This window comes from Bradyrhizobium sp. 132 (assembly GCF_023074185.1).
In the GTDB taxonomy this organism is placed as follows: domain Bacteria; phylum Pseudomonadota; class Alphaproteobacteria; order Rhizobiales; family Xanthobacteraceae; genus Bradyrhizobium.
In genome coordinates, this window is sequence record NZ_JADPKY010000094.1 from 112,117 (window position 1) to 169,603 (window position 57,487).

The window sequence follows — 57,487 nt, forward strand, 5'->3', positions numbered from 1 at the left end:
CCCTTAGTCAGTGATGCAGGCGCAAGGCGCAATTCGCAATGGAAAAACGCAGATGAAATCCGGTCCCAAATGCACCGTCTGCGCTCATGACGAGCGATGGCGAATTGAACTGCTACGAGCCGGCGGCGCGAGTCTCGACAGCCTGGCTACGAAGTTCGGATTGTCCAAGGACGCAATCGGCCGGCACTGGCACAACCACGTCAGTGCTGAAATGAAGGCGTCCTATCTGGTCGGACCGGCGCAGCTTGCAGACTTGGCGGCAAAGGCGGCCGACGAAGGCGCGTCAGTGCTCGACCACTTCCGGGCGGTGCGCACCATGCTCATGTCGCAGCTTGCCGCCACCACGGAGGCCGGGGACGCACGCGGAGCGGCGATCGTGGCGGCGCAGCTGGTCGGCGTGCTCGAGAAAATCGGCAAGGTGACTGGCGAGATCGCGACGATCGCCCAAGGCACCATCAACGTCACCAATAACGTGGCCATCGTCAACAGCCCGCAATTTGCACAGGTGCAGGCGGCCATCCTGCGAGCCTTGGCACCGCATGGCGCAGCGCGGGCCGCTGTGGTGGCCGCCCTGCGCGAGCTAGACGCGGAGACGGCGGGCGGCGTCGCACGAACGGAGAGGGCGCCCCTGGTCATCGAACATGCGCCGCCGTTGGTCCCGCCCTGTCCCGTGCCCGCACCGAGTGCCCCCCATGTCTAGTATCGCCGCGACCCTTGCGGACACCCTGGCCGACGGCGGATGGCGCGCCAAAGCCCGGTCGAGTCAAATGCCACCGCCCGGTGATTGGAATGGCTGGCTGGCCATGGCTGGTCGCGGCTGGGGCAAGACGTTCACAGGTGCCGGTTGGGTGAATGATCTGGTCGAGACCGGACTCGCCGGCCGCATCGCTCTTGTAGCGCCGACCGCCGCCGACGCGCGCGACACGATGGTCGAGGGGCAAAGCGGGCTGCTGCGCATGGCGCCGCCGTGGAATCGGCCGCAGTACGAGCCATCCAAGCGCCGGCTGACCTGGCCCAACGGCGCCATTGCCACCACCTTTTCGAGTGAGGAAGCCGACCGCCTCCGCGGTCCCGAGCACGATGCCGCTTGGGCAGATGAGTTGGCGGCGTGGAACGATGCGCAGGCAACATGGGACATGCTCATGTTTGGGCTCCGACTCGGCAAGCATCCGCGCTGGCTTGCGACCACCACGCCGCGGCCGATCAAGCTGTTGAAGGAACTACTGGCGCGTGAGGGCAAAGACGTCGTTGTCACGCGTGGCTCGACCTTCGAGAACGAAGCGAACCTAGCCGCAACATTTCTTTCGGCCGTGCGCCAGCGTTACGAAGGCACGCGGCTCGGTCGCCAGGAGCTAAACGCCGAGCTGCTCAGCGACATGCCCGGCGCCCTGTGGCAATTGGATTGGCTCGACCGCGATCGCGTCGCGGTGCCGCCCGAACTGCGCCGAATCGTCGTGGCAATCGATCCGGCCGTATCCAACAACGAAGGATCGGACGAAACTGGCATCATTGTCGCCGGCGTGGCTCGCGACGGGCAGGTCTACGTTTTAGAAGATTGCTCGGGCCGTTATGCACCGCACGAATGGGCGGCAGTCGCCATTGCCGCTTACCGCCGCCATAAGGCCGATCGGATCCTAGCCGAAGTGAACAACGGCGGCGCGATGGTCGAGGCGACGATTCGCGCGCTCGACTCGCGCGTGAGCTTCAAGGCCGTGCACGCAAGCCGTGGTAAGGTGGTGCGGGCCGAACCGATCGCCGCACTTTACGAGCAGCGCAAGGTGCATCACGTCGGCGGTTTCGCAGTGCTCGAAGATCAGATGTGCGCATTCACGTCGGATTTCGATCGCGCCAAAGTCGGCTATTCGCCGGATCGTGTTGACGCGCTGGTGTGGGCGCTGACGGAGTTGAGCGGGCCGCAGCACACGACGAGTCATTGGGAGCTGCGGATTTAGACAATCATTTGAACGCATCAAACGCGGGCAGTACGGCGCTCTGATCGCGAACAGCTGCTGCTAAATCGCTTACGAGGCGTTCATAGTCACTCTTAGACTGTATCTGTGCCATTCTTGATCGGAAGCCCACTCTTTGTTCTACGGATAAAGAAGGAGCGATAATTGTTTGCAACTGCTCTAAATGGTTGGCTGCCCGGACGATGTAGGATGTCCGCACCGACTGCAAGAAAAGGACGCCTAACACGGTAATGATTATCGCATAGATTACTGGCCTGGAAGGCCGTTTCTGAGCCACGATGCTATGGCCCGATCTGCGCTTCTTCGTCATAAGACCGAGAGACAACCCGACGATCCCGCCGACGATCCCTTGGAAAAGGATCAGGCTGACTCGCTCGTAATTTCCCCTGGCTATCTCGCGATACATTGCGTCGCTGAGGGCCGTTGATCCTAAATTCGTCAGGAATGCAACTTGCTCGCCCATCCACAGCACTAATGGTTTGAATGCGAAGTCCCATAGAGCAGAACCCAAGATGGCTAAGCTCAGGCTTCCGACAATCCAAATAGCGGTTTTCGCGAAATTGAGTTTCTGGTTTGTATCACTTGCGGTCATAGCGTCAGCTCGTTTGATTTTCGGACAGATGTTTATCGAACTTCACGAGCCACCGAACTGATCCGGCTCCTGCGCTAACCATCTCGATTGCGAGATCCAATGGCGGCTGCGAGGGATCCTCGGTGCCTTGCTCATGGCGATAGTTGTGGCAGGCGTCTACCCAATCGGCGAATGCATTGACCATTTTGCTGGCGGTCCTTTGCGCGACCGGGTCGGATGCATAAAGCGATTGTGCAGCAGCCCCTAAGGCCCTCGTGGCATCGGCAGACGTAAGTTTGGCCGCTCTCGCGAAAATAAGCCTGTAAAGACATTCAGCCGCGCCAAACACGCCGCGGATTGCCTCCTTCCCATCCGGAACTGCGTTCGACAGAGCGGCCATGCCCTTTTCGAATTCGGCGCGCACGTTTGCGTAACGGGGGGATTCGATCGCGGTGATCGTAGAATTTGTATTTGCGGAAAATTCCGCGTCGACTTTGAAATGCACTCCGCCGCGATCATCAATGCGATAGGAGAGTCGTTCCTCGTAAAAAATGCGGCGCGACGTTTGTAGAAACATCTCGTTCAGGCGGGGATTCCGCATACCGACCGGGCTCTGACGCTTCAGCGTGAAGTGTCGGTACATCAAAGTAATTGAGTCCAAAAAATCTGCAGCACCAAATCGACCCAGCGTTGTGGTCCAGTCGACTCCGTAGTTTAAGGCGAGATCGATGCCCAGCTCCGCAATCAAAAACGTACCCAAATCTTCGGCATCTTTGGGGATTGCGGATATCCAAGCCGCCAACCGGCGTCGTGCACGGGGACTGTCCTGTAACAGCTCATCCCTGCGCAGGTAGACATGCGAGAAGCGTTGCCCTGACTGCTCAATTTGCGACATGAAAATGCTCGTAGTGTGTGTACAGCGCGAATCAACGGCCGATAGTGGCACGCGCGCGTCGCACGCAGTGCTCCACCTGACAGCTATCCGACCTATTCACAGCCATGTCGCGCCCTGTGTCGCGCCGAGCCGCCATGGGTGCACTTGAGTCTTTGAATTTGCACATGATTTTGGTGCAACAGGCGCAACACGAAAGCTTCCGAAATCGAAACGATCTCAGGCCAAAAAAACAAATACTTTCAGTAGTTTAGCTGATGGCTGGGGAACTAGGATTCGAACCTAGACAAACAGAGTCAGAGTCTGTTGTGCTACCGTTACACCATTCCCCAACGGAATAGCCGAACAAATTCAATGACTTGTTGACTTGTCCGGCCGCGGCCGACGGCGCTTATCGCGCAAATCACGGCTCAGGCGTGGAGGGTTTCTACCCGCTCGGCTGTGGGCTGGCAAGCGCTGCGGTGCAGGTGTGTTTTGCGGTCCAATCGGGGGCGTGAGCGGCCGGATCTCAGGCTCCGGCGGCGCGCCGCAGCGGCGCGCGACGGTTTGCCTCATTCGAAATTCACGTTTCCTAGTCGGATCGGCGCGCGCTGCATCGTCCTTGGACATGCAACCCAAGGAGATCCGTGATGCCCTATGTCGATGGTTTCGTGCTGGCCGTGCCGAAGGACAAGATCGAGCCCTACAAGGCGCTGGCGAAAACGGCCTGCGCGATCTGGATGGAGCACGGCGCGCTGGATTATGTCGAATGCATCGGCGACGACGTGCCCTATGGCGAGCTCACTTCGTTTCCACGCGCGGTGATGGCCAAGGAGGACGAGATCGTGGTGTTCTTCTGGATCGTCTATCGCGACCGGGAAACTCGCGATGCCGTCAACAAGAAGGTGATGGCGGACCCCCGGCTGAAGCTGGACGGCATGCCGTTTGACGGCAAGCGCATGATCTATGGCGGCTTCACGACGCTGCTGAGGGCGAGCGACGTGGTCGGGTGAGCGCGCGCTGCGCAGCCTCGTAGGGTGGGTACGCTGGCGCTAACCCACCCTATAAGCGGTGCTTGCTTATGCATCGTGGCAATTCGTTTCACCTTGCCGGTATCGGGCCGGCATGCCATCCTCTCATCACCAGGCATAATCAAACGGGGGCGGGCGCTTAGCCGAGCTTTCCAAAAAAAACCTGGTTGGGGAAACCCTTTGGGAGGTCTGATTTCATGAGATTGAAGCACGTCACCGGGCTGCTTTGCGCGGCCGCGATGTCCCTTGTGCTCGCTTCAGGCGCGCGAGCGCAGGACAAGGTCGTCAAGATCGGCGCGATCCTGCCGATGTCCGGCGGCACCGCCTCGATCGGCGCGCATGCCAAGGCGGCGCTCGAGGTCGCCATGGACATCATCAACAACGCCCATCCCGAGCTCGGCAATCTGCCGCTGGCGAAGAACGCAGGCCTTTCCGGCCTTGGCGGCGCCAAGATCGAGATCGTGTTCGCGGACAACCAGGGCAACCCGGCGACGGGCCAGAACCAGGCACTGCGTCTGATCACGGAGGACAAGGCGGCCGCTTTGTTCGGCTCCTATCAGTCCGGCGTCACGCTGACCTCGAGCGCGATCGCCGAGAAATACGGCATTCCCTTTCTGAACTCCGAGTCGGTCGCCGCCAATCTCACCGAGCGCGGTTTCAAATGGTTCTTCCGCACGACGCCGATCGCCACCGACTTCGCCAAGGCCTATGTCGACTTCCTCGCCGACATCAAGGCGCAGGGTGCCAAGACCGATGCAATCGCACTGGTTCACGACAACACCGAATACGGCACCTCTGTCGCCAACACCATCAGCGCCGCCTTCAAGGACAAGGGGCAGGCCATCGCAATTGACGTCGCCTATCCCGTCAACGCGACCGATTTGCAGGGTCAGGTGCTCCAGCTCAAGGAGAAGAAGCCCGACGTCATCATCATGATCAGCTACACGTCGGATGCGATCCTGTTCGCCAAGACCATGCAGTCGCTCGACTACAAGCCGCCCGTGCTGCTCGCCGACGACGCAGGCTATTCCGATCCGTCCTTCATCAAGGCGGTCGGCAAGATTTCGCAGGGCGTCTTCAATCGCTCGTCCTGGGCGGTGGGTCCGTTCGGCTCACCGTCCGCCATCATCGCCGACATGTACAAGAAGAAGAGCGGCGAGGAGATGGACGACACGGTCGGCCGCCAGATGCAGGGCTTCTTCGTGCTGGCCGACGCGATCGACCGCGCCGGCTCGACCGATCCGGCCAAGATCCAGGCCGCGCTGAAGGCGACGGATCTGAAGCCCGAGCAATTGATGATGGGCTACAAAGGCGTGAAGTTCGACGACAAGGGCCAGAACGTGCTCGCCTCCGGCCTCATCATCCAGCTCCAGGACGGCGAGAACTACACCGCGGTGTGGCCCAAGGCCAATGCCGAGAAGGCGCCTGTGCTGCCTTACAAGGGCTGGTGAGATTTAAAGGCGGGGCTGCGCGCTCCGCCATTCCCATGATGATTTGATCAGAGCAACGCGGCTCATGTCCTTTGTACTCGTACAGGTGATCGTCGGCGGGCTTCTGCTTGGCGCCGTCTACGCCCTGTTTTCTTCCGGCCTCACGCTGGTGTGGGGCATGATGAACATCGTCAATTTCGCGCATGGCGATTTCGTCATGCTCGGCATGTACGTCGCCTACGTCGTCTACACGCTGTTGGGGGGAGGGCCGATCCTCGGCGCGCCGCTGGCGACGCTGGTGCTCGCGACGGTCGGTGTCGTGGTCTATTTCGCCCTGATCCGCGACATCATGAAGGGGCCGATGCTGGCGCAGATCCTCGGCACCTTCGGCCTGGCGCTGCTGTTGCGCTATTCCGTGTTCTGGTGGTTCGGCGCCAACTTCCTGTCGATGCCCCCGAATATCGTGGGCGGCACTTATGCGTTTGCCGGCTTGCGCATCGAGGCCTCGCGGCTGCTTGCTGGCGTGGTCGCGCTGCTCGTGACGCTCGGGCTACATCTGCTGCTGACGCGGACCTCGCTCGGCTCGAAAATGCTGGCGGTGGCGGAGGATCAAACAGCGGCTCAGCTGATGGGCATCCGGCCCGACACCATGCAAGCGATCGCCTGGGCGATTGCGGCCGGCGCCACCGGGCTTGCCGGAGCGCTGATTGCGAACTTCTTCTACATCGTGCCGACCGTCGGCGAGACGCTCGGCATCGTCGCCTTCGTCACGGTGTCGCTCGGCGGTTTTGGGAGCGTGCCCGGCGCGCTCGTCGCAGGGCTCCTGATCGGGGTGATCGAGTCACTATCCGGCTATCTGATCGGCGCGATCTACAAGGACATCGTCGTCTATGTCCTGTTCCTGCTCTTCCTCTGGTTCCGGCCACAGGGCCTAATGGGGAAGATGTGATGAGAAAGCTGTGATGCGGCGCTTGATCTGGCTCTCGGTCGTCGCAGCGATTGCGATCGCCTATCCGCTGCTGCTGTCCTCGCCGTTCCAGCAGCGCTTGGGCGCACTGGTGCTGCTCTATGCGATTGCGGCGTCGGCCTGGAACATCGTCGGCGGCTATGCCGGCCAGGTTTCGGTCGGACACGTCGTGTTCTTCGGCTGCGGCGCCTATGCCGCGATGGGGTCCTATGTAAAATTTGGCCTGTCGCCCCTGTTCGGCATTCCCGGCGGGATCGTGCTGGCGGTGGGGTTGGCTGCGATCATCGGTGTGCCGACGCTGCGCCTGTCCGGCCATTATTTCAGCATGGCGACGATCGCGGTCGCCGAGACGATGCGGCTGATCGTCACCAACACCGATTGGTTAGGCGCGGCCGTCGGGCTCTCTGGTCCAACTGTCCCGCGCAACATCTTCGATCTCTCGTTCCTGTCGTCGCTGCCGTACTATTATCTCTTCCTGCTCATCCTCGCGATCACGCTTCTGATCACGTGGTGGATGACCAACAGCCGGATGGGGTTTTACCTGCGCGCCATCAAGGATTCCGAACGGGCCGCGCGCTCGCTCGGTGCACCTGCGAGCCGTACCAAGCTCTATGCCTACATGCTGAGTGCGGCGCTGACGAGCGTCGCCGGCGCGCTCTACGCCATGATGTTCGGCTTCGTCGATCCCGAGTCCGGGTTCGGCATCCTGATCTCGGTGAAAATCCTGATCATGGCGGCGCTGGGCGGGGCAGGGCTGCTGTTCGGACCGCTGGTGGGCGCCGCGATCCTGGTGCCGCTGGAGGAGATCTCCAACAGCTGGCTCGGCGGCAAGGGCGCCGGGCTCACCTTCGTGCTCTATGGCGCGATCATCGTGGTGATCGCGCGCTTCCAGCCGGGCGGTCTGCTCAGCCTGTTCACGCGGCGCAGCAAGCCCAGCAAGGATACGGGAGCAGGCCATGCTCCTTGAGGCGTGCGGGATCACCAAGGCGTTCGGCAGCTTCAAGGCAGTGGACGATGCTTCCGTCACGCTGGAGCAGGGCGACATCCTCGGCCTGATCGGCCCCAACGGCGCGGGCAAGTCCACGTTCTTCAACTGCCTCACCGGCGATCTCAAGACCACGTCCGGCCGCGTCCTGTTCGAGGGCCGCGACATCACCGACCTCACGCCGGAGCTGCGCGCCGGGCTTGGGCTCGCCCGCACCTTCCAGGTGCCGCAGACATTTGAAGGCATGACGGTGCTCGAGAACGTCATGATCGGCGCCTTCCTGCGCACGGCGCATCGCAAGGAGGCCGAGACCAAGGCGCGCGCCGTGCTCGAGCGGGTCGGCATGATCAGGCTTGCGGATGCACCGGCGCGCTCGCTCGGCACGCCCGGCCGCAAGCGGCTGGAGATCGCGCGCGCGCTCGCGACCGAGCCAAAGGTGCTGCTGCTCGACGAAGCCATGGCCGGTCTCAACGCGCATGAAGTGAGGCTCGCCATCGACCTCGTCCGCGACATCCACCGTTCCGGCATTACGCTTGTGATCGTCGAGCACATCATGGAAGTGATCATGTCGCTCGCGAGCCGCGTGATGGTGTTCCACCAGGGCAAGGAGATCGCCCGTGGGGCACCCCGCGAAGTCACGTCCAACCCGGCGGTGATCGAGGCCTATCTCGGCAAGCGCGCGGCCAAGGCGGCCGCCGGCCACACGCCGGTCGAATTGATGGGCGGGCCGGACCTATGAGCGGGGCATTGCTCAGGATCGAGCATCTGGAGGTGCGCTACGGCGACCTCATCGGTGTCTCCGATGTCTCGCTGGAGGTTCCCGAAGGCAGCGTCGTCGCGCTGCTCGGCTCCAATGGCGGCGGCAAGACCACGACGTTGAACGCCATCGCCGGCCTCATTCCCGTGCATTCCGGATTGATCCACTTTCGCGGCGAGGACATCGCCGGCGAGAGGGCGTTTGCGATCGTGCGCAAGGGGCTGGCGTTGTCGCCGGAGGGCTGGCGGCTGTTCGTGCAGCAGAGCGTGGAGAACAATTTGCTGCTCGGCGCTACGCCGCTGCACGACAAGTCGCTCCGGGCCACGCTGCTGGAGCGCGTCTACGAGTTCTTTCCGCGATTGAAGGAGCGCCGCAACCAGCGCGCCGGCACGATGTCCGGCGGCGAGCGGCAGATGCTGGCGGTCGGCCGCGCGCTGATGAGCGACCCGAAACTGCTGATGCTGGATGAACCCTCGCTCGGTCTTGCGCCGGCGATCGTTGAATCCATGTACGAGACGTTCGGCCGCCTGCATCGCGAGGGTCTGACCATCCTGCTCGCCGAGCAGTCGATCGAGCTCGCGCTGGAAGTCTCGGATTTCGCCACCGTGCTCCAGGTCGGCAAAAGCGTGCTGTCAGGCACGGCCGCAGCGCTCGCGCAGGACCCGCAGGTGCAGAAGGCTTATCTTGGGGTGGACTGACTGATTTTCGCCTGAAGCAGCAGCAACAGGCAGCCGGCGAGCCGCGTCTCCATCTCCTGCGTCCCGAGCGACAGCGGCCCGGGATCATTGAGGATCGCATTCACCAGCGTGCCCAGCACGATTTGGAAGCCGAACGCAATGGTGCGGACCTTGGCGGCCTTACGCCCCTTGCCCATCGCCGGCAGCAGGAGAGGGGTGGCGCGTTCGGTGGTCGCTTTCGCGAGAGCCTTGAATGCTGTCCATTTGTCCGGACGGGTGTCGTCATGCTGGAGCGCTGCGCGCAGCACGCCCTCGTGGTTGCGCATCCAGACAATGATGCCGCTGACGATGATTTGGCAGAGCTTGTCGAGGCCCGCATCGGGCGACGGCCGCCTGATCTCGGCCAGCCGCTGCTCGCCGTCGCGCGCGGCCAGTGCCATCAGCGCGTTGAAATAGGCTTCCTTGCTTTCGAAGCGGCTGTAGAAGGCGCCGACGGTGGCACCGACTTCGGTGCAGAGCGCTTCGATCGAAAGCTCGGCGAGGCTGCGCCTCCGCAGCATCTCCGCGCCGGCGCGCAGCAGCGCCAGCGTCGTCTCGCGGCTGCGCTTCTGGCGCGACGGGACGACGCCGGGCAGGTCGAAATCACGAAACTCGGACTGTTCCGAACCTGGCTGCTTCCGCGCTTGCATCTGGGTTGAATCATAACCATAATTCGGATTATAGTTTAGGCGAGGACGAGCCGCAGGTCAACCGTGGCCGTCGGCGGCCATCCAGGCCAGCCGACAGGGAGGATCAGATGAGCGCAGGCAGCAACACGCCGTTCCGCGGCACCGTCGGCAAGACGGTTGCGGACTCAAAACCCTGGTGGCCGGAGGCGCCGAGGCCGCCCGAGGGCGCGCCGAACATTTTGGTCGTGCTGTTCGACGACGTCGGCTTCTCCGATTTCGGCTGCTACGGTTCCGCGATCAAGACGCCGACCATCGACAGGCTCGCCGCCGAAGGGCTGCGTTACTCCGGCTTCCACACCACCGCGATGTGCTCGACCACGCGCGCGGCACTGCTCACCGGGCGCAACCATCACTCCGTCGGCGTCGGATGCCTTGCCAATTTCGATTCCGGCTATCCCGGCTACCGCGGCAAGATCGCGCGCGAGGCGGGAACGCTCGCCGAGATGCTGCGCACCCACGGCTATCGCAACTACATGGTCGGCAAATGGCACGTGACGCCGCTGACCGAAAGCGGCGCCACCGGCCCGTTCGACGGCTGGCCGCTCGGCCGCGGTTTTGATCGCTTCTACGGCTTCCTCGATGCCGAGACCGACCAGTACGCGCCGGAGCTCGTCTCCGACAACACGCATATCGATCCTCCGGGGACGTATGCCGATGGATATCATCTGACCGAGGACCTGATCGACCAGTCGATCCGCTTCATCGGTGATCACGTCGCCGATCGTCCCGACATCCCGTGGCTCACCTGGGTGGCGCTGGGGGCCTGCCACGCGCCGCACCAGGCCCCGGCCGAGATCATCAGGAGCTACGACGCGACGTTCTCACACGGCTGGGACATCGAGCGCGAGCAGCGGCTGTCGCGTCAGAAGGCGATGGGGCTGGTGCCGGAGGGAACGCGGATGCCGGCGCGCAATGACGGCGTGAAAGCCTGGGAAGATCATTCGGCCGTCGAGCGTCGCGTCTTCACGCGCCTGCAGGCGGCTTTTGCCGGCATGCTCGATCATTCCGATCGTCATCTTGCGCGCCTTGTCTCATTCCTGGAGACGGCCAACATCCGCGACAACACGGTCATCATCGTGATGTCCGACAACGGCGCCAGCCAGGAGGGCGGACCGCTCGGCTTCGTCAACGCGATGGGTCCGTTCAACTTCAAGCCGGAGCCGATCGCGGAGAAGCTGAGCCGTATCGATGACATCGGCGGGCCCGACACCCACAGTAATTTTCCGCATGGTTGGGCGATGGCGTCCAACACGCCACTGCGGCGCTACAAGCAGAACACCCATGGCGGCGGTATCCGTGATCCCTTCGTCATCAACTGGCCGAAGCAGATCGCGGCCAAAGGAGAGCTGCGGCACCAGTTCGTGCACGCAACCGACCTCACGCCGACGCTGCTGGAGCTGATCGGCATCGAGGCGCCCGCCGAGATCGCGGGCTGCCGGCAGATGCCGCTGGAAGGCGAGAGCTTTGCGCGTTCGATCGCGGACCCGTCCGCTCCTTCAAAGAGCTCGCCGCAATATTTCGAGATGTTCGGCCACCGCGGCCTTTGGCAGGGCGGCTGGAAGGCGGTCGCCTTCCATCCATCGGGCACGCCGTTCGATAGCGACAAATGGGAGCTGTTCCATCTCGATGAAGATTTCTCCGAGACCGATGATCTTGCGGCGAAAGAACCGGAGCGCCTGGCAGCGATGATCGCGGCATGGTGGGAGGAAGCCGAGAAGCACAAGGTGCTGCCGCTCGACGACCGCTTCGGGCCGCGCTTTGCGGAGAATGCCGCGCGCTTCCATGGTGCGCGCCATCATTTCGTCTTCCATGCCGGCATGGGTCATGTGCCGACCGATGTCGCGCCTGATGTGCGCAGCCGCAGCTACACGATCGAGGCGCATGTCGAGATCGACGAGGCGGGTGCCGACGGCGTGCTGATCTCGCATGGTGATGCGACGTCCGGCTATAGCCTCTACGTCAAGGACGGCCATCTCGTGCACGACCTCAACATCGGCGGCAGTCACCAGATCGTCCGCTCGGAGCGCAAGGTGCCGTCAGGCGAGCGGCGGCTCGGCGTTCACGTTGAGCGTCTTGTGCGCAAGGAGCCGCCGGCCAAGGGCTCGCGTACCGGCGTCACCGACTACACGCTCCTGATCGACGGTGAGAAGGCGGGATCGCTGCAGACCCAGCTCGGATTCCACACGCTGATTTCGTGGTCCGGCCTCGACATCGGCCGCGACCGCGGCAGCCCGGTGTCGCATTACGAGGCGCCGTTCGAATTCGAAGGACGGCTCTCGCGCGTCAGCGTGACCATGCACAACGACCAGAAGCTCGACGGCGACGCCGTCGGCAACGCGCAGATGGCTCGGCAGTAACGGCAGGCTTGCGGGCTGCGAGAGCGCTCGGTCATCATGGTTCGAGACGCCCGCCCTGGCGGGCTCCTCACCATGAGGGTTTGGGATTTGCCGCGCGCTGAAACTTCATCCTGAGGAGCCCGCGGAAGCGGGCGTCTCGAAGGATGGGCCGCAAGGAAAACTCCTGCGGCAATCGGCGAAAAAGAAGCGCGCTACTTGATCTTGTCGTAAGCGGCCGCGAAATCGCCGAGCGGCATCGGGATCGCAATCGTTTCCTTCGCCATGTTCTGGAAGGAGACCTTGAGCTGTTTGCCCGACCGCAAGGTCGCAAGCAGGTCCGGCGCGATCGGGGTCGAGGCGTAGCAGCCGCGGTTCTCGCAGGTCTGGATGGGGAGATCGACCGTCTTGCCCTCGTCGACCTGGAGCTTGGCGCCGATGGGAAGGTTGAGGCCGAGCGGCAATTGCAGCAGCGCCACCGGTGTGCGGGTGTCGGGCGCAATGCGGATGTTGATCAGGACGATGGTCTGGCCGGTCTTGGTCAGCACCGCGTTCTGCTCCATCGCGCATTCGAGCGGCGCATCGCGGCTGACGCTGGTACAGCGCACGACCCAGCCGGCCTGCTGCGCCGGAGAGCCCTCAGCCTGCGGTTGCGTCGGAGCCGGTGCGGGCTGTGCCGCCGGGGCAGGGGGAGCTGCGTTCTTCTTGGCGCCCTGCTGGGCATACGCGGCACCCGTCGACAACAGGAGCGCGGCGGCAAGGGCGGCAAGTCTGGATTGCATGGACATGGCAAAACCGCGTTGGCGTGAACCGGGGTCTCGCTCGCTGTAGCGTCGCCAGGCGCGCGGTGCAAGCTGCTACTCGGCAGCTTCCTTAACGGTGCCGTGCGCGATCGTCTCGTCGCCTTCGCCGTCACCCTTACGGCCCCAACCCGAGAACCAGTTGTTGAGCTCGTCGAGATAGAGATAGACGACCGGGGTGGTGAACAGCGTCAGCGCCTGGCTGACGATCAGGCCGCCGACCATGGCGTAGCCGAGCGGCTGGCGGATCTCGGCGCCGGTGCCGTGACTGAGCATCAGCGGCACGCCGCCGAGCAGGGCAGCCATCGTCGTCATCATGATCGGACGGAAGCGCAACAGCGCTGCCTGCCGGATCGATTCCGCCGGCGTCTTGTGCTCGTCGCGCTCCGCGGCGATGGCGAAGTCCACCATCATGATGCCGTTCTTCTTCACGATGCCGATCAGCAGAATAATGCCGATCAAAGCAATGAGGCTGAACTCGAAACCGGCCGCCATCAGGATCGCGAGCGCGCCGACGCCGGCCGAGGGCAGGGTCGAGAGAATCGTGATCGGATGGATGTAGCTCTCGTAGAGGATGCCGAGGATCAGATAGACCACGACCAGCGCCGCGAGGATCAGGAGCGGCACGGTGCCCAGCGACTGCTGGAACGCCTGTGCCGTGCCTTGGAAGCTCGAATTGAGCGTTGGCGGCGCACCGAGATCGGCCATCGCCTTCTGCACGGCCTCCGTGGCCTGGCCGAGCGCGACGCCTTGGGCGAGGTTGAAGCTGATCGTGATCGCCGGGAACTGGCCCTGATGACTGATCGAGAGCGGGCGGACCGGATCGGTGCTCCAGGTCGCAAACGTCGACAGCGGCACCTGGTCCCCGGTCAGCGGCGATTTCAGATAGAGTTTGTTCAGGCTTTCGAGGCTGCCCTGCATCTCCGGGAGGATTTCCAGGATCACCTTGTAGGTGTTGAGCTGGGTGAAATACTGCGTGACCTGGCGCTGGCCGAAGGCGTCGTACAGCGTGTCGTCGATCAGCTGAGGCTGGATGCCGTAGCGCGCTGCGGTATCGCGGTTGATCTTGAGCTGAACCGTGGTGCCTTTGGTCTGCTGGTCGGTCGCGACGTCGCGCAGTTGCGGCAACGTCTGCATCTTGGCGAGGATCTTCGGCGCCCAGTCGTTGAGCTCGGCCAGATCGGCGTCCTGCAACGTGAATTCGAACTGCGTGCGCGTCGGCCGGCCGCCGAGCCGGACGTCCTGGGCCGCCTGCATGTAGAGACGGGCGCCCGACACCTTCTCGAGCTGGGGACGCAGCCGCGCGATGATCTGCTGCGCCGAGGTAGTGCGGACGCCGAGCGGCTTCAGCGTGATGAACATGTTGCCGTTGTTGCCGGCGCGGCCGCTGCCGCCGATGTTCATCGCGATGGTTGCGACGTCGGGATCGTCCATCACGATCTTGCCGAGCTCGACCTGGCGGCGCTGCATCTCCGCGAACGAGATGTCCTGGGAGGCTTCCGAGGTCGCGGTGATCAGGCCGACGTCCTGCTGCGGGAAGAACCCTTTCGGGATCAGGACGAACAGGTAGACCGACAAAGCAAGGGTCGCGAAAAAGATCGCGAGCGTCGTGCGGCGCCAGGCCAGTGCATGGTCGAGCACCCATTCGTAGCCGCGCAGCATCGCATCGAAGCCGCGCTCGCTCCACTGGTAGAACTTGCCGTGGGTCACCTCGCCCTGGGCGCGCAGGAAGCGCGAGGCCATCATCGGCGTCAGGGTCAGCGACACGAACATCGAGACGAAGATCGTCATCGCCAGCACGACGGCGAATTCGCGGAACAGGCGCCCGATGATGCCGCCCATCAGCAGCAGCGGAATCAGCACCGCGACCAGCGAGATACTGATCGACACGATGGTGAAGCCGATTTCCTTGGAGCCCTTGAAGGCGGCCGCCATCGGCGATTCGCCTTCCTCGATGTAGCGGGTGATGTTCTCGAGCATCACGATGGCGTCGTCGACGACGAAGCCGACCGCGATGGTGAGCGCCATCAGCGACAGATTGTCGAGCGAATAGCCGACCACCCACATCAACGCGCACGCGCCCAGCAGCGCCAAGGGAACCGTAATGGTGGGAATGACGGTCGCCCAGAAACTGCGCAGGAAAATGAAGATGACCATGACCACCAGCGCAATGGTCAGCAACAGCGTGAACTGGACGTCCTCGACGGCGGCGCGGATGGTCGTGGTGCGGTCGCTGATGAGCTCGATCTTGATCGCGGGCGGTATCGCGGCCACGAGGCGAGGCAGGGTGGCCTTGATCCGGTCGACGGTCTCGATGACGTTGGCACCCGGCTGCTTGAATATCACCAGGAACACGCCGCGCTTGCCATTGGCCCAGGCCGCCTGCTTGGCGTCTTCAGCGCCGCTGACCGCCTGGCCGATGTCGCGGATTCGCAAGGGACCGCCATTGCGATAGGCGATGATGACGTCGTTCCAGTCCTTGGCCTGGGTCAGCTGGTCGTTGGCGTAGATCGTGTAGGCGCGCTTCGGGCCGTCGATATTGCCTTTCGGGCTGTCGACCGTGGTGATCGCGATCTGGCTGCGCACGTCCTCCATCGACAGGCCCTTGGCGACGAGTTTCGCCGGATCGATCTGGATGCGGATGGACGGTTTCTGCTGGCCGCCGATGAACACCTGCGCGACGCCCGAGAGCTGGCTGATCTGCTGGGCGAGCTGGGCATCGACCGCATCGCTGACGCTGGTCAGCGGCAATGTCTCGGAGGTCGCCGACAGCAGCAGGATCGGCGCGTCGGCCGGGTTGACCTTGCGGTAGGTGGGCGGCGAGGGCAAATTCTTCGGCAGCTGGCCGCTCGCGGCATTGATGGCGCCCTGCACGTCATTGGCGGCGCCGTCGATGCTGCGGTTGAGGTCGAACTGGATCGTGATCGACGCGGTGCCCAGATAGCTCGTCGAGGTCATCTGGGCGATGCCCGGGATCTGGGCGAATTGCCGTTCGAGCGGCTGGGCCACCGACGAGGCCATGGTCTCCGGGCTGCCGCCCGGCAGATTGGCGGTGATCTGGATGGTCGGGAAGTCCACCTGCGGCAGTGGCGCGACCGGCAGCAGGGGATAGGCGACGAGACCGACGAAGAGAATGCCGGCCATCAGCAGCGAGGTGCCGATGGGATAACGGATGAAAGGTGCCGAAATCCCTCCCGCGTTCATTCCTGTCGAACCTTGTTCTGGGCCGGATCCGTACTCGCCACGGCCGTGGAGACGAGGCTTCCCGGCTGGACCTTGAATTGGCCGCCGGTAATCACTTGTTGCCCGGGCGTCAGCCCTTCGTCGATGACCGAACGCCCGTCGATGCCGTAGCTGACCTTGATCTTGTGCATCTCGGCCTTGTTGTCCTGATTGACGGTATAGGCATAGAGGCCGTTGGTGGAGTGCTGGACCGCGTCATCGGGAACGACGGTCGCATCTTTCAAGGTGCGCACCAGAAGGCGCGTCGACACCGACTGCCCGGGCCACAGCGCGTGGTCCTTATTGTCGAACACCGCCTTGAGCCGGATCGTCCCGCTGCTCGTGTCGACCTGGTTGTTGATGACCGCGAGCTTGCCCTCGGCCAGCGTCTTCTTGCCGTCGGTGGTGAAAGCGATCACCTTGAGCGCGCCGGCCTTCTGGCCCTCGCTGATATAGGGAAGCTGATCCTCCGGCGCCGTGAAGATCACCGAGATCGGCTCGACCTGCGATATTGTGACGATGCCGGTCTGCGTCGAGGCGTTGACGATGTTGCCCACGTCGACCTGGCGCAGGCCCGCGACGCCGGTGATCGGTGCCTTGACCTGGGTGTAGTCGAGCTGGGTCTGGGCGTTGGAGATTGCGGCATCGTCGGCGGCGATCTGCGCAGTGAGCTGGGCGACCGTTGAGCGCTGGGTGTCGACCCGCTGTGCGGTGGCGAATTCGCCGAGCTTCATGGCGCGCTGGAGCTCGAGATTGGCGTTGGCCAGATTCGCCTCGTCCTGCGCCTTCTTGGCCTTGGCCTGATCGAGCGTGGCTTGATAGGGACGGGGATCGATCGAGACGAGAAGCTCGTCCTGCTTGACGATCTGGCCTTCGGTGAAGGCGATCTTGTCGATCTGGCCATCCACCCGCGTCCGGACTTGTACGGTGTTGAAGCCCGCAACCGTGCCCAGACCGGTCAGGTAGACCGGGAAGTCGACCTTCTGGACCGGCGAAACACTCACAAGGATGGCGGGCGGGCGCTGCGGACCCTTCTGTGCGGTCTGGGTTTTTGCGGCGTCGGACGAGCCGAATTTGTGCCAACCATAGTAACCCGCGGAGGCCACGGCCGCGATGATCAGAATCCAGAGGATCGGCCGGGACTTTTTCATATCGTCTCGTGTCGGCTCTCGTGCCCTAAGCTACGAATTATGAGGGCAATCATTGGGTTCCAAGGCGCCTGTATAATACACGCCAAGTTCCAGAGTAAACAGCACTATCGGTTGAGAATCCTAAACAATTGGAAAGCTTTGCACTGTCTAGGCAGCTCCGTGCCGCTACGGTGTGCAGCACTGCATTTTCCCGGCGTGAACGATCAGCGTGCAAACTTTGTGCAATGCTCGAAAGCGGTGTGCGCCGCGCTGAATGGCGCCGCGCAGAGCCGCCGGCGCGGACGCTTTACAAGAACGGTTCTAAACCGTGCAGAGGCCGTTTCGGTTGTCAGGAAAATCGGCATCGTTCATATCGGCCCCGCCACCAGAGGGAGCGCAGGATGGACGAGCTGAACGGCAAGCTGATCGCGTGTCAGATTCTGATCACGGGACTGATCGCACGCGTTGCCAACGAGCAGCGTGATCCCCTGCGCTTCCTCACGGACTTCCGCGACGAGATCAAAGCCGTCGTCAACGGCGTCAACATCGCCGGCATGGACGATAGTGATCGCGTGCGCGCCGTGGCGCAGAAGACCATCGACGAATTGTTCTCGCTGATGAAGCCGCCGAGCAGCGATTGAGCTGCAACACGCGACCGTGTGGAGCAAGATGCGTGCAGATCAACTGCATCACTATGTCGCGCGGATTTAGATCGATTACAAAGCTCGATTTTAGAATCGATTTGAACTGGACCATTTCAAGTGATCGAACGGATCACACTGCATTGACCCGCATTTTCTCGATCGATAGCACCGGCCCATCGTTCATCGCGCATGTTGCGGATCGATGAATTCAAGATGGGGTGCGTTGGGATGGAGCTGGCAGTTGTGCCGCGATCGTTGCGTTCGATCGCAGGGGGGCATTCGGTTGAGAACAAGTTCGATGGGCATTCTGGCAAGGCGGTTTCTGCCGTTGCCGGATTGATCGCGGTGGCGTCGGTGTCGAGCGGCGCAGAGGCGCAGCAGTCGAACCTGCCGCCGGTGACGGTCGACGCTCCCGTCGCGCGTCCGCGTCCCGCGGTTTCGAAGCCGACGCCGGATCAGGTCCGCGCGCGCAATGCGCTTCGGCGCGCCGCGCAGCGGCAGCAGGCGGCGCAGCAGACCGCGCCCACGGTCCCGGCCGGCGAAGTCGATCGCAATCCCTATTCCGATCCGGCGGCGCCCTACAAGGTCGACCACGTCCAGGCCTCCGGCAAGTTTCCCGAGCCGATGCTGAACACGCCGAAGACCATCACGGTGCTCAGCAAGGAAGTGCTCGAGGACAAGAATGCCACGACGCTGAAGGAGATCGGCCGTTCGACCGCCGGCGTGACGCTGGGATCGGGTGAGGGCGGCAACGCCTTCGGCGACCGCTTCTTCATCCGCGGCTTCGACGCGCGAAACGACGTCTTCATCGACGGCATCCGCGATCCCGCGGTCTCGATCCGCGAGAACTTCTTCACCGAGCAGATCGAGATTCTGCGCGGGCCAGCCTCGTCCTATGCCGGCCGCGGCACCGCCGGCGGCGCCATCAACATCGTCACCAAGCAGGCCGGCGACACCAACTTCAAGCGCATGGATACCGAGTTCGGCACCGACAGGACCAAGCGCGTCACGATCGATGTCAACCAGGTGATCGATCCGACCTTCTCGGTGCGCACCGGCGGCATGTTCCAGGATGCCAACGTCGCCGGCCGCGACTACGTCACCGACAATCGCTGGGGCAGTTTCACCTCGACCAAGTACACCCCGACCAGCGACATCAAGATCACCACGAACTACGTCCATACCGATCTCAGCGGCCTGCCGGATTTCGGCGTGCCTTATTACAAGAAGGGTAACGTGCCGGTGACGTCCGCCGGCATTCCGCGTGGAAACTGGTACGGCTTCCTCAACCGCGACTTCCAGACCGCGCGGCAGGATTTCGGCACCGGCACGATCGAGTACGAGGTCAACGAGGCCATCACGCTGAGCAGCAAAGTGCGCGGCGAGCACTCGCTGCTGAACTACATCGGCACGCTGCCGCAGAACCCGAATACGACCAGCCCCAATCCCTTGCTCTGGACCACGACGGCCAGCGCGCAGAGCCGGCTGCAGAACGTGGACGTGTGGGCCAACCAGAATGAGGCCACGTTCAAGCTCGACACCGGCGGGGTGAAGCACACTGCGGTATTCGGCGTGGAATATGCGAACGAGAACATCTCGATCGACCGTTACGCCGGCCTCGCGTCGGAATTGGCCGGCAGCGCCTTCACCAGCACCGGCGCCGTTACAGGGGTCAATCTCTATTCCCCCCAGTACACCAACATTCCGTTCGGATCGCCGTCGTTGACCGGAAACCCGACGCGCTATGGTGTCAACACCAGCAGCGTGTACGTCATGGATACCACCAACTGGCAGGACACGATCATCGTCAATGGCGGCATCCGTTACGACGGCTACAACATGAGCTCGTCGACCAACTCGCCGAATTACCTGAAAATGAACGCCGACCTCGTCAATTACAACGTCGGCCTGGTCTACAAGCCGACGTCGATCGGCAGCGTCTATGCGGCCTATGCGACCTCGGCCAATCCGTTCGGCTCGGAGCTTGACGCGACCGGCACCGACTACGGTGGCGTTCCGGCCAACACGGCCATCCTGCTCGGGCCCGAGCGCAACAAGGCGGCCGAACTCGGCACCAAATGGGAGCTGGCGGATCGTCACCTGCTGGTCAGCGCTGCGCTGTTCCAGACCACGAAGGACAATGCGCGCGAGACAAACGCCGCGGGCCTGCTCACGTCGAACGCTGCCTACCGCATCCAGGGCATCGACATCGAGGCCGAGGGCAAGATCACCGATCGCTGGAGCATCTTCGGCGGTATCGTGCTGATGCAGTCGAAGGTCACGCAGAGCAACATCGCCTCCAACCTCGGCCTGCAGCTCGCCAACGTCGCGCACCAGTCGTTCAGCATGCTGACCAAGTACAAGTTCGATGGCGGCTGGGAGCTGGGCGGGCAGGCGGTGTACCGCTCGAAAGTCTATGGCGGCACGTTCGCGGCCAATACCGGCAACGAGCTCCCGAGCTACTGGCGCTTCGACGCGTTCGTCGAGAAAAAGATCGACAAGAACTGGACCATGAAGTTCTACGCGCAGAATCTCACCAACAAGCTCTACTACGATACGCTCTACCGCAGCGCCGTGCCGTTCGTGGCGGTCGCGCCGGGCCGGGCATTCTATCTCGTGACGACGGCGAAGTTCTGATTTCGCCTATCCAAGGCTGGGATGTCCGCCATGGCGGGCATCCCTCCACCTTCCGCATCCGATGGTGAGAGTGCGTGCCACCGGTGTCCGAGGGACAAAATCGGCATCAGTTTAGAACGCTTACAAACTCGAGATTAGAACGCTTACAAAGTGACGCGCGCAGGCAAGTTTAGAATTGCTTTGAAATGGGCGGATTCCTCCGCTGTGTTGCCGTGATCGCGTTGACCCCCATCAATACGCCCGATAGCACCGGTGCGTCGCGTTGTCGCAACGTGGCCAATGGAAGCAAAAACACTGCGGGGCGTGTGATGAGCATGACGAAAACACCGCGATCGTTGCGTCCGGTCGCTGTTCGGAAATCATTCGGCAACAATTTGGACGCTGCGACGGGCAAGACCGTTTCTGCAGTGGCCAGTCTGATCGCCGTCGCGTCAGTTTCGAGCGGGGCTCAGGCGCAGCAGTCGAACCTGCCGCCGGTGACGGTCGATGCGCCGGTCCAGCGTCCGCGCCCCGTGGCTTCGAAACCGGCGGCCGACCAGGTCCGCGCGCGCAATGCGCTTCGGCGTGCTGCGCAGCGGCAGCAGGCAGCAACGGCGCCAGTCGTCAATCCAGGCGGTCTTGCGGCCGACCGTGATCCGTACGCAAATCCCGCCGCGCCTTACATGGCGACCCGGGTGCAGGCGTCAGGCAAATTCCCCGAGCCGATCCTCAACACGCCAAAATCGATCACTGTGCTTACAAAGGATGTGCTCGAGGACATGAACGCCACGTCGCTGAAACGGGCGATCCTGAGTACGGCTGGCGTGACGCTTGGAACAGGCGAGGGCGGCAACGCCTTCGGTGACCGCTTCTTTATTCGCGGCTTCGACGCCCGCAACGACATCTTCATCGACGGTGTCCGCGATCCCGGCGTGAGCGTTCGTGAGAACTTCTTCACCGAGCAGGTTGAGATCCTGCGCGGTCCCGGCTCGACCTTTGCCGGTCGCGGTGTCGCCGGTGGTGCGATCAACATCGTCACCAAGCAGGCGACGACGGAGAAGAGCTTCTACAACATGGACACCACGTTTGGCACCGACCAGACCAAGCGTGTCACCCTCGACGTCAACCAAGTGATCAACCCGACACTGGCCGTTCGTGCCGGCGGTCTGTTCCAGGATGCCGATGTCGCCGGGCGCGATTTCGTCAAAGACAATCGCAATGGCGCTTTCGTCGCGACGACCTGGAAGCCTGTCGATGCTGTCAAGGTCACGGCTGGTTACATTCATACCGAATTGACGGGAGTTCCGGACTTCGGTGTGCCCTATTATCGGCCGAGCACCGCGACCACCGCCGGCGGTCCGTTCCCGGACTTCGGCGCCAACCGCAACAACTGGTATGGCCAGATCAATCGCGACTTCTACCGGACCGGCCAGGACATCGGTTCGCTCAACGCTGAAGTGCAGATCACCCCGGACCTGATGGTCAGCAACAGGTTCCGTGCGTCGCGCTCGACGCAGAACTACGTCGGAACGCTGCCGGAGAGCCCGATCAACGGCACCCCGCTCTCGGCTTCGACGGTCACGATGAATCCGCAAAGCCGTCTCCAGATCACCGACGTGATCGCCAACCAGACGGAGGCGACCTACAAATTCCAGGACGGGGTCGGGTTCAAGCATAGCGCGCTGGCGGGAATTGAAGTCGATCGCGAGAGATCGTCGATCGACAAATATCTCGGGCTCACCTCGGAGGGGAACGGAGTGCCCGTAAGCCCATCCGGTTCGCCGACGGGCGTCAGCGTCTTCTTTCCCCAAGATACGTTTTTGCCCGGTAAAGCGCTCGCGCTGGCAGGGCTGCCGACCAAAATCGGCATCGACACCGTCAGCGGCTACGTCATGGATAGCGCGAATTATCGCGACCTCCTGATCCTCAACGGCGGTTTCCGCTACGATAATTACCAGATCAACACGTCGGGATACGGAACGGTCGGTGGCGTGAGCCAGTTTGGCCAGCAGTCTGCCGAGTTCCTGATTCCGAACTTCAACCTCGGTCTCACGCTCAAGCCGCTTCCGAATGGCAGCGTCTACGTGGCGTATGCGACCTCAGCGAATCCCGTCGGTGCCGAGTTCGATGGGACGAGCACCGCTTATGGTGGTCTCACACCCGTCCTCAACGGCAGTACGAACCAGATTTTCGGGCCGGAGAAGAACAAGGCGATCGAGCTCGGCACGAAATGGGAGTTGTTCGACCGTCACCTTTTGCTGACGGCGGCGCTGTTTCAGACCACGAAGGACAACGCGCGCGAATCGCAGAACATTACCGCGGCAACGGCAACGGCGACTTGTCCCTATCCAGTAACTGTACCGGCGACTACCGGCTCGGTGTCCTGTATCACGGCCGGCGCAGCCTACCGCATCCGCGGCATTGATCTCGGTGTCGGTGGCAAGATCACCGACAAGTGGAGCGTATTCGGCGGTCTCGTACTGATGCAGTCGGAGGTGACGCAGTCGCTGGCGCCGTCCGCGAACAAGACCCTGTATCCCACCAACGTCGGCCGTCCGCTCGCCAATGTTGCGCACGAGTCGTTCAGCCTGCTCTCGAAATACCAGCTCACCGATGTCTGGGAGCTTGGCGGGCAGGCGGTTTACCGCTCGAAGATCTACGGCGGCACCTTACTCGCGGCCAACCAGGGCACGTCGATCCCAAGCTACTGGCGCTTCGACATGTTCGCGGAGGCCAAGATCAACAAGAACTGGCAGGTCAAGCTGTTCGTGAACAACATCTTCGACAAGCGCTACTACGACGCGCTGTACCAGAGCGCGGCACCGTTCGTGCTGGAAGCACCGGGACGCGCCGCCTATCTGGTGATCTCGGCGCGCTACTGATGAAGTCATGACGAGGTGCCATGCTGACATGCATTGAAGGCGTTTTGAGCAAGGATGATGTGGCGGATTTCCGCCGCATCATGGACGCCAGCGACTGGGAAGACGGGCGCTCCACCGCCGGCTCGCAGTCGGCGGTGGTCAAGCGCAACGAGCAATTGCCGCCGGACAGCGAGGTCGCGCGAAAACTCGGCAACCGCATCATCTCGGCGCTGACGTCGAACCCGCGCTTCATCGCGGCGGCAATTCCGCTCCAGATCTTCCCGCCGCTGTTCAACCGCTATGCGGCCAGCAGCGGCCACCATTTCGGCCTGCACGTCGACAATGCGGTCCGCGGCGACCGCCTGACCGGCCTTCGCATCCGTACAGACCTGTCGGTCACCTTGTTCCTGGCCGAGCCGGAGGAGTACGACGGTGGCGAACTTGTGATCGAGGACAGCTATGGTTCGCACGAAGTCAAGTTGCAAGCCGGGGACTGCGTGCTCTATCCCTCGACCAGCCTCCATCTCGTCACCCCGGTGACGAGGGGAACGCGGGTTGCGTCTTTCTTCTGGCTTCAGAGCATGATACGGGACGATCAAGCCCGGGGCATGATCTTTGACCTCGACACCGCGATTCAGGCGCTGGTGGAACGGCTCGGGCGTGACGATCCCGAAACGGTCAAATTGACGGGTATCTATCACAACCTCATTCGCTACTGGGCCGAAGTATGAAGATCATGTCCTTCCAAGCAAGCGTTGCCGCAGCCTTGATGTTGGCGGCCGCCTGGCTCGCATCCCCTGTTTCTGCCCAGACACAAAGCCCGCCGGCGACGCCGGTCCAATCGACAGCTCAGCCGGCCGCGCCCGCCGCGGCTCCCTCAGCCGCCGCGCTGGCGGCGGCAAAGCCCGATGCGGCGGTCGGCATCGCGCCGGCCATGAAGGAACTGTCGCCCTGGGTGATGTTCCAGTCGGCGGACATCATCGTGAAGGCGGTGATGATCGGGCTCGCCTTCGCATCGCTGATGACCTGGACGGTGCTGATCGCCAAGTCGATCGAGCTGTCGGTTGCCTCGACCAAGCTTCGTTCGGCCCTGAAGAAGATTGCGGAGGCGCGCTCGCTCGCGGAAGCGCAGATGGCGCTCGGCGCCAAGGAGGGCATCCTGCCGTCGTTCCTGGCGTCGGCGCTACGCGAGGCGCGGATGTCGGCCGGCCTCTCCAGCGATACCGGCATCAAGGAGCGGGCGGCTTCGAGCTTCTCCGAGATCGTGCGCGCGGAGGCGCGGCGCATCCGCGTCGGCATGGGCGTGCTCGCGACCATCGGCTCGACCTCGCCCTTCGTTGGCCTGTTCGGCACGGTATGGGGCATCATGAACAGCTTCATCGGCATCTCGAAGTCGCAGACCACGAATCTCGCCGTGGTCGCGCCCGGCATCGCCGAGGCGCTGCTCGCGACCGCGATCGGCCTTGTCGCCGCCATTCCCGCCGTCATCATCTACAACTACTTCTCGCGCGTGACGAAGAGCTATCTCGAGCTCGTCAGCCGTGCCTCGGGCGCGGCGGGGCGGCTGCTCTCGCGCGATCTCGACCGCAGCCACGGCAGCGTGCATTCGCGCGCGGCGGAGTGAACCATGGGCGTTTCGCTCGCAGACAATGACGACGACGATGATTTCGGCGAGACGCATGAGATCAACGTCACGCCGTTCATCGACGTCATCCTGGTGCTGCTGATCATCTTCATGGTCGCAGCGCCGCTCTCCACGGTCGACCTGCCGATCGATTTGCCGACGTCGAGCGCGACGCCGCAGAAGAAGCCGGACAAGCCGACCTATCTCAGCATCAAGCCCGATTTGACGCTTGCGATCGGAGAGAACCCGGTCCACCGCGCCGAGTTGATCGGCACCCTCGACGGCCTGTCGGACATGAGCAAGGACAAGTATGTCTTCCTGCGCGCCGATCGCTCGGTGCCGTATGGCGAGTTGATGGGCGTCATGGAGCTGTTGCGCGCAGGCGGCTATTCGCGGGTGAAACTGGTTGCGCTGGAAGGCGCTCCGGGGGCGCCTGTGGCAGGCGCCGCTCAGCCTTAGAGGCCCGCTATGTCGGACGAACCCAGACCACCCCGGAAGCTTTGGATTTTGGCAGCGGTGGCAGCGCTCGCGCTGCATCTGGGTGGTGCCGCGCTCGCGCTGGCCCATTTGCAAACCGATGACGGCGACGATGGCCTGGGCGCATCCGGCGCGGAGTTCGCTGTCGAGATGGCCTCGCCAAAGGCGCCTGACACCGATCTTCCGCCCGGACCGGACAGTGAAGCGATGCAGGAGCAGCAGGCGCTTCCCGAGCAAAAAGCCGAGACCAAGGAGACCGAGCTTCCGAAGGATAAGTCGCAACAGGTCGACGATCCCGATCGGGTCGTCACCGAAAACATCTCGAAGAAGCCGCAGGACGAGGACCCGAAGATCGCGGCGGTTGAAACCCCCGCTGCGGAGGCCTCGCCGCAGTCCGTTGCGACGGCGCGGCAGACACTCGATGAGGACGCCCGCGAGGCCGAGAAGGCGCTGGCGCCTGTGCTTGGCATCGGCAAGGACATGCTGAAGCTCACGGCCGACTGGAATCGCAAGATCAGCGCGCACCTCACGGCCCACAAGGTCAATCCGGAGGGGAAGCAGCCCAACAATCAGAAGGTCAAGGTTTCCTTCGCGATCAACCGACGGGGCAACGTGCTTTCGGTCGACGTCGTGGAGTCGTCCGGGGATGCAGCTTACGATACGGCCGCGATCTCGATCGTCCGCAAGTCCGATCCCGTCCCGCAGCCGCCGGCCGGGCTGACCGAAGACCGGTTCGAGCGCACCGTCGACATCATCTTCACGCCGCCGGACGCCAAGAAAAAGAAGAAGGCGGCTCAGCGCCAGTAGAGCCTGATCGCGACATAGACAACGACCAGGCAGGCGAAGATCAGCGCCACCGGAAGCGGACGTTTCCGGGTTGCGCCTGCGGTCGCTGCCCCGAAGAAATTGACCTTTTTCGGCTTCGGTTCTGGGCGGCGGAAGGCGGTAACATTGTCCGACGCCGTTTCAGGCGCCCGGGGATGGACGTCGGGCGGGGTTCCTGCGCCGCCCATCTCGGAATAATAGGCCTTGTAGATCACGCCGATGGTGGCCTCTGTGGCCTGGCCCTCGTTCATCTGCGCCAGCATGTTCTTGTAGCTGACGAGGAACTCCTGCGCTTCCGGAGGCAGCGCGGACGACCCGTTGAGCTTGGCCATCATCTTCCAGGTGGCAAAATCGGCGCGGGCGCGGGTGTCGGCGCGTCGCGCGATCAGCATATCGGCAGCTTTGACCAAGTCGGCCTCGAGCCCTTCGGCTTGTGTTCGGGTGTGTGGCTGTTCAACTACGCATTGCCGGTCAGAATGAGAACAGTCTGAATCACATAACCGGTCAACGTTCGCAGTATTGCTGAAATAACATCAAGATTTAGACCGAACTGGGAGCCCGCCAGCGGCAGCAGGATCAAGAGACCGATCAGGATCAGCATCCCGAACGGCTCAAGCCGGGCCAGCGGCAGGGCGAGAGGCCGGGGCAACAGCCCGAGCGCGACGCGCCCGCCATCGAGCGGGGGAATCGGCATCATATTGAACACGGCCAGCACCGCGTTGATCAACAGCGCATTCTTGAGGTTGTCGAAGATCCACTGCGCCGAGCTGGCCGGCACCCAGGGCAGGGCGTGCAGGGCAAGAGCTGCGACGAGCGCCAGCAGGATGTTGGTGACGGGCCCGGCCAACGCCACCCAGACCATGTCGAGCCGGGGATGGTTGAGGTTGCGATAATTCACCGGTACCGGCTTGGCATAGCCGAACAGGAATGGCGAATGCGCAAACAGCAGCATCGCCGGCAGGATTACGGTGCCGAATGGGTCGATATGCTTGAGCGGGTTGAAGCTGACGCGGCCGAGCTGCCAGGCCGTGGTGTCGCCGAGACGGTATGCAACGAAGGCGTGCGCGGCCTCGTGGAAGGTGATGGCGAGCACCAGCGGCAGCACCCACACCGATATGTCATAGAAAGAAATGTTCACGGCTCGTCCGTCCCGGTTTGCCTGTGGTCATGCAGCCGACCCAGCCAAACCGGTGGTGCCGCAACGCTTCACCTCAACATAGGGTGGCCGGTTCCGAAATGCCACGCTGCAAATGATCCGCGTGGCCCGAAGCCGCTATGCTGCCGCCAAAATTCACGCCGGGATCGTGCCCGGATACTGCGTCAGCCCGTCGTCGAGCTTCAGCCAGGCGAGCTTCTCCGAGACCCAGATGTGCTCGGTCGGCGCGAAGGCGTTGCGATCATCGAACGTGGTGAGTGCGACGCCCGCCAGGGTGCCGTTGCGCCGCCATGAGAACAGGCGCGTGCCGCAGCGTTTGCAGAACACGCGATCGATGTTCTCGGACGACGCGTAGCGGGCGGTGTCACCCTCGATGGTCAGGGCGCGCTGGTCGAACTGCGCGCGAACGAAGTAGGGCGAGCCCATTGCCTTCTGGCACATGCGGCAATGGCAGATGCGAACGTTGAGCGGCTCGCCTTCCGCCTTGAACCGCACCGCGCCGCAGAGGCAGCCGCCTTCTCTGATCATGATGCCCTCAGTATGTTGCCCGCCCGCCGGAGATGTCGAACACGGCGCCGGTCGAGAACGCGCAGTCCTCCGACGCGAGCCAGGCCGCCATCGCGGCGAGCTCTTCCACCAGCACGAAGCGCGCTTTGGGGATTTTCGACAGCATGAAGTCGATATGCTGCTGCGTCATCTGGTCGAAGATCGCGGTCTTCGCAGCCGCGGGTGTCACCGCGTTGACGAGGATGTCATGCGCCGCCAATTCCTTGCCGAGCGACTTCGTCAGCGCGATCAGGCCGGCCTTGGAGGCCGAATAGTGCGAGGCGTTCGGATTGCCTTCCTTGCCGGCGATCGAGGCGATGTTGACGATGCGCCCGTATTTCTGCTTGAGCATCGTGGGGACGATCGCCTTGCAGACGATAAAGGGACCGTCGAGGTTGATGCGCAGCACCTTGCGCCATTCCTCGAGATCGGTTTCCCAGACCGGTTTGTTGACGCCGGCGATGCCCGCATTGTTGACGAGGATGTCGATCTTGCCGAAGGCGGCAAGCGTCGCATCGCGGGCCTGCTCGACGGCTGCGGTATCGGTGACGTCGACCTTGAAGATGCGGACGCTGTCGCCGATCTCCTTCGCCGTCTTCTCGGCCAGCGCGGCGTCAAAATCCCAGATCGCGACCTCGGCGCCGGAATCGACAAAACGCTGGGTGATGGCGCGGCCAAAGCCCTGCGCGCCGCCGGTGACGATGGCGACGCGGCCGTTGAGATCGATCTTGTTCATCGCGAAATCCCTTCATCTATCCCCCATGGTGAGGAGCGCGCACTTGGCGCGCGTCTCGAACCATTGAGCCCGTGGTCCATCCCTCGAGACGCCGCTGTCGCGGCTCCTCGGGATGAGGACTAATCAGAGCATGTAGCCGCCGTCGACGACGAGGTCGACGCCGGTGGTGAAGGCGCTCTCGTCACTGCCGAGATAGATCGCCATCGACGCGATCTCGTCGGCGGTGCCGAGCCGGCCCATCTTCTGGCGGGAGACGAACATCTCCTTGCCCTGCGGGCCTTGCGCGGCAGCGCGGTCGAGCATCGAGGGCGTCTCGACGGTGCCGGGGCAGATGCTGTTGCAGCGGATACCCTTGGTGATGAAGTCGAGCGCGACCGCGCGCGTCAGCAGCGACACCGCGGCCTTCGAGGAGCGATTGGCCGGCGGCCGCAGCGCCGCGCAGGAGGAGATGTTGACGATGCTGCCACCGCCGCCCGCGAGCATGTCCGGCAGGAATGCCCTGATGGTCCGGTGCATCGACTTGACGTTGAGGTCGAACGAGAAATCAAAGTCCTCTTCCGAGCACTCCAGGATGGTGCCGTGATGCACGAAGCCCGCCGCATTCAGCAGGATGTCGACCTTGCCGACGCGCTTGGCGAAGGCATTGACGTCGGCGGTGTTGCGAACGTCGAGCTTCGCCGTCTCGGCAATGCCTTCCTTGGCCAGGCCCGTGATGCCGCTCTCGTTGATGTCGGTGGCGATCACGGTCGCGCCTTCACGTGCGAATGCGATGGCGCATGCGCGTCCGATGCCTGCCGCTGCAGCCGTGATGACGGCACGCTTTCCTTTGAGGCGGTCTGCCATTTGTAATTCTCCTCACCGTGAATTTGATTGCTATGCCGTCATTGCGAGCGAAGCGAAGCAATCCAGAATCTCACCGTGGAGACAGTCTGGATTGCTTCGTCGCTTCGCTCCTCGCAATGACGAGTGGTTAGTGATTATCCCGCGCGACACCAAACGTGCCGGCGACGTTCTGGTAGCGTGTCGCCAACTCCATGCAGGCGCCGGTCGACTGCTGGCCGACGGTGTTGCGATAAAGCTCCTGCCACGGCGTCTGGTTCGGCGGATGCTTGAAGCCGCCATTGGCCGCCAGTTCGGCATGGCGCTTCTTCACCTCGTCGTCGGAGATGAGAATGTTGGCGCTGCCCTTGTTGAGGTCGATGCGCACCTTGTCGCCGTTCCTGAGGATCGCCAGCCCGCCATTGGCGGCAGCTTCCGGCGAGGCGTTGAGGATCGAGGGCGAGCCCGATGTGCCGGACTGGCGGCCGTCACCGATGCAGGGCAGGGCGAGGATGCCGCGTTTGATCAACGCCGCCGGCGGCTGCATGTTCACGACCTCGGCGCCGCCGGGATAGCCGATCGGCCCGGTGCCGCGGACGAACAGCACGCAATGCTCATCAATGTCGAGCGAGGCATCGTCGATCCGCTCGTGATAGTCCTCGGGACCCTCGAACACGATGGCGCGGCCCTCGAAGGCGTTGAGGTCCTTGGGGTTGCTGAGATAGCGGTCGCGAAACTCCTTGGAGATCACGCTGGTCTTCATGATCGCTGAATCGAACAGATTGCCGCGCAGCACCAGGAACCCGGCGTCCTTGACCAGCGGCTTGTCGTAATTCCAGATCACGTCGTTGTCGGGCTTTGCCGCATTGGCGCAGTTCTCGCCGATGCCGCGGCCGTTCACGGTGACCGCGTTCTCGTGGATGCGCTTGTGCTTCATCAATTCGCGCACCACCGCCGGTATGCCGCCGGCGCGATGGAATTCCTCGCCGAGATAGAAGCCGGCCGGCTGCATGTTGACCAGCAGCGGCACGTCGTGGCCGACCTTCTGCCAGTCGTCGATCGAGAGCTCCACGCCGATGTGGCGCGCCAGCGCGTTGATGTGGATCGGCGCGTTAGTCGAGCCGCCGATTGCCGAGTTGATCACGATGCAGTTCTCGAACGCCTCGCGGGTCAGGATGTCCGAGGGCTTTAGGTCCTCCCAGACCATCTCGACGGCGCGCTTGCCCGTCTCATAGGCAATCTGGCCGCGCTCGCGATAAGGCGCGGGGATCGCCGCACAGCCCGGTAGCGAGAAGCCGAGCGCTTCCGCAAGCCCGTTCATGGTCGAGGCGGTGCCCATGGTGTTGCAATGGCCGACCGAGGGCGCCGATGACGCCACGATCTCCATGAATTCCTCATAGTCGATCTCGCCTGCGGCGAGCCGCTCGCGCGATTTCCAGACGATGGTGCCGGAGCCGGTGCGCTCGCCATTGTGCCAGCCGTTCAGCATCGGGCCGCCCGACAGCACGATCGCGGGCAGGTTGACGGTCGCGGCCGCCATCATGCAGGCCGGCGTGGTCTTGTCGCAGCCGGTGGTCAGCACCACGCCGTCGAGCGGATAGCCGTAGAGGATCTCGACCAGGCCGAGATAAGCGAGGTTGCGGTCGAGCGCCGCGGTCGGGCGCTTGCCGGTCTCCTGGATCGGATGGGTCGGGAATTCCATCGCAATGCCGCCGGCCTCGCGGATGCCTTCGCGGACGCGATGAGCAAGCTCGATATGGTGGCGGTTGCAGGGTGAGAGGTCGTTGCCGGTTTGTGCAATGCCGATGATCGGCTTGCCGGACTGAAGCTCGGCGCGGGTCAGACCGTAGTTCAAATAGCGCTCCAGATAGAGCGCGGTCATGCCCGGGTTATGCGGATTGTTGAACCATTCCTGCGAGCGAAGGTGGCGCCGAGCGCCGTTCTCGGCGGGGGCATGCCCATTGGTTGGTTTTTTTGTCATTGGTTTCTCCTGCAATGCAAACGCACTGGCGTCCGTTTTATGGTGTCGGCTTGTGCGATGCCCAACGGCGCGAGTGATGATTTGCCTGCCCGCTGGCGGGTCGTTTCCTCACAAATCCGATACTAGTCATGGCCACTTGGTAACGCTACCAATTTGTTCGCAGCGCCCGCGCCTGAAACCGCCGGCCTGTTGTCCGAACGCCGCGCCGAGGAGCTTTGCCGCTCTATCACCTTGAAGCCGAGATCGAGCACCGGATGCTGCGGGCGCCGCCCGTCGATCGCCTCGATCAGCATGGCGGCGGCCGTGTTGCCCATCTCGTAGCGGTTGGTGCGCACGCTGGAGAGGGTCGGCACGGTGGACGCCATGAATTCGAGATCGTTGAAGCCGACGATCGCGATCTGTTCGGGTATTGCGATCTCCCGGCGCCTGCATTCGAACAGCACGCCGAGCGCGAGGTCGTCATTGGCGCAGAACACCGCGTCCATGCCGGGCTCCTGCGCCAGGAGGTCGGTGAAAAGGGCGGCGCCGAGCGTCACCGAGGTCGGTGTTGCCGTCGTGACGACGAGGCGTTGCTCGAACAGTCCAGCGTCCTTCATGGCCGAGACGTATCCGTCGAGCCGCCGCTGCACCCGTGGATCCATCCGCGCGCCGACGAAGCCGATCTTGCGGTGACCTTGCGCGAACAGGTGCGCGATCGCCGCGCGGGCTGCGTCATAGTGCGAAAAGCCGATCATCATGTCGACCGGATTGGGTCCGATCTCCATGATCTGCACAATCGGGCAGTCGGCGGCATCGAGCATCGCGCGCGATTCCGCGGTCTGGTCGATGCCGGTGACGATCAGTCCGGCCGGCTTCTGCGCGAGAAACAGACGCAGCAGCTTCTCCTCCTGGAGAATACTGTAGCGTGTATTGGACAACTGAATCGAGTAACGGCTGCTTTCGGAGGCGTCATAGATGCCGCGCAGCACGTCGGAGAACACGTTGTTGGTCAGGGACGGAATCAAGACGCCGATCACTTCGGTGCGCTGCGAGGCCAACGCGCGTGCCGCCAGGTTGGGCACATAGCCGAGCTCCTTGGCCGCGCTCTCGACCCGTGTCCGCTTGGCGACCGACAGCGCCTCGGGATTGCGGAAGAAGCGGGACGCTGTGATCGGGCTGACGCCGGCAAGTTCGGCGACTTCCGCCAGCCGGATTTTGCCTGACTTGGTGCGTTTTCGACCCATTTGCTGCTCTTAACACACTCACTGTCGCAAACAAAGGAACGTTGACAGCGCTACCAGCACAGACTAACCAAAGACAAATTGCCAAAACCGCACAAACTGCCGACAATGTCCCCGCTAAGGTTGGGCTTCGTTCGGTGAAGTCTGAAAAAACAAGACGGTCGCGGCGCAAGATGCGTCGTGGACTTTCGAGGAGGGAGCTAGATGTCGTCTGTGCAAATCCGCGACGTGCGGAAATCGTTCGGCAATTTTGAAGTCCTGCACGGCGTTTCGATTCCGATCGAGGACGGCCAGTTCGTCGTCCTGGTTGGTCCCTCTGGCTGCGGCAAGTCGACGCTTCTGCGCATGCTCGCGGGCCTCGAGAACATCACCTCCGGCACGATCTCGATCGGCGACCGCGTCGTCAACAATGTCCAGCCCAAGGAGCGGGACATTGCGATGGTGTTCCAGAACTACGCGCTCTATCCGCACATGACGGTCGGCGAGAACATGGGCTTCTCGATGAAGCTGCGGGGCGAGAGCACCGACGAGATCAACAAACGCGTCAAGCGCGCCGCCGAAATTCTCGCGCTGTCGCCGCTGCTCGAGCGTTACCCGCGCCAGCTCTCCGGCGGCCAGCGCCAGCGCGTCGCCATGGGCCGCGCCATCGTGCGCGATCCGCAGGTGTTCCTGTTCGATGAACCTTTGTCGAACCTCGACGCCAAGCTGCGCGTCGCGATGCGCACCGAGATCAAGGAGCTGCACCAGCGGCTGAAGACCACGACCGTCTACGTCACCCACGACCAGATCGAGGCCATGACCATGGCCGACAAGATCGTCGTCATGCATGACGGCATCGTCGAGCAGATGGGCACGCCGCTCGAACTCTACGACAAGCCCGACAACCAGTTCGTCGCCGGCTTCATCGGCTCGCCCTCCATGAACTTCCTGAAGGGTCATGTGCGCGTCAACGGCGTTGCGACCTTCGAGGGTCCGAACGGCGTCAAGCTGCCGCTCAAGAACGCGCCGGCGGCGTCCGACGGCCGTCCCGTCGTTTACGGCGTGCGGCCCGAGCATTTCACCATCGCCGACGACGGCGCCGATGCCGAGATCGTCGTGGTCGAGCCGACCGGCTCCGAAACGCAGGTGTTTGCGAAGCTCGGTGGTGAGCAGGTCGTCGCGGTCTTCCGCGAACGTCACCAATTCAATCCGGGTGACAAGGTCAAGCTGAAGCCTGATCCTTCCGTGGTTCATCTGTTCGACGAGGCGACGGGCAAACGCGTGTAGCGACGCCGAACGACTGCCCAAAAGACCCAACACAAGACCACCCGATACAAAATATAAAATTTAGGGAGAGAACGATGAGCGATTTCGACAGGCGAAGTGTGCTTAAAGTCGGCCTCGGTGGCGCGGCGTTGCTGGCTGGCCCGGGCATCGTCCCGGTGCGTGCGGCGACCTGGACCAACACGCCGGAGCCGAACGCGTCCATCCGCGTGCTGCGCTGGAAGCAGTTCATCCAGGCCGAGTTCGACAAGTTCGCCGAGCAGACCAAGGCGTTCTCCGAGAAGACCGGCGTCAAGGTCAAGCTCGAGGCCGAGAGCTGGGAGGACATCAGGCCGAAGGCCGCGGTCGCGGCCAATGTCGGCGCCGGTCCCGACCTGATCATCGGCACGCTCGATGATCCCCATAAGTTCCCGGAAAAGCTGATCGACGTGACCGATGTCGCCGACTATCTCGGCGCGCAGTATGGCGGCTGGTATCCGGTTGCCGAACGCTACGGCAAGAAGGGCAACACCTGGATCGCCATTCCGCAGGGCGCGACCGGCGGCTGCCTGAACTACCGCATCAGCCACGTGAAGGCGGCTGGCTTCGATGAATTTCCCAAGGACACCGCCGGCTTCCTCAAGCTGTGCCAGGCCCTGAAGAAGAACAATACGCCGGCCGGCTTCGCGCTCGGCCACGCCACGGGCGACGCCAACGGCTGGTGCCAGTGGGCGCTGTGGGCATTCGGCGGCAAGGTCGTCAACGACAAGAACGAGGTCGTGATCGACTCGCCGGAGACGATCGCCGCGCTCGAATACGTCAAGCAGCTCTACGAGACCTTCATCCCCGGCGTGCTGTCGTGGAACGACTCGAACAACAACAAGGCGTTCCTCAACGGCGAACTCAGCCTGACGCTGAACGGCATCTCGATCTGGACCGTCGGAAAGAACTCGACCGATCCGAAGCAGCAGGAGATCGCCAAGGACATGAACCACGCGCCGATGCCGATCGGGCCGGTCGGCGTGTCGACCGAGCAGCAGAACGTGCTCGTCTATTACGGTTACAAGCACTCGAAGTATCCCAAGGCGGTCAAGGAATACATCAAATTCATGATGGACAAGGCGAACTACGACGCCTGGGAGGTCTCCTCCAACGGCTACGTCTCGCCGCCGCTTCCGGCCTACAACGACAACCCGGTGTGGACCTCCGATCCCAAGATCACGCCGTATCGGGACTGCCTGAAGCGTTGCCGCGACAACGGCTATGCCGGCGATCTCGGCTATGCCTCCGCCGCCGTGATGGGCGACTTCGTCGTCGTCGACATGTTCGCCGAGGCGGCGTCGGGCTCCGTGACGCCGAAGCAGGCAGCCGCACGCGCGGCCGAGCGCGCCAAGCGCTACTACCAGGTCTGATCAGTTCCAATCTACGCGGCGTCCGGTTCGCCGGACGCCGCGACTTTTCGTTGAGGGGAGTCCGACATGGCAGTTATGGCCGAGCCCGTTGCCGCGCATGTCAAGCGCAGCAGCTTGTGGACCAGAGCATTCGAGAGCCGAAATTTCCTCGGCGCGATGTTCATGGTGCCGGCGATCGCGATTCTCATCCTGTTTCTGGCTTACCCGCTGGCGCTGGGCTTCTGGCTCGGCATGACCGATGCCAAGATCGGCGGAGCCGGGCGCTACATCGGGTTCCAGAACTTCGTCTCGCTCTCCAAGGACTCGGTGTTCTGGCTGTCGGTGTTCAACACGATCTTCTACACGGTCGCCGCCAGCGCCGTGAAATTCGCGATCGGACTTTACCTGGCGCTGCTGCTCAACGAGCGGCTGCCGTTCAAGTCGATCGTCCGCGCCATCGTGCTATTGCCCTTCGTGGTGCCGACGGTGCTCTCCGCGATCGCGTTCTGGTGGATCTATGACAGCCAGTTCTCGATCATTTCCTGGGTGCTGCTCAAGGCCGGCCTGATCACGCACTACATCGATTTTCTCGGCGATCCCTGGAATGCGCGCTGGTCGGTCGTCGCCGCCAACATCTGGCGCGGCGTGCCCTTCGTGGCGATCACGCTGCTGGCGGGATTACAAACCATCTCGCCCTCGCTCTACGAGGCCGCCAATCTCGACGGCGCCACCAATCTGCAGCGCTTCCGCCACATCACGCTGCCGATGCTGTCGCCGATCATCGCGGTGGTGATGACGTTCTCGGTGCTGATGACCTTCACCGACTTCCAGTTGATCTACACCATCACGCGGGGCGGGCCGATCAACGCCACCCATCTGATGGCGACGCTATCGTTCCAGCGCGCCATCACCGGCGGCAATCTCGGCGAGGGCGCGGCGATCTCGAACGCGATGATTCCGTTCCTGGTCGCGGCGATCCTGCTCAGCTTTTTCGGGCTTCAGCGTTCCCGCTGGCAGCAGGGCGGGAGGGACTGACCATGAGCACAGCGGACGACCAAAGCGTCGGAATGGACTATCTCGAGAGCTTCCCGCGGAAATTTCTCCGCGTCTACCTTCCGCTCGGTCTGATCATCTTCTTGCTGCTGTTCCCGTTCTACTGGATGGCGATCGCGACGTTCAAGCCGGACGCGGAGATGTACGACTACGAGAGGTACAATCCGTTCTGGATCGTGCATCCGACGCTGGAGCACATCAAGAAGCTGTTCTTCGACACCGACTATCCGCTCTGGATGTGGAACACGGTGATCGTCTCGGTGTCCTCGACCTTCATCTCGCTGTTTGCCAGCGTGTGCGCCGCGTATGCGATCGAACGTCTGCGCTACAAGGGCTCGCGCTATATCGGGCTTGCGATCTTCCTCGGCTATCTCGTGCCGCCCTCGATCCTGTTCATTCCGCTGGCGGCGATCGTGTTTCAGCTCGGCCTGTTCGACGGCAATCTGGCGCTGATCCTGACCTATCCGACCTTCCTGATCCCGTTCTGCACCTGGCTCCTGATGGGCTATTTCCGCACCATCCCCTATGAGCTGGAGGAGTGTGCGCTGATCGACGGGGCGACGCGGATCCAGATTCTGACCAAGATCACGCTGCCGCTGTCGCTGCCGGGGGTGATCTCGGCGGGCATCTTCGCCTTCACGTTGTCCTGGAACGAGTTCATCTACGCGCTGACCTTCATCTCCTCGTCCGAGAACAAGACGATCCCCGTCGGCGCGATCACCGAGCTCGTCAACGGCGACGTCTACCATTGGGGCGCACTGATGGCGGCGGCACTGACCGGCTCGGTTCCCGTGGTTATCCTTTATTCCTTCTTCGTGGAGTATTATGTGTCGGCGATGACCGGCGCCGTGAAGGAATGATCGCGGGGCCGCAATGAGGGCGCGCTGAGGGCAGCGCGCCAATAAGAAGGAGTAGGCTCTTGCACATTCTGGTTCTGGGCGCCGCCGGCATGGTCGGCCGCAAATTGTGTGAACGGCTGCTGCGCGACGGCCGGCTCGGCAAGAGCGACATCACCAAGCTGACCATGCACGACGTGGTCGAGCCGAAGACGCCGGAAAAGGCCGGTTTTGCCGTCGAGACGGTATCGAGCGACTTCGCCGTCCCCGGCGCTGCCGAAAAGCTGATCGCCGGCCGCCCGGACGTGATCTTCCATCTCGCCGCGATCGTCTCGGGCGAAGCCGAACTCGATTTCGACAAGGGCTACCGCATCAATCTCGACGGCACGCGGATGCTGCTCGACGCGGTCAGGCTCGCTGGCGGCGGCTACAAGCCGCGCGTGGTGTTCACCTCCTCGATCGCGGTGTTCGGCGCGCCGTTCCCCGAGGCGATCGGCGACGAGTTTTTCCACACGCCGCTGTTGAGCTACGGCACCCAGAAGGCGATCGGCGAACTGCTGCTGGCCGACTATTCGCGCCGCGGCTTCCTCGATGGCATCGGCATTCGCCTGCCGACCATCTGCATCCGGCCCGGCCTGCCCAACAAGGCGGCGTCGGGCTTCTTCTCCAGCATCCTGCGCGAGCCGCTGGCCGGCAAGGACGTGATCCTGCCGGTCTCCGAGGACGTCCGTCACTGGCACGCCACGCCGCGCTCCGCCGTCGGCTTCCTGCTGCATGCCGGCACCATGGACCTCGCCACCGTCGGTCCGCGCCGCAATTTGACCATGCCGGGCCTGTCGGCGACGGTCGGCGAGCAGATCGCTGCGCTGAAGCGTGTCGCGGGCGACAAGGTCGCCGCCCGCATCAAGCGGGAGCCCGATCCCTTCATCGTCGGCATCGTCGGCGGCTGGCCGCGCAACTTCAATGCCAAGCGGTCGCTCGAGCTCGGCTTCACCACCGAGGAAAAGACCTTCGACGACATCATCCGCATTCACATCGAAGACGAGCTCGGCGGCAATTTCGTCGCCTGATCTCTGACTGAGCGGGTAAAGTGATGGCGAGCGTTGCTTGCATCGGCGAATGTATGGTCGAGCTTCGGCAGGCCCAGGGCGGACAGTCTTCGGGACAGTCTGCCGGGCAGGGCGGTGGCCTGTACTCGCGCGGCTTCGGCGGAGACACCCTCAATACGGCCGTGTATCTGGCGCGGCTCGAGGTCAAGGTCGATTATCTCACCGCGCTTGGCGACGATGCCCTGAGCGATGAGATGATCGCGGCCTGGACCTCGGAGGGCGTCGGCACAAGGCGTGTCGCGCGGTTGGCGGGCAAGCTGCCCGGCCTCTACATGATCCAGCTGGATGCGAAGGGCGAGCGCCAGTTCTTCCACTGGCGCGACAGTGCGGCGGCGCGCCAGCTGATGAACTTGCCGGAGACGAACGAGCTGCTCAACTCGCTGATGAGCTACGACATCATCTATCTCTCTGCGATCACGCTCTCGATCTACGATGCGGCCGGACGCGAGCGCCTGTTCGCGGCGATCAAGCGCGCGCGCCTGCTCGGCACCCGCTTCGTGTTCGACACCAATTTTCGCGCGCGAGGGTGGCCGGACCGCGATGTCGCGCGCGAGGTGTTTGCAGCGGCCTTCGCGGCCGCCGACATCGTGCTGACCTCGACCGAGGATCTGCTCGCCCTCTATCCCGGCGAGAGCCTGGACCAGCTGATGGCGCGCATCCCGAGCCCCGAGCTGGTGTTCCGGCTCGCCGAGCCGGTCAGCCTGCTGCGCTTTGCCGGAGCCACCCACGAGGTCCGCGCCGAGCCCATGACCAAGCCGGTGGTCGACACCACGGCGGCCGGGGACAGCTTTGCGGCGGCCTATATCGCGGCGCGGCTCGCCGGTTCCGACCCGGTCGAGGCCGCCCAGGCCGGGCATCGCCTCGCCAGCCTCGTGATCTGCTATTCCGGCGCCATCATTCCGGGTTATGCCATGCCGCCGAAGAAGCGGCACCGGCCGGCGACCTCTCGTCAAGCGACCAAGTAAGATCGAGACCCATGACCACAACTGCCCAACAGAACCACCTCGTCGCGCTCTTCAAGGCCGCGACCGTCATCCCCGTCCTCACCATCGAGCGGATCCAGGATGCGGTGCCGCTGGCGCGTGCGCTGGTTGCCGGCGGCGTCCGCACGCTGGAGGTGACCATGCGCACCCCTGTTGCGATCGAGGCCGCGAGGGCGATGATGGCCGAAGTACCCGAGGCGATCGTCGGCATCGGCACGATTCTCAATCCGGCAGACTTCGCCCGTGTCGAGAGGCTCGGCGTCGCGTTCGGCATCAGCCCGGGCCTGACCCCGGATCTCCTTAAGGTTGCCGCCGACAGCTCCTTGCCGTTCGCGCCGGGCATCGCCACGGCGTCCGAGCTGATGATGGCGCTGGCCCATGGCCTCGACGTTGCAAAATTCTTTCCGGCCGAGCAGGCCGGCGGCATCAAGGGCCTGCGCGCGCTCGGTGGTCCGTTTCCGAACGTGCGGTTCTGCCCCACCGGCGGCGTCGGCGAGGCGAATGCGACGACCTGGCTTGCCGAGCCCAACGTGGTTGCGGTCGGCGGTTCCTGGCTGTGCCCGGCGGCGGAGATCAAGGCCGGGAACTGGGCCGGCATAACTGCCATCTGCCAGCGCACGATCAAGGCCCTGAAAGCCGCGTGAAGTCTTGCCATCGCTGGGCTAAGACTTAGGTCAGTAAGAGACCGTAGGGAGAAAAGACCATGACCGCCAGCATCGTTGGATGGGCGCATACGCCGTTCGGCAAGTTCGACACCGAAACCGTCGAAAGCCTCGTCACGCGCGTCGCCAATGAGGCGATGGCGGATGCCGGTATCTCCGCGTCCGACGTCGATGAGATCGTGCTCGGCCATTTCAACGCCGGCTTCTCGCCGCAGGATTTTACCGCCTCGCTGGTGCTCCAGGCCGACCCGAAGCTGCGATTCAAGCCGACCACCCGCGTCGAGAACGCCTGCGCCACCGGCTCCGCCGCCGTGCATCAGGGCGTGCGGGCGATTGCTGCGGGTGCGGCCAAGATCGTGCTGGTCGTCGGCGTCGAGCAGATGACGCGCACGCCGGGGCCGGAGATCGGCAAGAACCTGTTGAAGGCATCCTACCTGCCTGAGGACGGTGACACCGTCGGCGGCTTCGCCGGCGTGTTCGGCAAGATCGCCAGCTCCTATTTCCAGAAATACGGCGACCAGTCCGATGCGCTGGCGCTGATCGCGGCCAAGAACCACAAGAACGGCGTCGCCAATCCCTACGCCCAGATGCGCAAGGATTTTGGCTTCGATTTCTGCCGCGCCGAGAGCGAGAAGAACCCTTACGTCGCCGGCCCCTTGAAGCGCACTGATTGCTCGCTCGTCTCTGACGGCGCAGCCGCACTGGTGCTGGCCGACGCCGAGACCGCCAAGACCATGAGCAAGTCGATCGGCTTCCGCGCCACCGCGCACGCCCAGGATTTCTTGCCGATGTCCAAGCGCGACATCCTCCAGTTCGAAGGCTGCACGGTCGCCTGGCAGCGCGCGCTGGAGCAGGCCGGGATCACGCTGTCTGATCTCTCCTTCGTCGAGACCCATGACTGCTTCACCGTCGCCGAGCTGATTGAGTACGAAGCGATGGGCCTGACCCCGAGGGGGCAGGGCGCCCGCGCCATCAAGGAAGGCTGGACGCTCAAGGACGGCAAGCTGCCGGTCAATCCGTCCGGCGGGCTGAAGGCCAAGGGCCATCCAATCGGCGCCACCGGTGTCTCCATGCACGTGATGACCGCGATGCAGCTCGCCGGCCAGGCGCCCGAGGGCATGCAGCTCAAGAACGCAAAACTCGGCGGCATCTTCAACATGGGCGGCGCGGCCGTCGCCAACTACGTCTCCGTGCTGGAGCCGTTGAAGTAAGCTCCGGCCTTGTAGGGTGGGCAAAGGCGCGCAAGCGCCGTGCCCGCCAACTTGTTTGCGCTAGATCATGGTGGGCACGCTTCGCTTTGCCCACCGTATGGCTCTGATTGATTCGCGGGAAATGCATCATGAGCAATGACTACGAAGACTCGCTGTCGATGAACGCACTGAACGACCGCATCGCGATCCTCGAGGACAATATAAGGCAGCTCATCGAGCAGGCCGCGGCGGCCTCGGGCGAGCAGAACGAGTCGCGGATCGCCGACCGCATCAACCAGCAGAACGACGAACTCGACCGTCTCATCAAGATCCGTGAATCCCGCCAGAAGAAATAGCGGACGCGCGGCGCATGCGGCCATACGCCGGCCGCCCTTGCGCGCGCGGCGCTGCTGCCTTTAGCTGGACCGAAATCGCGGGGCCGCTTCTGCCCGCGCAATCGGGAGCGAACCAATGGGGCCGCTGAAGGGCATCAAGGTCGTCGACATGACAACCGTGCTGATGGGGCCCTATGCGACCCAGATGCTCGGCGACTACGGTGCTGACATCATCAAGGTGGAATCGCTCGACGGCGACGTCACCCGCCTGATCGGCCCGATGCGTCACGCCGGCATGGGCCCGGTGTTCCTTAACACCAACCGCAGCAAGCGCTCGATCTGTCTCGATTTGAAGAAGCCCGCCGGCCGCGACGCCGTGCTGCGGCTGCTGAAGGACGCCGATGTGCTCGTCTACAACGTCCGTCCGCAGGCGATGGCACGGCTCCAGCTCGGCTATGACGTCGTCTCCAAAATCAATCCGCGCCTGGTCTATGCCGGCGTGTTCGGCTTCGGCCAGGACGGACCGTATGCTGCAAAACCCGCCTATGACGATCTGATCCAGGGCGCGACCGCGCTGCCGGCGCTGATGGCGCAGACCGGTGACGGTGTGCCGCGCTATGTGCCGAACGCGCTGGTCGATCGCATTGTCGGCCTCACCGCCGTCGGCGCGATCTGCGCCAGCCTCGTGCACCGCGACCGCACCGGACGCGGCCAGCGCGTCGACATCCCGATGTTCGAGACCATGGCCGGCTTCGTCATGGGCGACCACATGGGCGGCCTCACCTTTGAGCCTCCGCTCGACAAGGGCGGCTACGCGCGCCACCTCTCGCGCGACCGCCGGCCCTACAAGACATCGGACGGCTATCTCAGCGTCATCGTCTACAACGACAAGCAGTGGGAGAACTTCTTCAAGGCGACGGGCCGCGACGATCTGCGCGCCGATCCGAAATTTGCGAGCTTTGCCGGCCGTGCCACCAACATCGACGTCGTCTATGCCGAGCTCGCGCGCATCTTCGAGACGCGCAGCACTGCGGAATGGATCGACCTGCTCACCAGGGCCGACGTGCCTGTGATGCCGATGCACGACCTCGCGTCGATGCTGCACGATGAGCATCTGGACGCCACGAACTTCTTCCCGGTCGTAAACCATCCGACCGAAGGGCCGATCCGCAGCATGAAGGTGACGGCCAATTGGTCGGAGACCGAGGCCGAGCCGGTGCGGCTGGCGCCGCAGCTCAACGAGCACGGCGCCGAGATTTTGCGCGAGATCGGCTATTCCGCGGACGAGATCGACGCGCTGGTCCGCGACGGCGTCACCCGTTCGCCGCCTCGGAATGACGATGCACAGGTGCTGCCATGAGCTTCATCACGGGCGTCGGCCTCACATCTTTCGGCAAGCACGAAGGCTCATCCTCGCTCGACCTGATGAGCAAAGCCGCGCAGGCCGCACTCGACGATGCGGAGCTCAAGCGCGCCGAGATCGACGGCATCCTCTGCGGCTACTCCACCGTCTCGCCGCACATCATGCTGGCGACCGTCTTCGCCGAACATTTTGGCATCCGTCCGGCTTATGCCCACGCCGTCCAGGTCGGTGGCGCGACCGGCCTCGCGATGACCATGCTCGCCCATCATCTCGTCGAAGCAGGCGTCGCCCGCAATGTGCTGGTCGTCGGCGGCGAGAACCGCCTCACCGGGCAGAGCCGCGATGCCTCGATCCAGGCGCTGGCGCAGGTCGGCCATCCCGACTACGAGGTGCCGCTGGGGCCGACCATTCCCGCCTATTACGGCCTCGTCGCTACCCGCTATATGCACGAATACGGCGTGACGGAAGAAGACCTCGCCGAATTCGCGGTGCTGATGCGCGCACACGCCTGCACCCATCCCGGGGCGCAATTCCACGATCCCATCACGGTCGCTGACGTCATGGCCTCGAAGCCCGTGGCGATGCCGCTGAAATTGCTCGACTGCTGCCCGGTCTCCGACGGCGGCGCCGCCTTCGTCATCAGCCGCGAGCGGACGGGAGAGGCTGGCGTACGCATTCGCGGCTGTGCCCAGGCGCATACCCATCAGCATGTCACCGCTGCGCCCGCCCTCAGTGAGCTCGGCGCCGAGATCTCCGTCGCCCGCGTCAAGGAGGCCACGGGCCTTGCGATCTCCGACGTGCGCTACGCCGCCATCTACGACAGCTTTACCATCACGCTCGCGATGCTGCTGGAAGACCTCGGTCTTGCCGCGCGCGGCGAGGCAGCCGCCCGCGTACGATCAGGGCATTTCGGCCGCGACGGCGCGATGCCGCTGAACACCCATGGCGGCTTGCTCAGCTACGGCCATTGCGGCGTTGGCGGCGCCATGGCGCATCTGGTCGAAACGCATCTGCAGATGACGGGGCGGGCGGCTACCCGCCAAGTGCGTGACGCCTCGATCGCGTTGCTCCATGGCGACGGCGGCGTACTGTCGTCCCACGTCAGCATGTTTTTGGAGCGGGTGCGATGAGCGAGCGTCTAGCGGACTGGACCAGGGGCGAAGAGGCGGTCACCTATCAGACCTGCACCTCCTGCACCCATGTGCAGTATTTCCATCGCGCTTTCTGCGCGGCCTGCGGCACGTCCGATCCGCGCGAGGCGCGCGCCAGCGGCAAGGGCAGGGTGTACGCGACATCGCTGGTCTGCCGTGCCGCCACGCCTGAGACGCGCGCGCACGTGCCCTACAATATTCTGCTGGTCGATTGCGCCGAAGGGTTTCGCATGATGGCGCATGGTGAGAATGATCTCGCCATCGGCGATGAGGTCGTCGCGAGCTTTAAGCCGTTTGCCGGCAAGCTGGTGCCGTTCTTCACGAAGGGAAAATAGTGGGATTCGTCATTCGGGGGCGGTCCAAGGGACCGAGCCTGGAACGGGAGTTCTGGGCCTGGCCTGTGCGAGAGCCACCCCGGAATGACGAAAACGCAAAAACTCTACCTAACGCCCGTAGAACAAGATGCTGGCGATGACGAGCATAGCCATCACGGCCAGCATATGCGCGAGCGCCTCCGAGGCCGCCCCCTTGGTGGCTTCCTTCATGTCTTTTCTCCCTAGACTTGGGCGTGACTCATCGATGCGCGGCGAGCGCAAGGACGGCCAATTATTTTACTCGGAACACCCCACTTCGAGTATCCGCTGCGATCTAGTCCCCACGCAGCGAATATCGACTGTACCAACGTCGATCAGCAATGCGGCGGCATTTTGACTCGATGTTGTTGCTCCTGCGTCTCTCCGCGAATAGAGTTTCAGGGAACTTTCGCCGGCAACGACAATGAGCATCAAAGGCTCCGAGAAAGCCTTCGACAAAAACATCAGGAAAATCATGGCCCGCATCAACTATAGCGACCCGTCGAAGGCATCCGACCGCACCCGCGAAATCCTCGACAAGAACCGCAATGCCAACATCTTCCGGATGATGTCGCATTCGCCGAGCTATTTCGAGCAGTACTGCCGCCTGGGCGGCGCCATCCGCCACAAGGGCGAACTTGACCCCATCGTGCGCGAGCTCGCGATTACCCGCACTGGAATTCTGTGCGAGGCGCCGTATGAGATCGTCGCGCACAAGCGCATCGGCAAGAATGTCGGCGTCACCGACGAGCAGAACCAGGCGCTCGAGACCTGGCAGTCAGCTAACTGCTTCGACGAGACACAGCGCGCCGCGCTCGCCTTCACCGACGAGATCGTCAAGCTGAACAAGCCGACGGAGGCGACCTTCAAGGCGATCTCATCGAAGTTGACGCCGGCCGCGCTGGTTGAATTGCAGCTCTCGGTCGGCTTCTACATCATGACCTCGAAATTCCTTGAGACGTTCGAGATCGATCTTCAGCCTGTGACGGAAGTGGTGGGCTGATCCAAAAACCGCGGCGAGGTCTGGCGATGACGATCGATGAATACACGGCCTGGGCCGCGAGCATTGCGAAAGTCGATGAGCATCCGTCCAACGAGCGGCTGTCCTATCTCGGTCTCGGCCTCGCCGGCGAATCCGGCGAGGTCGCCGAGCACATCAAGAAATTGCTGCGCGACGACTGGCTCGATCAGGCAGGTCTCGTCGATGAGCTCGGCGACGTCATCTATTACTGGGCCTGCCTGTGTGCGGCGACCGGCCAGAAGCCATCCGAATTGCTCAAGGCGAGTGCGGCCAAGATCAATCGGCGGCTGAGCGAGGCGGCGAGCCGCTGAGCCGCAATCATCGCGCTCAGGTCGAGGTCAGGATATCCACCTTGGCGTTGGCGACAATCAGACGCTCGGCCAGAAGCTGCGCCAGATTGCGCATGATGCGTTCGCTGGCGTGAGGATGCTGCTTGCGGAAGCGCTCGAAGTCCTTCAGCTGCACCTCGTGCGCCGTCGCTGCCATGTCCGCGAACACGTCCGCGGAGCGGGTGGTCTCAATCAGCGCCATCTCACCGAACGCCATGCCGGCCGTCAGCGTTGCCAGCCGCACGCCGTCGGGCAGGGTGACATGCACCGCGCCGCTGCGCAGGAAGAACAGGGAATCAGCTGCAGCGCCTGTCGTGATGATCTTCGCGCCGGATGCATAGGTCCGGATCGTGCAAATCGAGGCGAGGTCGGTCAGCTCTTCCTCGCTCATGCCTGCTAGCAGCGGCTGCTCGGCAAGCTCGGTGGTCTCGTGGAAATCGATCGAGCCGCCATGGCGATAGACGATCTGGTCTTCGGCCCATTCGATCGCGGTGTCGAGCAGGTAGAAATCGCGGACGTTCTTCAGCTCGGCGGTCCATTCCCGCAGGCTGTCCCATTCCTTGGAGGCGCGCCTGACGCCTGACAGCACGACGGTCACATTCAGCGCCGCGAGCTCCTCGAACGCTTCGGCGACCAGCCGCGCACCCGCGCGCGTGGTGGAGGTGACGCGGTGCAGATCGAAGATCACGAATTGCGGCCGCGGCCGGCCCGCAAGCCGGCGCGAGACATAGTCGACCGCCGATAGCGACAGCGTGCCGACCAGCTCGATGATCCGCACCTCCTGCTCGTGCACCGCGAGAATATCGCGCTCCTGCGGACGGCGCACGCGCCGCGACGGGCTCTTGCCGATGTCGTAGTCGGCGATGACCGCGTTGCGCGCATCGTCGCTGCGGTTGAGCATGTGAAGGTCGTAATGCGAGGACAGCGCCTCGCAGACCTTGATGCCGCGCACGCTGTTGCCGTGCTTGTCGAGCTTTGGCGAATAGCTGCCGAGCCCGAGGCGGGCGGGAAGGGCGGCCAGAATCCCGCCGCCGACACCGCTCTTGGCGGGGATGCCGATCCGGTAGATCCATTCGCCGGCATAGTCGTACATGCCCGACGACGTCATCACCGACAGCGTGCGCGAGATCGCGTAAGGCGTCAGCACCTGCTCGCCCGTGACCGGATTGACGCCGCGGTTGGCGAGCGTTGCCGCCATCACCGCGATGTCGCGCGCGGTGACCAGCACCGCGCATTGCCGGAAGTAGACGTCGAGCACGGCAGCGACATTGTCCGAGATCACCGCATTGGTCTTGAGGAGATAGCCGATGGCGCGGTTGCGGTCGCCGGTCTGGCTTTCGGAAGCGTAGACGGCCTCGTCCAGGGCGAGGTCGCGCCCGGCAAAACGACTAAGCGCGAGGCGAATCTGCTCGAAGGCGTCTGCGCCCTTGCTGTCGTAGATCAGCCCGGTGCAGGCGATCGCGCCGGCATTGACCATCGGGTTGAACGGATGGTTTTCGGAATTGAGCCGGATCGAGTTGAACGGATCGCCAGAGGGCTCAACGCCAATCGCGCTCTCGACCCTGGTCGCTCCGAGCAGGTCCAGCGCCAGCGCGAACACGAACGGCTTTGACATTGATTGGATAGTGAAGGGAACCCTGGAGTCGCCGACCTCGTAGACATGGCCGTCCAGGGTCGCGAGGCTGATGCCGAAATGGGCAGGATCGGCCTTGCTCAGCTCGGGAATGTAGTCGGCGACCGCGCCCGAGGTCTCCGCCGAGAATTCGTTGAGGCAATTGTCCAGAAACCGCAGCAAAGGCGGCTTTGAGCGGGTCCAGGCGGTGGCGAGCGGCGAAAGCGGTTTCATCGCCTCTCTTTGTGCAACGCAATCAGGGCACGCGCAACCCGTCCGGCATCATGGTCTGCCGCCGGACCAGAACAAGGGCGAGCAAAACCGTGGGCACGAGGATGGCGAGGCCGAGCAGCGTCACCTGCATCTGCGACAGCGGCATGATGCCGCCGCCGGGGGTGGCCACCACGAACCCGCCGATCACCAGCAGCACGCGGATCGGCCATTCCAGCGCACCGGCGCCGCGGAGATCGCCGACGAAGGGCTGGTAGCCCTGGATGCCGCCGCAGATGAACAGCGTGCCGAACGCCGCAAGCGCCATCAGGCCGAGGCCGGCCAGATAGGGGCTTTCCCCCTGCAGCACCAGCGCCGGATTGAGCACGAAGAAGAACGGGATGAAATAGATGATGCTCCCGACCCACATCGATTCCCAGCCCGTCTTCATCGCAGGCGAGCCGGCGATACCTGCGGCTGCGAATGAAGCAATCGCGACCGGCGGGGTGATCGACGACAGCATGCCCCAGTAGAAGATGAACATGTGCACGGCCATCTTGTTCAGCCCGAGCTTCTCCAGCGCGGGCGCGACCAGGATGGCGAGGAAGATGTAGCAAGCCGTCGTGGTCAGGCCGAGGCCGAGGATCAGGCTGGTGAGGGCGCACATGCCGAGCAGCAAGAACGGATTGTCGCCGGCGATGCGCAGCAGGTCGTTGGCGAGGCTCGACACCACGCCGGTCATCGAGAAGGCGCCGATCAGCAGGCCGCAGCCGGCGAGGATGCCGACGAGCTCGACGAAGGTGCGGCCGTTGACCTCGAGGAATTTGCCGATGGTCGCGACAGTCCAACGTGTGTCCTTCGAGAACAGCTGGTTGAGGACCAGCAGCAGCGCGGTCGCGTAGAACGGCGCGTGGCTTTCGCGCTTGAAGTACAAGAGCATCACGATCAGGAGCGCGATCACGAAGACGTAGTACCAGCCGTCCCGGATCGTATCCATGATCCGCGGCAGCTCTGCGCGCGGGATGCCTTTCAGCCCGTGTCGTGCGGCATAGGAATCGACCTGCATGAACAGGCCGACATAATAGAGTACGGCCGGGATGATCGCGGCGATCGCGACGTCGGCATAGCCAACATTGAGGAACTGTGCGATTACGAAGGCGGTCGCGCCCATCACCGGCGGCGCCAGCACCGCGCCGGTCGAGGCACAGGCTTCGATCGCGCCGGCGTAGGAGGCGCGAAAACCACTCTTCTTCATCACCGGGATGGTCATGGTGCCGGCGGTGAGCACGTTGGAGATGATCGAGCCCGACATCATGCCGAGCAGGCCGCTGGCAAAGATGCAGACTTTCGCCGCGCCGCCGCGGAACGTGCCGCACAGCGCGAAGGCGAGGTTGATGAAGAACTTTCCGGCGCCGGTCATCATCAGCGCGGTGCCGAACACCAGGAAGCCGATCACGGTGTCGGCAAACGCCTGGATGGGAATGCCGAGCAGGCTCTCGCCCGACAGCACGTGATAGGCGGTCGCCTGCTCCAGCGTCGATTGCGTGCCGCGGAACGGCCCGAGCCAGCCGGACTCTGCGAACAGCGGATAGACCGTGAAGGGGAGCACGCTCAGGAGCAGGCTCCAGCCGCCGGTACGGCGCAGCGCCTCCATCAGCATCACCCACATCACGAGGCCGGCGGCGATGACGCTGTTCGGCGCGCCGCCGAATTCCCAGCCGGCCTCCGCGGCCTTGCGCACGTTCGACATCAGCAGCAGTGCGGCGGCAAAGGTCACGACGAAGCAGAGAAGGTCATACCAGGGAATGCGGTCGAGCGGCGCGCGCGTGGTTCCCGGGAAGATCAGGAACGTGAAGGGCAGCATCAGCGCGATCAGGAGATAGAAGTACTCCGTGTTGAGCTGGGTGTAACCGACGAAGAAGCGCAGCGAGAATTGCTGGTTGATGCAGAGCAGGATGGTCGCGGCGGTCGCGGCCACCAGCGTCCAGCGCCAGGCGCCGCGCAAGCTGCGAACGCGCGTGACCTCCGCTTCCTGCATGTTGCCGGCGGCGCCATGCGGATCGTCGAACACGACCCGCTTGGCCTCGTCCTGCGGGGCGGTGGAGACTGAAGCAGACGACATGATCGACCCCGCGCGTGGGCAATTAACCGTTGACGATTATTCGTCGAACCCGTTCGGCATGTCGGCTTTCGCGAGCGCAGCGGCGCGCGCCTTCATCCAGCCGTCGAGGAACGCCTTGTCATCCGCAGGCGGGTTGGATTTGCCGTAGTCGGCCCACGCGGCGCCAAGCACCTCCTGGCGCTTGATCAGTCTGTTGTTGTGCGTGTCCTGCGCGTCACTCCATTGCCCGGCTTCCTTCAGCGCCTTCACCGCGCCGGGGTGTACCGGCACCACCCAGTTCTTGGTCTGGCGATCGGCCGCGAGCCCGCCGGCGCCGGGTGCGGAGTCCTTGTAGGAATCGTAGTTCACGATCATCGCCTTCGTCATCGCATAGACCTGGTCGGGGGCTTGCGAGGCGTAAGCGACGAAGATCGGGTAGGGGTAGTTGCCGAGCTCGATCGGCTTGTCCGGCGAGATGCCGGCGCCGCAGGTCGCGGTCTGCGGGAAGAAGAACGAGCCGACCTTCTGCATCCGCGCCCAACCTTCCTTGTCGTTGGCGGGGAGCGGCGGCCAGATCAGGCCGCGCGGCGAGGTCTCGGCTTCCTTGGCGGGGCCGGTGATGGTGGTGCCGAAGGCCGCATCCGTGTCGTTGTTGATCAGGCCCTTCCACATCGCGCCGTAGCTTGCGAACTCGACGATCCTGACGTCCTTCTGAGTCAATCCGGCGAAGGCGAGCACCGCCAGCGAATTCTGGTTCAGCGCCGGCGAGCCGACGACGAAGCCGACGCGCTTGCCTTTGAGGTCCTTCAGATCCTTCACGCCGGCATCGGCAGCGACGCCAAGCGTACCGCAGTTGCAGTCGACCGACGAGAGCATGATCTGAAGCGGCTGCGGGCCCCATTCCCTGGTTCCAAACTCGAACACGCCTTCCTGCGCGAAGTAGGAGCCCGATCCCATCGCGGACGAGACCGCGCGCTTGGCGCGCAGCGGCGCGAGACGCGCGACGTCGTTGCCTGCGGGGAGCACGCGCACGTCGGTTGAGTATTTGTCCTTCATCATCTTGCCGACGCCGACCGCGATGTTGAAGCCGGCGGTGCCGGTGTCATAGGCCGTGAACGTCAATGTTGCCGGCAGCTTGATGTCTTCGGCGGCTGCATAGCGTGTAGACGCAAAAGAAATGCCCGCCACCAAGGCAGGCGCGAGCACGATCAGCCCACGAAGCATGTTTCCCTCCAATGATCCTCGCGTTTGCCGCGACGATTTTCTTTCTTTGTTTGAAACAGGGTTTGTTTGAAACAGATCATGTCATCGCGATGAAGCGATGGCAACGCCGTACCGCGAGCGCAGCAATGAGGCTGACAGATTGTCGCGGAAACTGCGGATAATGCGGTCAGTTCGCGACGATCGCGATCGCCTGTCCCTCGGCAACGACGTCGTTGAGCTTCACCAGAAGCGATGTGATCGTGCCGCTCGCGGGCGACGGCACAGGTATCTCCATCTTCATCGCTTCGATCACCACAATTTCGTCGCCATCCGCAACGGTTCCTCCAACTTGCACGGGCATTGCGCAGATGCGTCCCGCGACCTCAGTGACGATTTTTATATTTGGCATGCCATCGCCTTTTTGTTGTCGTCGCAAAATGCCTGAGGTAGCGTCATCCGCAAGTGGAATTTAATTCCGCAGAGCGGAACAAGCGGTAGGGATCATGGGACGACGTTCAGAGCGGTTGAGTAGACAGGGTGCGTTCGCCGGCGATGCCGGTGAGGGTGATGTCATCCAGGTGGTGTCGCGCGCGTTCGACGTGCTGCGATGCTTCGAGGGCCACGAGATCAGGCTCGGCAATCTCGAGATTTCAAATCGCTGCGGCCTGCCGCGCTCGACGGTGTCGCGGCTCACGCACACGCTGACGCGGATGGGACAGCTGGTCTATCTGCCACGCGATCAAAAATATCGCATCGGGCCGAGCGCGGTGGCGATGAGCGCCTCGATGATGAAGGGCGCGCAGCTGCGCAGCATGATCCGCCAGCGGCTCCAGGAAGTCGCCGAGCAACTGCCTGGTACTGTCGGCTTCGTCGTGCCCGATCGCTTTCATCTGGTCTATCTCCAGTTCGCGCGCTCGGCTTCGGCGCTCGGCCTGCACGAGGGCACCGGCAGCCGTATCTCGATGGCGTCGACCGCTGCGGGAGCAGCCTACACCGCGGCGCTGGCACCGGAGGTCGGCGATTCCTTCATCACGGATATGGAACGGGAAGCCCCCGAGGCTGCGAGAATCCTGCGGCCCCGCATCGAAGCCAATCGACAGTCGCTACGCGATCACGGCTATGTCGTGGCCTGCGGCCTGTGGAGCCCGCACATCAACGGGCTCGCGGTGCCGATCTGGTCGCCGCAGTACCAGACTTTTGTGGTGATCACGATCGGTCTTCTGTCGTCGATGTATAACGAGCAGCGTCTGCATGCCGAGGTCGCTCCGTTGATGGTCGCGCTCGGCCGCTCGCTCGGCAGCCTGATGGACGGCGCGGAAGGCGACGTCTTCAACAATCGCATCTCGCGCAAACCGGTCGCAATGGCCGTGCACAACAATAACAAGCCGATCAATTCGGAGGGCGTGAATGAACTGGAAGCCGGAACTCGACGAGCTCGCCCGGCGCGAAGCCTTCGCGCGGGAGATGGGCGGCGTTGACAAGGTCAAGCGTCAGCATGACCAGGACCGACTGACTGTTCGGGAGCGTATCGACAGACTGACCGACAAGGGCAGCTTTCACGAGATCGGTGCCGTCTCCGGCATCGGCGAATACGATTCCAGCGGCGAGTTGCAGAAATTGACGCCGGCGAACTGCGTGTTTGGACGCGCGCGCGTCGATGGCCGCACCGTCGTCGTGGTCGGCGACGACTTTACCGTGCGCGGCGGCTCGGCGGATGCGTCCATCTCCGCAAAACCGTTGATGGCGGAGGAGATGGCGCACGATTTCCGTCTGCCCATCGTGCGCATCATCGAAGGCTCCGGCGGCGGCGGCTCGGTCAAGACCATCGAGACCAAGGGCGCAGCTAATCTGCCGGGCGGCATCGGCGGCACACGCTGGTATCGCTTCACGACGGAGAATTTGTCGCGCGTGCCTGTGGTCGCGCTCGGCCTCGGCTCGGTCGCGGGGCTCGGTGCCGCGCGTCTTGCCGCCAGCCACTATTCAATCATGACCAAAAAATCCGCGATGTTCGTCGCGGGCCCGCCGGTGGTGAAGGCGTTGGGGCAGGACCTCTCGAAGGAAGAACTCGGCGGCGCCGACATCCAGACCCGCGCCGGCGCGGTCGATCATGCCGTCGACACCGAGGAGGAGGCCTTTGCCTGCGCGCGGCGGTTCCTGTCCTATCTGCCGTCGTCGGTCTACGAGCTGCCGCCGACCTTGCCTTGCACCGACCATCCGGAGCGCACCGATGAGGCGCTGATGAACGCGGTGCCGCGTAACCGCAAGCAGGTCTACAAGATGCGGCCGATCATCGAATCGGTCGTGGACAAGGGCTCGTTCTTCGAGGTCGCCAGGAATTTCGGCAAGCCTGTTATCGTCGGTCTCGCGCGGCTCGAGGGCAGGGCGGTGATGCTGCTCGCCAGCGACAGCTTTCACTACGGCGGCTCCTGGACCGCGGATGCCTGCCAGAAGGTGGTGCGCTGGGTCGACTTCGCCGAGACCTTCCATTTGCCGATCGTCTATCTCATGGACTGCCCCGGCTTCATGATTGGCCTCGATGCCGAGAAGGCCGGCACGATCCGTCAAGGCGTCCGCGCCATGGCCGCGGTCAACCAGACCACGGTGCCCTGGTGCACGGTGATCCTGCGCAACGCCTTCGGCGTCGCCGGCGTGGTGCATCAGCCGGCCGACCGCTTCTCGATCCGCTACGCCTGGCCCTCGGCCTATTGGGGCTCGCTCCCGCTCGAAGGCGGCATCGAAGCCGCCTACCGCGCCGACATCGACGCGGCCGAAGATTCCCCGGCGAAGCTTAAGGAGATCCAGGAGCGCCTCAACAAGCTGCGCTCGCCGTTCCGCTCCGCCGAAAAGTTCTGGGTCGAGGAGATCATCGATCCCCGGAAGACGAGGTCGCTGCTGTGCGAGTTCGCGCGACTGGCGGAGCCGCTGCGAAAGCCCGGGCCGCCGGAGAGCATGACGATCAGGCCGTAAGCAGAGCCGTCGAGGGCTGCTCGCGCTTTGCCGCGGCAGCGATGGCGTGACCTCAAAACAAGAACGCGCTACGCTCCCCGGACAAGAACAAGAGGAAGCGCCAATCGTGTACGACTTCATTATCGTGGGCGGCGGCTCGGCGGGGTCCGTGCTGGCCCACCGGCTCTCCGCAAAGAGCGCCAACAAGATACTGCTCTGCGAAGCCGGACAGGACACGCCGCCCGGCGACGAGCCGGCCGAGATCAGGGACAGCTATCCGGGCACGGCCTATTTCGATCCGCGCTTCCACTGGACCGAGCTCAAGGTCACGACCCAGATCGTCAGCCACAACAATCCGAACGAGGGACGTCCGCCCTTACGCAAATACGAGCAGGCGCGCGTGCTCGGCGGCGGCTCCTCGATCAACGGCCAGATGGCCAACCGCGGCGCGCCGACCGATTACGACGAATGGGAAGCGCGCGGCGCCGCGGGTTGGAGCTGGAATGACGTGCTGCCCTTCTTCAAGAAGGTCGAGCGTGATCTCGATTTCGACGGCCCGTACCACGGCAAGGACGGTCGGATCCCGGTTCGCCGGATCCCGCGGGAGCACTGGACGCGACATTCGCAGGCGTTCGCCGACGCCTTCCAGCAGGCCGGCCACCAATACTTGGCCGACCAGAACGGCGAGTTCGTCGACGGGTTTTTCCCGGTGACGCACTCCAACCAGGCCGAGCAACGCGTCTCGGCCGCGATGGGCTATCTCGATCGTGCTACGCGCAAGCGCGCCAACTTGACGATCTCCACCAACACGCAAGTCAGAGAGCTGCTGTTCGAAGGCACGCGGTGCGTCGGTGTGAAGGCGACTGTCGACGGACGGGAGCAGGAATTCCGCGGCCGTGAAATCGTTCTCTCCAGCGGCGCCATCCATTCGCCGGCGCATCTGTTGCGCGCCGGCATCGGCCCGGTCGGTCACCTCAAGGATATGGGCATTCCAGTCCTGATGGGGCTGCAAGGTGTCGGCCAGCGCCTGATGGATCATCCCTCGATCTCGCTGTCGTCCTTTGTCCGCCGCGGCGCGCGCATGAACGAGCACACCAGGCGCCACATGCAGCTTGGCCTGCGTTATTCATCCGGGCTCGAAGGCGTGCCGAAAGGCGACATGTTCGTCGTCCTGCTCAGCAAATCGGCCTGGCACGCGGTCGGCGAGCAGATCGGATCGCTGCTGACGTTCGTCAACAAGACCTATTCCGAGACCGGACAGGTCAAGCTCGCCTCGCGCGACCCGGCAGCCGAGCCGATCGTCGAGTTCAACTTGCTATCCGACCGCCGCGATCTCGATCGCCTGATGAGCGGTTTCCGCAAGATGGCGGCCGTGCAGATGAGCGACGTCGTCAGGGCCGTGACGGACAAGCCGTTCCCGGCCTCCTATACCGACCGCGTGCGCAAGATCGGCGTGGTCAACACCAGGAACCGGATACTGACAAAAATCGCCGCGGCCCTGATGGACGGGCCGGCGGCGCTGCGCCACTACATGATCGACAATTTCGTGGTCGAGGGTTTTACCTTCGACGACGTGATCAACGACGACGAGGCGCTGGAAGCCTTCGTGCGCAAGGCGACCATCGGCGTGTGGCACGCCTCCTGCTCGTGCCGCATGGGCCGGGCGGAAGATCCGATGGCGGTGGTCGATCCAGAGGGCCGCGTCAAGGGCGTGCAGGGACTGCGCGTCGTCGACGCCTCGATCTTTCCGGTGGTGCCCTGCGCCAACACCAACTTTCCGGTTCTGATGTCGGCGGAGAAGATCGCGGCTGCGATGATGCAGTGAGCCGGTTCGCTTTTTGCGCCGTCCGCCGCGAATCAGGCGGTAGAAGCTGAAATTATGCAGGAGAATACCCGGAGCTGTTCCGCAGGGGACGGTCTGGGGCATCCGTCCTGATGCGGAACCGGGAACCGGCCTCGGGCGTTCTTTGCCAAATCTCGCCTTTCGGCTTGGAACCGGGGCGCTAGGCTGCGCGGCCCCGAACCGGGCCAGGGCGCGTCTTTTTTGGCGATAGACCTTCAGGGGGTTCTATGACCGATTCTTCGAGCGGGGCCCAAACCAGCGAGTCCGAAGATTTGCCGAGGATCTCGACCGGCAGTCAGGGCCTCGACGACATCCTCTATGGCGGGCTCGATCCCAATCGCATGTATCTCTACGAGGGTCGGCCCGGCTCGGGCAAGACCACCATGGCGCTTCAATTCCTCCTTGAGGGCGCCCGCTGCGGTGAACGCGTGCTCTATATCTCCTTGTCGGAAACCAAGCGTGAGCTGACGCTGGTTGCGCAGCGCCACGGCTGGTCGCTGCAAGGCGTCGACATCTTCGAACTTGTCCCGCCGGAGACGACGCTCGATCCGGACCGGGAGCTCACCGTTTTCCATCCCGCCGAAATGGAGCTGAGCGAAACGACCGGCCTGATATTCAAGGCAGTCGAACGGATCAATCCCGCGCGCGTGGTGCTGGACAGCCTGTCCGAGCTGCGCCTCCTTGCGCAGAACCCGCTGCGGTACCGGCGCCAGGTTCTGGCCCTGAAGCACTTTTTCACCAACCGCAATTGCACGGTCATTCTCCTCGACGACCTCTCGTCCTCCCAGGACGATTTGCAACTCCATTCGATCGCGCACGGCGTCGTCATGCTCGAACAGCTCGCCATCGATTATGGAGCAGAGCGCCGGCGGCTTCGCGTGATCAAGATGCGCGGCATTCGGTTTCGCGGCGGCTTCCACGATTTCACGATCGAAGCGGGAGGTGTGCGGATATTCCCCCGTCTGGTGGCGGCGGAACATCACGCCTCGTTTGTCGGCGAGTTCACGCCCAGCGGCAACGCGCAGCTCGATCTCCTTCTGGGAGGAGGGCTCGAGCGCGGCACCAGTGCGCTTCTTCTGGGCGCCGCCGGTGTCGGCAAGTCGTCTCTCGCGCTGACCTATGCGATCGCGTCGGCAGAACGCGGTGAGCATGCGGTGTTCTTTGCCTTCGATGAAGGTCGGGGCACCGTGGAAGCCCGGGCTCGAACGCTTGGGATGCCCCTCGAAAGCTACCTGCAATCGGGACTCATCCGATTTCAACAGATCGATCCCGCCGAGCTGTCCCCCGGGGAATTCGCCGCCAATGTGCGCAAGAGCGTCGAAAAGGATAACGCCAGAATTGTCGTCATCGACAGTCTGAACGGCTACCTCAACGCGATGCCGGATGAGCGATTTCTCATCCTCCAGATGCATGAGCTCCTGAGCTATCTCGCGCAAAAAGGCGTGCTGACCGTCCTGATCCTCGCCCAACATGGGCTGGTCGGCCCGATGGAAACGGCTCTCGATATCAGCTATTTGAGCGATGCCGTGCTCATGCTGCGCTATTTCGAGGTCGGCGGAACGGTGCGGCGTGCCCTC

Annotated in this window: 51 protein-coding genes and 1 tRNA gene (1 of these 52 cut by a window edge); 34 read left to right on the top strand and 18 right to left on the bottom strand. The window is 63.4% G+C overall.

The genetic code is table 11. The features are described 5' to 3' along the window. Nucleotides 1-10 precede the first annotated feature (10 nt). Nucleotides 11-700 (top strand): hypothetical protein, encoded by a 690-nt coding sequence (locus IVA74_RS16520; protein WP_247345791.1) that lies wholly within the window; start codon nt 11-13, stop codon nt 698-700. Next, nucleotides 693-1,952, top strand: a complete 1,260-nt coding sequence (locus tag IVA74_RS16525) for a terminase family protein (protein ID WP_247345793.1) — start codon at nt 693-695, stop codon at nt 1,950-1,952. The genes IVA74_RS16520 and IVA74_RS16525 overlap by 8 nt, the downstream gene beginning before the upstream one ends. Before the next feature lie 4 nt (nt 1,953-1,956). Here the strand turns inward: IVA74_RS16525 and IVA74_RS16530 are convergent, their stop codons facing one another. The 3 genes from IVA74_RS16530 to IVA74_RS16540 all read right to left on the bottom strand — a co-directional run bounded on the left by IVA74_RS16530 (nt 1,957) and on the right by IVA74_RS16540 (nt 3,765). Next, entirely contained in the window at nt 1,957-2,562 is a 606-nt protein-coding gene (locus IVA74_RS16530; RefSeq protein WP_247345796.1) for a hypothetical protein, read from the bottom strand. 4 nt (nt 2,563-2,566) lie between these two features. Beyond that, a complete protein-coding gene (locus tag IVA74_RS16535; protein WP_247345798.1) occupies nt 2,567-3,436 on the bottom strand; it encodes a hypothetical protein in 870 nt (289 codons plus the stop codon). 255 nt (nt 3,437-3,691) lie between these two features. After that, a tRNA-Gln gene (locus IVA74_RS16540) sits at nt 3,692-3,765 on the bottom strand. Between the two features lie 297 nt (nt 3,766-4,062). Here IVA74_RS16540 and IVA74_RS16545 point away from each other — a divergent pair. The 6 genes from IVA74_RS16545 to IVA74_RS16570 all read left to right on the top strand — a co-directional run bounded on the left by IVA74_RS16545 (nt 4,063) and on the right by IVA74_RS16570 (nt 9,280). Beyond that, nucleotides 4,063-4,425 carry a DUF1428 family protein gene (locus IVA74_RS16545; RefSeq protein ID WP_247345801.1) on the top strand — a complete coding sequence of 121 codons (363 nt, stop codon included), beginning with the start codon at nt 4,063-4,065 and terminating at the stop codon, nt 4,423-4,425. 215 nt (nt 4,426-4,640) lie between these two features. Then, nucleotides 4,641-5,894, top strand: a complete 1,254-nt coding sequence (locus IVA74_RS16550; RefSeq protein WP_247345804.1) for an ABC transporter substrate-binding protein — start codon at nt 4,641-4,643, stop codon at nt 5,892-5,894. A gap of 64 nt (nt 5,895-5,958) precedes the next feature. Next, the gene (locus IVA74_RS16555) at nt 5,959-6,822 is read left to right on the top strand and encodes a branched-chain amino acid ABC transporter permease (RefSeq protein WP_247345807.1); all 864 of its coding nucleotides are present in this window, start codon (nt 5,959-5,961) and stop codon (nt 6,820-6,822) included. 13 nt (nt 6,823-6,835) lie between these two features. Then, nucleotides 6,836-7,807 (top strand): branched-chain amino acid ABC transporter permease, encoded by a 972-nt coding sequence (locus IVA74_RS16560; protein ID WP_247345810.1) that lies wholly within the window; start codon nt 6,836-6,838, stop codon nt 7,805-7,807. Then, nucleotides 7,797-8,564: an ABC transporter ATP-binding protein gene (locus tag IVA74_RS16565; protein WP_247345813.1), complete on the top strand. Its 768-nt coding sequence runs from the start codon at nt 7,797-7,799 to the stop codon at nt 8,562-8,564. The genes IVA74_RS16560 and IVA74_RS16565 overlap by 11 nt, the downstream gene beginning before the upstream one ends. Continuing rightward, entirely contained in the window at nt 8,561-9,280 is a 720-nt protein-coding gene (locus IVA74_RS16570; RefSeq protein ID WP_247345816.1) for an ABC transporter ATP-binding protein, read from the top strand. The genes IVA74_RS16565 and IVA74_RS16570 overlap by 4 nt, the downstream gene beginning before the upstream one ends. Here IVA74_RS16570 and IVA74_RS16575 read toward each other — a convergent pair. After that, on the bottom strand, nt 9,262-9,948 hold the full coding sequence (locus tag IVA74_RS16575; protein ID WP_247345818.1) for a TetR/AcrR family transcriptional regulator: 687 nt from the start codon (nt 9,946-9,948) through the stop codon (nt 9,262-9,264). The genes IVA74_RS16570 and IVA74_RS16575 overlap by 19 nt on opposite strands. 107 nt (nt 9,949-10,055) lie before the next feature. Here IVA74_RS16575 and IVA74_RS16580 point away from each other — a divergent pair, with 107 nt between their 5' ends. Next, on the top strand, nt 10,056-12,344 hold the full coding sequence (locus IVA74_RS16580; RefSeq protein ID WP_247345821.1) for an arylsulfatase: 2,289 nt from the start codon (nt 10,056-10,058) through the stop codon (nt 12,342-12,344). Nucleotides 12,345-12,535: 191 nt separating this feature from the next. Here the strand turns inward: IVA74_RS16580 and IVA74_RS16585 are convergent, their stop codons facing one another. The 3 genes from IVA74_RS16585 to IVA74_RS16595 all read right to left on the bottom strand — a co-directional run bounded on the left by IVA74_RS16585 (nt 12,536) and on the right by IVA74_RS16595 (nt 17,493). After that, nucleotides 12,536-13,108: an invasion associated locus B family protein gene (locus IVA74_RS16585; protein ID WP_247345826.1), complete on the bottom strand. Its 573-nt coding sequence runs from the start codon at nt 13,106-13,108 to the stop codon at nt 12,536-12,538. Between the two features lie 69 nt (nt 13,109-13,177). Continuing rightward, nucleotides 13,178-16,324, bottom strand: coding sequence for an efflux RND transporter permease subunit (locus IVA74_RS16590; protein ID WP_247345829.1), 3,147 nt, complete (start codon nt 16,322-16,324; stop codon nt 13,178-13,180). Then, nucleotides 16,321-17,493: an efflux RND transporter periplasmic adaptor subunit gene (locus IVA74_RS16595; RefSeq protein WP_247345832.1), complete on the bottom strand. Its 1,173-nt coding sequence runs from the start codon at nt 17,491-17,493 to the stop codon at nt 16,321-16,323. Before IVA74_RS16595 ends, IVA74_RS16590 begins: the two co-directional genes overlap by 4 nt. A 380-nt stretch (nt 17,494-17,873) precedes the next feature. On the opposite strand from IVA74_RS16595, the gene IVA74_RS16600 reads away from it, so the two are divergent. The 7 genes from IVA74_RS16600 (at nt 17,874) to IVA74_RS16630 (ending at nt 26,501) form a co-directional block, all read left to right on the top strand. After that, nucleotides 17,874-18,113 (top strand): hypothetical protein, encoded by a 240-nt coding sequence (locus IVA74_RS16600; RefSeq protein WP_247345835.1) that lies wholly within the window; start codon nt 17,874-17,876, stop codon nt 18,111-18,113. Between the two features lie 231 nt (nt 18,114-18,344). Beyond that, the gene (locus tag IVA74_RS16605) at nt 18,345-20,753 is read left to right on the top strand and encodes a TonB-dependent siderophore receptor (RefSeq protein ID WP_247345837.1); all 2,409 of its coding nucleotides are present in this window, start codon (nt 18,345-18,347) and stop codon (nt 20,751-20,753) included. Nucleotides 20,754-21,061: 308 nt separating this feature from the next. Next, complete coding sequence (locus IVA74_RS16610; protein WP_247345839.1) at nt 21,062-23,614, top strand: TonB-dependent receptor; 2,553 nt, start codon at nt 21,062-21,064, stop codon at nt 23,612-23,614. 20 nt (nt 23,615-23,634) lie between these two features. Beyond that, nucleotides 23,635-24,324 (top strand): Fe2+-dependent dioxygenase, encoded by a 690-nt coding sequence (locus IVA74_RS16615; RefSeq protein WP_247345842.1) that lies wholly within the window; start codon nt 23,635-23,637, stop codon nt 24,322-24,324. Beyond that, nucleotides 24,321-25,217 (top strand): tonB-system energizer ExbB, encoded by an 897-nt coding sequence (gene exbB, locus IVA74_RS16620; RefSeq protein ID WP_247345845.1) that lies wholly within the window; start codon nt 24,321-24,323, stop codon nt 25,215-25,217. Before IVA74_RS16615 ends, exbB begins: the two co-directional genes overlap by 4 nt. Before the next feature lie 3 nt (nt 25,218-25,220). Continuing rightward, the gene (gene exbD / locus IVA74_RS16625; protein WP_247345850.1) at nt 25,221-25,676 is read left to right on the top strand and encodes a TonB system transport protein ExbD; all 456 of its coding nucleotides are present in this window, start codon (nt 25,221-25,223) and stop codon (nt 25,674-25,676) included. Nucleotides 25,677-25,685: 9 nt separating this feature from the next. Further along, nucleotides 25,686-26,501 carry a TonB family protein gene (locus IVA74_RS16630; RefSeq protein WP_247345852.1) on the top strand — a complete coding sequence of 272 codons (816 nt, stop codon included), beginning with the start codon at nt 25,686-25,688 and terminating at the stop codon, nt 26,499-26,501. On the opposite strand, the gene IVA74_RS16635 is transcribed toward IVA74_RS16630, so the two are convergent. The 7 genes from IVA74_RS16635 to IVA74_RS16665 form a co-directional block, all read right to left on the bottom strand. After that, the gene (locus IVA74_RS16635) at nt 26,489-26,911 is read right to left on the bottom strand and encodes a hypothetical protein (RefSeq protein WP_247346776.1); all 423 of its coding nucleotides are present in this window, start codon (nt 26,909-26,911) and stop codon (nt 26,489-26,491) included. The genes IVA74_RS16630 and IVA74_RS16635 overlap by 13 nt on opposite strands. A 65-nt stretch (nt 26,912-26,976) precedes the next feature. Continuing rightward, complete coding sequence (locus IVA74_RS16640) at nt 26,977-27,657, bottom strand: site-2 protease family protein (RefSeq protein ID WP_247345855.1); 681 nt, start codon at nt 27,655-27,657, stop codon at nt 26,977-26,979. 153 nt (nt 27,658-27,810) lie between these two features. Beyond that, on the bottom strand, nt 27,811-28,203 hold the full coding sequence (locus IVA74_RS16645) for a GFA family protein (protein ID WP_247345858.1): 393 nt from the start codon (nt 28,201-28,203) through the stop codon (nt 27,811-27,813). A gap of 7 nt (nt 28,204-28,210) precedes the next feature. Beyond that, the gene (locus IVA74_RS16650; RefSeq protein WP_247345861.1) at nt 28,211-28,957 is read right to left on the bottom strand and encodes an SDR family NAD(P)-dependent oxidoreductase; all 747 of its coding nucleotides are present in this window, start codon (nt 28,955-28,957) and stop codon (nt 28,211-28,213) included. A 123-nt stretch (nt 28,958-29,080) separates the two neighbouring features. After that, complete coding sequence (locus tag IVA74_RS16655) at nt 29,081-29,800, bottom strand: SDR family oxidoreductase (protein ID WP_247345864.1); 720 nt, start codon at nt 29,798-29,800, stop codon at nt 29,081-29,083. 127 nt (nt 29,801-29,927) lie between these two features. Beyond that, nucleotides 29,928-31,757 (bottom strand): IlvD/Edd family dehydratase, encoded by a 1,830-nt coding sequence (locus IVA74_RS16660; RefSeq protein WP_247345867.1) that lies wholly within the window; start codon nt 31,755-31,757, stop codon nt 29,928-29,930. Between the two features lie 122 nt (nt 31,758-31,879). After that, entirely contained in the window at nt 31,880-32,980 is a 1,101-nt protein-coding gene (locus IVA74_RS16665; protein ID WP_247345870.1) for a LacI family DNA-binding transcriptional regulator, read from the bottom strand. Between the two features lie 201 nt (nt 32,981-33,181). On the opposite strand from IVA74_RS16665, the gene ugpC reads away from it, so the two are divergent. From ugpC to IVA74_RS16735, 14 genes are all read left to right on the top strand, one after another. After that, on the top strand, nt 33,182-34,243 hold the full coding sequence (ugpC, locus tag IVA74_RS16670; protein ID WP_247345873.1) for a sn-glycerol-3-phosphate ABC transporter ATP-binding protein UgpC: 1,062 nt from the start codon (nt 33,182-33,184) through the stop codon (nt 34,241-34,243). A 74-nt stretch (nt 34,244-34,317) separates the two neighbouring features. Then, nucleotides 34,318-35,631: an ABC transporter substrate-binding protein gene (locus IVA74_RS16675; protein ID WP_247345875.1), complete on the top strand. Its 1,314-nt coding sequence runs from the start codon at nt 34,318-34,320 to the stop codon at nt 35,629-35,631. A 66-nt stretch (nt 35,632-35,697) separates the two neighbouring features. Next, a complete protein-coding gene (locus IVA74_RS16680; protein WP_247345878.1) occupies nt 35,698-36,645 on the top strand; it encodes a sugar ABC transporter permease in 948 nt (315 codons plus the stop codon). Nucleotides 36,646-36,647: 2 nt separating this feature from the next. Continuing rightward, entirely contained in the window at nt 36,648-37,523 is an 876-nt protein-coding gene (locus IVA74_RS16685) for a carbohydrate ABC transporter permease (RefSeq protein WP_247345880.1), read from the top strand. A gap of 59 nt (nt 37,524-37,582) precedes the next feature. Further along, nucleotides 37,583-38,569: a D-erythronate dehydrogenase gene (gene denD, locus IVA74_RS16690; protein ID WP_247345883.1), complete on the top strand. Its 987-nt coding sequence runs from the start codon at nt 37,583-37,585 to the stop codon at nt 38,567-38,569. Nucleotides 38,570-38,592: 23 nt separating this feature from the next. After that, nucleotides 38,593-39,573, top strand: a complete 981-nt coding sequence (locus tag IVA74_RS16695) for a sugar kinase (protein ID WP_247345886.1) — start codon at nt 38,593-38,595, stop codon at nt 39,571-39,573. 11 nt (nt 39,574-39,584) lie between these two features. Then, nucleotides 39,585-40,235, top strand: a complete 651-nt coding sequence (eda, locus tag IVA74_RS16700) for a bifunctional 4-hydroxy-2-oxoglutarate aldolase/2-dehydro-3-deoxy-phosphogluconate aldolase (protein ID WP_247345889.1) — start codon at nt 39,585-39,587, stop codon at nt 40,233-40,235. 59 nt (nt 40,236-40,294) lie between these two features. Beyond that, entirely contained in the window at nt 40,295-41,464 is a 1,170-nt protein-coding gene (locus tag IVA74_RS16705) for an acetyl-CoA acetyltransferase (RefSeq protein WP_247345894.1), read from the top strand. 128 nt (nt 41,465-41,592) lie between these two features. Then, nucleotides 41,593-41,799 (top strand): hypothetical protein, encoded by a 207-nt coding sequence (locus tag IVA74_RS16710; protein ID WP_247345897.1) that lies wholly within the window; start codon nt 41,593-41,595, stop codon nt 41,797-41,799. 115 nt (nt 41,800-41,914) lie between these two features. Further along, nucleotides 41,915-43,138: a CoA transferase gene (locus tag IVA74_RS16715; protein ID WP_247345899.1), complete on the top strand. Its 1,224-nt coding sequence runs from the start codon at nt 41,915-41,917 to the stop codon at nt 43,136-43,138. Next, entirely contained in the window at nt 43,135-44,271 is a 1,137-nt protein-coding gene (locus IVA74_RS16720) for a thiolase family protein (RefSeq protein ID WP_247345902.1), read from the top strand. Before IVA74_RS16715 ends, IVA74_RS16720 begins: the two co-directional genes overlap by 4 nt. Then, nucleotides 44,268-44,627 (top strand): OB-fold domain-containing protein, encoded by a 360-nt coding sequence (locus IVA74_RS16725; protein WP_247345905.1) that lies wholly within the window; start codon nt 44,268-44,270, stop codon nt 44,625-44,627. Before IVA74_RS16720 ends, IVA74_RS16725 begins: the two co-directional genes overlap by 4 nt. A gap of 493 nt (nt 44,628-45,120) precedes the next feature. Continuing rightward, a complete protein-coding gene (locus IVA74_RS16730; RefSeq protein ID WP_346730953.1) occupies nt 45,121-45,648 on the top strand; it encodes a carboxymuconolactone decarboxylase family protein in 528 nt (175 codons plus the stop codon). 26 nt (nt 45,649-45,674) lie between these two features. Further along, entirely contained in the window at nt 45,675-45,977 is a 303-nt protein-coding gene (locus tag IVA74_RS16735; RefSeq protein WP_247345910.1) for a nucleoside triphosphate pyrophosphohydrolase family protein, read from the top strand. 16 nt (nt 45,978-45,993) lie between these two features. Here the strand turns inward: IVA74_RS16735 and glsA are convergent, their stop codons facing one another. The 4 genes from glsA to IVA74_RS16755 all read right to left on the bottom strand — a co-directional run bounded on the left by glsA (nt 45,994) and on the right by IVA74_RS16755 (nt 51,530). After that, nucleotides 45,994-47,841, bottom strand: coding sequence for a glutaminase A (gene glsA / locus IVA74_RS16740; protein ID WP_247345912.1), 1,848 nt, complete (start codon nt 47,839-47,841; stop codon nt 45,994-45,996). 22 nt (nt 47,842-47,863) lie between these two features. After that, nucleotides 47,864-49,939, bottom strand: a complete 2,076-nt coding sequence (locus IVA74_RS16745; protein ID WP_247345915.1) for a TRAP transporter permease — start codon at nt 49,937-49,939, stop codon at nt 47,864-47,866. A gap of 36 nt (nt 49,940-49,975) precedes the next feature. Continuing rightward, entirely contained in the window at nt 49,976-51,142 is a 1,167-nt protein-coding gene (locus tag IVA74_RS16750) for a TAXI family TRAP transporter solute-binding subunit (protein ID WP_247345918.1), read from the bottom strand. A 166-nt stretch (nt 51,143-51,308) separates the two neighbouring features. Next, complete coding sequence (locus IVA74_RS16755) at nt 51,309-51,530, bottom strand: acetyl-CoA carboxylase biotin carboxyl carrier protein subunit (protein ID WP_247345921.1); 222 nt, start codon at nt 51,528-51,530, stop codon at nt 51,309-51,311. A 94-nt stretch (nt 51,531-51,624) separates the two neighbouring features. Between IVA74_RS16755 and IVA74_RS16760 the strand changes: the two genes are divergently transcribed. The 4 genes from IVA74_RS16760 to IVA74_RS16775 all read left to right on the top strand — a co-directional run. Next, nucleotides 51,625-52,599, top strand: a complete 975-nt coding sequence (locus IVA74_RS16760; protein WP_247345924.1) for a helix-turn-helix domain-containing protein — start codon at nt 51,625-51,627, stop codon at nt 52,597-52,599. Then, nucleotides 52,529-54,088: a carboxyl transferase domain-containing protein gene (locus IVA74_RS16765; protein WP_247345927.1), complete on the top strand. Its 1,560-nt coding sequence runs from the start codon at nt 52,529-52,531 to the stop codon at nt 54,086-54,088. Before IVA74_RS16760 ends, IVA74_RS16765 begins: the two co-directional genes overlap by 71 nt. Before the next feature lie 106 nt (nt 54,089-54,194). Then, a complete protein-coding gene (locus IVA74_RS16770) occupies nt 54,195-55,892 on the top strand; it encodes a GMC oxidoreductase (RefSeq protein ID WP_247345929.1) in 1,698 nt (565 codons plus the stop codon). A gap of 245 nt (nt 55,893-56,137) precedes the next feature. Then, on the top strand, nt 56,138-57,487 hold the 5' portion of the coding sequence (locus IVA74_RS16775; protein WP_247345932.1) for an ATPase domain-containing protein. It continues 165 nt past the right edge of the window; only the first 1,350 of its 1,515 coding nucleotides appear in the window; its start codon is at nt 56,138-56,140; its stop codon lies beyond the right edge, outside the window.

Coding starts and splice junctions, on each gene's coding strand:
- IVA74_RS16525 (WP_247345793.1), top strand. CDS start 693: ATGTCTAGTATCGCCGCGACCCTTGCGGACACCCTGGCCGACGGCGGA.
- IVA74_RS16530 (WP_247345796.1), bottom strand. CDS start 2,562: ATGACCGCAAGTGATACAAACCAGAAACTCAATTTCGCGAAAACCGCT.
- IVA74_RS16535 (WP_247345798.1), bottom strand. CDS start 3,436: ATGTCGCAAATTGAGCAGTCAGGGCAACGCTTCTCGCATGTCTACCTG.
- IVA74_RS16545 (WP_247345801.1), top strand. CDS start 4,063: ATGCCCTATGTCGATGGTTTCGTGCTGGCCGTGCCGAAGGACAAGATC.
- IVA74_RS16550 (WP_247345804.1), top strand. CDS start 4,641: ATGAGATTGAAGCACGTCACCGGGCTGCTTTGCGCGGCCGCGATGTCC.
- IVA74_RS16555 (WP_247345807.1), top strand. CDS start 5,959: ATGTCCTTTGTACTCGTACAGGTGATCGTCGGCGGGCTTCTGCTTGGC.
- IVA74_RS16560 (WP_247345810.1), top strand. CDS start 6,836: ATGCGGCGCTTGATCTGGCTCTCGGTCGTCGCAGCGATTGCGATCGCC.
- IVA74_RS16565 (WP_247345813.1), top strand. CDS start 7,797: ATGCTCCTTGAGGCGTGCGGGATCACCAAGGCGTTCGGCAGCTTCAAG.
- IVA74_RS16570 (WP_247345816.1), top strand. CDS start 8,561: ATGAGCGGGGCATTGCTCAGGATCGAGCATCTGGAGGTGCGCTACGGC.
- IVA74_RS16575 (WP_247345818.1), bottom strand. CDS start 9,948: ATGCAAGCGCGGAAGCAGCCAGGTTCGGAACAGTCCGAGTTTCGTGAT.
- IVA74_RS16580 (WP_247345821.1), top strand. CDS start 10,056: ATGAGCGCAGGCAGCAACACGCCGTTCCGCGGCACCGTCGGCAAGACG.
- IVA74_RS16585 (WP_247345826.1), bottom strand. CDS start 13,108: ATGTCCATGCAATCCAGACTTGCCGCCCTTGCCGCCGCGCTCCTGTTG.
- IVA74_RS16590 (WP_247345829.1), bottom strand. CDS start 16,324: ATGAACGCGGGAGGGATTTCGGCACCTTTCATCCGTTATCCCATCGGC.
- IVA74_RS16595 (WP_247345832.1), bottom strand. CDS start 17,493: ATGAAAAAGTCCCGGCCGATCCTCTGGATTCTGATCATCGCGGCCGTG.
- IVA74_RS16600 (WP_247345835.1), top strand. CDS start 17,874: ATGGACGAGCTGAACGGCAAGCTGATCGCGTGTCAGATTCTGATCACG.
- IVA74_RS16605 (WP_247345837.1), top strand. CDS start 18,345: ATGGAGCTGGCAGTTGTGCCGCGATCGTTGCGTTCGATCGCAGGGGGG.
- IVA74_RS16610 (WP_247345839.1), top strand. CDS start 21,062: ATGAGCATGACGAAAACACCGCGATCGTTGCGTCCGGTCGCTGTTCGG.
- IVA74_RS16615 (WP_247345842.1), top strand. CDS start 23,635: ATGCTGACATGCATTGAAGGCGTTTTGAGCAAGGATGATGTGGCGGAT.
- exbB (WP_247345845.1), top strand. CDS start 24,321: ATGAAGATCATGTCCTTCCAAGCAAGCGTTGCCGCAGCCTTGATGTTG.
- exbD (WP_247345850.1), top strand. CDS start 25,221: ATGGGCGTTTCGCTCGCAGACAATGACGACGACGATGATTTCGGCGAG.
- IVA74_RS16630 (WP_247345852.1), top strand. CDS start 25,686: ATGTCGGACGAACCCAGACCACCCCGGAAGCTTTGGATTTTGGCAGCG.
- IVA74_RS16635 (WP_247346776.1), bottom strand. CDS start 26,911: ATGCTGATCGCGCGACGCGCCGACACCCGCGCCCGCGCCGATTTTGCC.
- IVA74_RS16645 (WP_247345858.1), bottom strand. CDS start 28,203: ATGATCAGAGAAGGCGGCTGCCTCTGCGGCGCGGTGCGGTTCAAGGCG.
- IVA74_RS16650 (WP_247345861.1), bottom strand. CDS start 28,957: ATGAACAAGATCGATCTCAACGGCCGCGTCGCCATCGTCACCGGCGGC.
- IVA74_RS16655 (WP_247345864.1), bottom strand. CDS start 29,800: ATGGCAGACCGCCTCAAAGGAAAGCGTGCCGTCATCACGGCTGCAGCG.
- IVA74_RS16660 (WP_247345867.1), bottom strand. CDS start 31,757: ATGACAAAAAAACCAACCAATGGGCATGCCCCCGCCGAGAACGGCGCT.
- IVA74_RS16665 (WP_247345870.1), bottom strand. CDS start 32,980: ATGGGTCGAAAACGCACCAAGTCAGGCAAAATCCGGCTGGCGGAAGTC.
- ugpC (WP_247345873.1), top strand. CDS start 33,182: ATGTCGTCTGTGCAAATCCGCGACGTGCGGAAATCGTTCGGCAATTTT.
- IVA74_RS16675 (WP_247345875.1), top strand. CDS start 34,318: ATGAGCGATTTCGACAGGCGAAGTGTGCTTAAAGTCGGCCTCGGTGGC.
- IVA74_RS16680 (WP_247345878.1), top strand. CDS start 35,698: ATGGCAGTTATGGCCGAGCCCGTTGCCGCGCATGTCAAGCGCAGCAGC.
- IVA74_RS16685 (WP_247345880.1), top strand. CDS start 36,648: ATGAGCACAGCGGACGACCAAAGCGTCGGAATGGACTATCTCGAGAGC.
- IVA74_RS16695 (WP_247345886.1), top strand. CDS start 38,593: ATGGCGAGCGTTGCTTGCATCGGCGAATGTATGGTCGAGCTTCGGCAG.
- eda (WP_247345889.1), top strand. CDS start 39,585: ATGACCACAACTGCCCAACAGAACCACCTCGTCGCGCTCTTCAAGGCC.
- IVA74_RS16705 (WP_247345894.1), top strand. CDS start 40,295: ATGACCGCCAGCATCGTTGGATGGGCGCATACGCCGTTCGGCAAGTTC.
- IVA74_RS16710 (WP_247345897.1), top strand. CDS start 41,593: ATGAGCAATGACTACGAAGACTCGCTGTCGATGAACGCACTGAACGAC.
- IVA74_RS16715 (WP_247345899.1), top strand. CDS start 41,915: ATGGGGCCGCTGAAGGGCATCAAGGTCGTCGACATGACAACCGTGCTG.
- IVA74_RS16720 (WP_247345902.1), top strand. CDS start 43,135: ATGAGCTTCATCACGGGCGTCGGCCTCACATCTTTCGGCAAGCACGAA.
- IVA74_RS16725 (WP_247345905.1), top strand. CDS start 44,268: ATGAGCGAGCGTCTAGCGGACTGGACCAGGGGCGAAGAGGCGGTCACC.
- IVA74_RS16730 (WP_346730953.1), top strand. CDS start 45,121: ATGGCCCGCATCAACTATAGCGACCCGTCGAAGGCATCCGACCGCACC.
- IVA74_RS16735 (WP_247345910.1), top strand. CDS start 45,675: ATGACGATCGATGAATACACGGCCTGGGCCGCGAGCATTGCGAAAGTC.
- glsA (WP_247345912.1), bottom strand. CDS start 47,841: ATGAAACCGCTTTCGCCGCTCGCCACCGCCTGGACCCGCTCAAAGCCG.
- IVA74_RS16745 (WP_247345915.1), bottom strand. CDS start 49,939: ATGTCGTCTGCTTCAGTCTCCACCGCCCCGCAGGACGAGGCCAAGCGG.
- IVA74_RS16750 (WP_247345918.1), bottom strand. CDS start 51,142: ATGCTTCGTGGGCTGATCGTGCTCGCGCCTGCCTTGGTGGCGGGCATT.
- IVA74_RS16755 (WP_247345921.1), bottom strand. CDS start 51,530: ATGCCAAATATAAAAATCGTCACTGAGGTCGCGGGACGCATCTGCGCA.
- IVA74_RS16760 (WP_247345924.1), top strand. CDS start 51,625: ATGGGACGACGTTCAGAGCGGTTGAGTAGACAGGGTGCGTTCGCCGGC.
- IVA74_RS16765 (WP_247345927.1), top strand. CDS start 52,529: ATGAACTGGAAGCCGGAACTCGACGAGCTCGCCCGGCGCGAAGCCTTC.